The sequence below is a fragment of the Bacillus sp. 196mf genome (genome assembly GCF_003217275.1).
In the GTDB taxonomy this organism is placed as follows: Bacteria; Bacillota; Bacilli; order Bacillales; family Bacillaceae_G; genus Bacillus_A; species Bacillus_A thuringiensis_S.
Window position 1 is genome coordinate 57,672 of the sequence record NZ_QJTG01000003.1, and the last position, 57,671, is coordinate 115,342.

A 57,671-nucleotide genomic window follows, 5' to 3' on the forward strand; every position below is an offset into this window, starting at 1 on the left:
AATTGGTGCTGGTCTAGCGCGTGATATCGCGAAAATCTGGTTAACAACTGACTATGAAGGTGGTCGTCACGAAAACCGCGTAGGAAAAATTAAAACATACGAAACAAAGTAATACATTCTAACTATCAGTAGTGTGAAATATAATTTGGTGAACCAACCTGTGAAAGGAAGAGGCGTAATGACAGAAATCGTAAAGGTAAGAGAACAGCTACAAATGTCGCTTTCTGATTTCCAAGAACAAGCTTCATTACAAAGCGGTCAAATTTTTGTAGTGGGTTGTAGCACGAGTGAAGTGCTAGGCGAAAGAATTGGAACATCAGGAACGATGGAAGTAGCAGAGGCGATTTTTTCTGAGTTAAAACAATTTCAAGAGCAAACAGGTATTGAATTAGCGTTTCAATGTTGTGAGCATTTAAACCGTGCTTTAGTGGTTGAGAGAGAAGTAGCGATAAAATATCAATTTGAAATTGTAACAGTTACGCCTGTTAGATCAGCAGGTGGTGCATTGGGGACATATGCGTATCACAATTTGAAAGATCCGGTAGTAGTTGAGTTTATTAAAGCAGATGCAGGAATGGATATTGGTGATACGTTTATTGGTATGCATTTAAAACATGTAGCTGTTCCGGTTCGTACAAGTGTGAAGGCAATTGGAAGTGCACATGTAACGATGGCCAAAACACGTGGAAAACTAATAGGTGGAGCACGTGCTGTTTACGCGGTGGCGGAAGAGACTACCACTTGCAGTTAAATATGAGAAATTAGGAAGTCATATAGTAGCTGTTTATCATAAGATAAAAGGTATGTTGTCTGACTTTATAGTAGAAGAAAGAAAAGACCGATTTTCGGTCTTTTTTTTCTTTTATGATATAGAAAGTCATGTTAGAATGTAGTTGAAAACATGAAGGTTCGAAAGAATTACAACCTGAATTTTCGTTTTTTCTGAATAAATAAGAAAAAACTGTTGGGAATTGATGTAATTCGTTCAGAAAAGGGGGATTTTGGTGGATCATTTAAAACGTCAAGATGAAAAGGTATTTGCTGCAATTGAGGCAGAACTAGGAAGACAGCGTTCGAAGATTGAGTTAATTGCTTCGGAAAACTTTGTAAGTGAAGCAGTAATGGAGGCGCAAGGTTCTGTTTTAACGAATAAGTATGCTGAAGGATATCCTGGAAAACGTTATTATGGTGGCTGTGAACACGTAGACGTAGTAGAAGATATCGCACGTGATCGCGTGAAAGAAATTTTCGGCGCAGAGCACGTAAATGTTCAACCACACTCTGGTGCACAAGCGAACATGGCAGTATACTTCACGATTTTAGAGCAAGGCGATACAGTACTTGGTATGAATTTATCTCATGGTGGTCACTTAACACACGGAAGCCCTGTTAACTTCAGTGGAGTACAATATAATTTCGTAGAATATGGCGTGGATGCTGACTCTCACCGTATTAATTACGATGATGTATTAGCAAAAGCGAAAGAACATAAACCAAAATTAATCGTTGCAGGTGCAAGTGCATACCCTCGTGTTATCGATTTCAAGCGATTCCGTGAGATTGCAGATGAAGTGGGCGCTTATTTAATGGTTGATATGGCACATATCGCTGGTTTAGTAGCTGCTGGTTTACATCCGAATCCAGTACCACATGCACATTTCGTTACAACGACAACACATAAAACGTTACGTGGCCCGCGTGGTGGTATGATTTTATGTGAAGAGCAATTTGCAAAACAAATTGATAAATCAATCTTCCCTGGTATTCAAGGTGGTCCACTTATGCACGTAATCGCTGCAAAAGCTGTTGCGTTTGGTGAAGCACTTCAAGATGATTTCAAAACATATGCACAAAATATCATTAACAATGCGAACCGCTTAGCTGAAGGTCTTCAAAAAGAAGGACTTACACTTGTTTCTGGCGGAACAGACAATCACTTAATCTTGATTGATGTTCGTAACTTAGAAATCACAGGTAAAGTAGCAGAGCACGTATTAGATGAAGTTGGTATTACAGTGAACAAAAATACAATTCCATTTGAAACAGCAAGCCCATTTGTAACAAGTGGTGTACGTATCGGTACAGCAGCTGTAACATCTCGTGGTTTCGGTTTAGAAGAAATGGATGAAATTGCGTCACTTATTGCTTATACATTAAAAAATCATGAAAATGAAGCTGCATTAGAAGAAGTACGTAAGCGTGTAGAAGCGTTAACTAGCAAATTCCCAATGTATCCAAATCTATAATAGATTGAAGAAGACTGCCGAGACTTAATTGTTTTGGCGGTCTTTTTTGTGGACATATATTATTTTTAAAGTATGTATACAAATGATGAATAAATTTTGGCGATATAATGAAGGATACAGCTCCCATAATTGGTAAAGATACTAGATAGATTCATCGTAAAATCATGATTTTGCCAAATTTGCCCTTGAATATTAGTAGCGTTTTCTTTACAATCGTAAATAGTGTAAAAAAGCGTGCAAACGCATGAATATCATCTAAAGGAGAGATTCACATGGGAAAACTGTATGTATTTGATCACCCGTTAATTCAACATAAGATTACATATATTCGCGATAAGAATACAGGTACGAAAGATTTTCGTGAATTAGTGGACGAAGTAGCAAGCTTAATGGCTTTCGAAATTACTCGCGACCTTCCGCTTAAGGACATCGAAATTGAAACGCCTGTAAGCAAAGCGACAACAAAAGTGATCGCTGGTAAAAAACTTGGTTTAATTCCGATTTTACGTGCAGGTTTAGGAATGGTTGATGGAATTCTGAAATTAATTCCAGCAGCAAAAGTAGGACACGTTGGTTTATACCGTGACCCTAAAACATTGCAACCGGTAGAATACTATGTGAAACTTCCAACGGATGTAGAAGAGCGCGACTTTATCGTACTAGATCCGATGCTAGCAACAGGTGGTTCTGCGGCTGAAGCGATTAACTCTCTGAAAAAGCGCGGTGCGAAACAAATTAAATTAATGTGTATCGTTGCAGCTCCAGAAGGGGTAAAAGTAGTACAAGAAGAACATCCTGATGTTGATATTTATGTAGCAGCATTAGATGAGAAATTAAATGACCACGGATATGTAGTACCAGGTCTTGGTGATGCTGGTGACCGTTTATTCGGAACGAAGTAAGACAACTGACGAGCAGGGGAGATTCCCCTGCTCGTTTTTTTTTGCTGCAAACAAGTAGGGGAGGGGGAGGATAAATATACATCGTATATACAACATAAGTTGCATACACATCACATATAATATAGAAGTCTTACGTCTGAGGAACACTATATTATGGAAGAAAAGCGTTATATCTCGAAAATATAATAGTGACAAACTTGTGAACATTTCCTTCTATTATAAAGAGAAAACTGTTAGAAATTGCATATATGTAACCAGTATTTAGAAGGGGAACGTTTTCATTTTTGGGAGGAAATGCCTAATACTCAAATTTTTAGATTTTTTACGATTTCTCGTTGACACTGTTAATACCCTATTGTATGCTAACAACGGGGATAGATGGTAGGGCTTTCAGTGACAAAATTACATCTATTCCGTGACGAAAATGTAAACTTTTTGTTTTGTATAGGATTTATGCAAAAAAATGAGTTATTATTAACACATCGTGAATGAGGGTTACATATTGGAGGGATGAATCCTTGCAAAAAAACGATCGCAGCCATATAAAAGCATATGCTTTAATGTCAGGAATTCTTGCTCAGTTAGTCGGTTCTATACTTGTTGGAATCTTTGGTGGGCAGTGGATTGATAATAAGGTTGGAACGTTTCCATTGTTTCTTATTATAGGGTTATTACTCGGGTTAGGAACAGGGGTATACGCAATGATTCGACTCATTCGACATTACTATTCGGGAGAGCAATGATGATAGACGTACATGGACTTGTCCAAAGACAAAAGAAATATATGTACTACTTGCTTACGCTTCTAGTGCTAGGATGGGGATTTACCTCTTACAAGGATGTATTTCTTGGGCTGATTATCGGAACGATTTTCAGTTTTCTTAGTTTGCGCATCATTGCACGTAGAACAGACAAGCTGTTAGATCGCGTAACAAATGGAGAAAACGTGAAGTTTAAGGCGACAGCTGTAAGTACATATTCAAGATTCGCCACGATTGGGTTATTAATTTTATTTGCAGCCAAATATCAAGAGTTAATTGCGATGTGGGGCTTAGGTGTAGGATTGCTGACAGGATACCTTGTCATGATCATAGATTTTCTTTATTTAGAGTATAAGAGCAGGGAAGAGAGGTGAATTACTAGTGGAACACGGTAAATTAGTTGAATTTCTAGGTTTAACGTTCGATTTGTCATCAGTTATGATGGTTACTGTAGCAGCAGTTATTGTTTTCTTAATCGCTGTTATCGGAACTCGCAGCTTAGCCCTTCGCCCAACCGGGATGCAAAACTTCATGGAATGGGTGTTTGACTTCGTGAAAGGGATTATCAATAGTACGATGGACTGGAAAACAGGTGGACGTTTCTTAACGCTTGGCGTTACGCTTATCATGTTTATCATCGTATCGAACTTCCTTGGTTTACCATTCATGTATTCAGCAACTGAAGCTGGCGAACATATTGCATGGTGGAGGTCACCAACGTCTGATCCAGCAGTTACATTAACATTAGCCGTGATGGTAGTTACCCTCACCCATTATTATGGAATTAAGATGAAGGGTACGAAAGAGTATGTTAAAGGTTATTTCCAACCTATGAAATTCTTATTCCCATTAAAGGTTATTGAGGAGTTTGCTAACACATTAACGTTAGGTCTTCGTTTATTCGGTAACATTTATGCAGGTGAGATCTTATTAGGATTACTTGCTAAGTTAGGCGGGGCATCATTCCTTGGAGCATTAGGTGCGCTTGTACCAATGTTAGCATGGATGGGATTCAGTGTATTCGTTGGATCAATCCAAGCATTTATTTTCGTTATGTTAACGATGGTTTATATGGCTCATAAAGTAAGTCATGACCATTAATATAATTTAAGTAAGAAAAAATTTATTTTTTTATAATACAAAGGAGGACAAATTAAATGAGTTTAGGTGTAATCGCAGCTGCAATTGCAATTGGTTTATCAGCATTAGGTGCAGGTATTGGTAACGGTCTTATCGTATCACGTACAATCGAAGGTGTTGCTCGTCAACCAGAATTAAAAGGCGCACTTCAAACAATTATGTTCATCGGGGTTGCTTTAGTTGAGGCACTTCCAATCATCGGTGTAGTTATTGCATTCATCGTAATGAACAAATAAGGGAGACTCCCCTTACATAGATGGCGAAGAGTGTTTTTCCGAACTTTCTTCGCCATTGCTTTATGAACGAAACGTATGTCTTTTTTTTTCATATGATCAATTTAGATATTTTGAAGGGAGTGAATCCTTGTGCCAACTTTATTATTAGGAGCTGCCATTCCATTTGGAACGATTGCTTATACATTGTTCATTTTCTTAATTCTATTAGTAATGCTACGCAAATTTGCGTGGGGTCCTTTAATGGGAATTATGAAAGAACGTGAAGAGCATGTTACTAATGAAATCGACGCTGCAGAAAGAAGTAACGCTGAAGCGAAGAAGTTAGTAGAAGAACAACGTGAAATGTTAAAACAATCACGTGTTGAAGCACAAGAGTTAATCGAAAGAGCGAAAAAACAAGCTGTAGATCAAAAGGATGTTATTGTTGCTGCTGCGAAAGAAGAAGCAGAATCAATTAAAGCATCTGCTGTACAAGAAATTCAACGCGAAAAAGAGCAAGCGATTGCTGCTTTACAAGAACAAGTCGCTTCTTTATCTGTTCAAATTGCTTCTAAAGTAATTGAAAAAGAATTAAAAGAAGAAGATCAAGTTAAGTTAATTCGCGATTATATTAAAGAAGTAGGAGAAGCGCGATGAGCAATGGGATTGTAGCAAAACGTTATGCTGTCGCTCTTTTTAAAATTGCAAAAGAAAAACACGTATTAGAAATGTTTGAAGAAGAATTACGCCTTGTACAAAACGTTTATGTAAAGAACGGAGAACTACATAGCTTTTTAACGCAACCGAACATTTCAAAAGAGCAGAAGAAAACGTTTCTTGCAAACGTATTCGGATCTGTTTCTGAATCAATTTTAAATACGTTATATATTTTAATTGATAACAAGCGTATTGATATCTTACCTGAAATTGCAGATGAATATGTTGTTCTTGCTAATGAAGAACGTAACGTAGCGGATGCAACTGTATATTCTATTCGTCTTCTATCTGAAGAAGAGAAGCTTAACATTGCAGAAGCATTTGCAAAGAGAACGGGAAAAGATGCAATTCGCGTGAAAAATGTTGTAGATGAAGATTTACTAGGCGGAATTAAAGTACGCATTGGAAATCGCATTTATGACGGAAGTTTACAAGGAAAATTAGCACGTATTCAGCGTGAATTAATGAAGAATAGATAGGGGTGAAGCACATGAGCATCAGAGCTGAAGAAATTAGCGCACTGATAAAGCAACAAATCGAGAACTATCAGTCTGAAATCGAAGTTAGTGATGTTGGTACAGTTATCCAAGTTGGTGACGGTATTGCGCGTGCTCATGGTCTTGATAACGTTATGGCTGGTGAGCTTGTAGAGTTCTCTAACGGCGTTATGGGACTAGCACAAAACTTAGAGGAAAACAACGTAGGTATTATCATTTTAGGACCTTACACAGAAATCCGTGAAGGTGACGAAGTTCGTCGTACTGGTCGCATCATGCAAGTACCAGTAGGAAAAGAACTAATTGGTCGTGTTGTAAACCCATTAGGTCAACCAGTTGATGGTTTAGGCCCAATCAATACAACAAACACTCGTCCAATCGAAAGTCCAGCACCAGGTGTAATGGATCGTAAATCTGTTCATGAGCCACTTCAAACAGGTATTAAAGCGATCGACGCTCTTGTACCAATTGGCCGTGGTCAACGTGAGTTAATCATCGGTGACCGTCAAACTGGTAAAACAGCAGTTGCACTTGATACAATCATTAACCAAAAAGATGAAGATATGATTTGTATCTATGTAGCTATCGGACAAAAAGAATCAACTGTACGTAACGTAGTAGAAACACTACGTAAGCACGGTGCATTAGAGTACACAATCGTTGTAACTGCATCTGCTTCTCAACCAGCTCCATTATTATACTTAGCTCCTTATGCTGGTGTAACAATGGGTGAAGAGTTCATGTACAATGGTAAACACGTATTAGTAGTATATGATGACTTATCAAAACAAGCAGCGGCTTACCGTGAGCTGTCATTATTATTACGTCGTCCTCCAGGTCGTGAAGCTTATCCAGGGGATGTATTCTACTTACATTCTCGCTTATTAGAGCGTGCAGCAAAATTAAGTGATGCAAGAGGCGGCGGTTCTTTAACTGCACTACCTTTCATCGAAACACAAGCAGGGGACGTATCAGCATACATCCCAACAAACGTAATTTCTATTACGGATGGACAAATCTTCTTACAATCTGACCTATTCTTCTCTGGCGTACGTCCAGCGATCGATGCGGGTACTTCTGTATCTCGTGTAGGTGGATCTGCTCAGATTAAAGCAATGAGTAAAGTATCAGGTACACTTCGTCTTGACCTTGCATCTTACCGTGAGTTAGAAGCGTTCGCTCAGTTCGGTTCTGACCTTGATAAAGCAACTCAAGCGAAATTAAACCGTGGTGCTCGTACTGTTGAGGTATTAAAACAAGGATTACACAAACCGTTACGTGTAGAGAAACAAGTTATCATTCTTTACGCTTTAACACGTGGATTCCTAGATGATATCCCAGTAGTAGATATCACTCGTTTCGAAGAAGAATTCCATGCTTGGTTAGATTCTAATGCGACTGACTTATTAGAAGAAATCCGCACAACTAAGAAACTTGCGGATGACGACAAATTTGCAGCAGCAATTAATGGATTTAAAAAAGTATTCGTAGCTTCTGAATAATAATAAAAGTGAAGCCGACTGTTCAGCCCCATCGGCTAAGAGGCGGAACTAGATTAATAAAAGCGGAAGCGGCTCGTACAAGCCGCCGACGCTAGATAATATATAAGGCATCTCAGCCTCTGAGATTGCTGACGGTTATGTAAAGGAAAAGAGTAGGTGCACCTATTCTTTTCCTTCAATCATGAGCAAGAATATCTTGCAACGTAGATTAGGAAGAGGATTCTTACTAATCGTGCCAACTTCCGGAAAAAAGGTGGTGAAAACCTGTGGCATCTTTACGCGATATAAAAGCGAAGATTACCTCGACAAAGAAAACGAGTCAAATTACGAAGGCGATGGAGATGGTATCTGCATCTAAGTTAAACCGTGCAGAGCAAAATGCTAAATCTTTCGTTCCGTATATGGAAAAGATTCAAGAAGTAGTAGCGAGCATTGCGCAAGGAAGTAAAGGAATTAATCATCCAATGCTAAATGCGCGTCCTGTAAAGCGTACAGGATACATCGTTATTACATCTGATCGCGGACTAGCAGGTGGTTATAACAGTAACGTATTACGTACAGTAAGTAACGTAATTCGTGAACGTCATAATATGGATTCAAATCAATATTCAATTATTGTACTTGGACGACTAGGACGTGATTATTTAAAACGTCGCGGCTTTAACATCATTGATGAAGTAGTTGGATTATCTGACCACCCATCATTTACTGATATTAAAGATCTTGCTTCTCGAGCAATTGCGATGTTCGCAGATGGTGCTTATGATGAGCTGTATATTTACTACAACCATTACGTAAGTAAAATTTCACAAGAAGTAACGGAAAATAAAATTTTACCGCTTACTGATGTGGCGTCTGACAAACCGACGACAGCTTATGAATTTGAACCTTCTGAAGAAGAAATTTTAAAAGTATTATTGCCACAATACGCAGAAAGCTTAGTGTACGGTGCATTACTAGATGGTAAAGCAAGTGAGCACGCAGCGCGTATGACAGCAATGAAGAGTGCTACAGACAACGCAATGGAAGTTATCGATTCACTTACACTTTCATTCAACCGTGCGCGTCAGGCAGCGATTACGCAAGAAATTACGGAAATCGTTGGTGGAGCAGCAGCGTTAGAATAGTAATAAAAAGTGGAAGCGGCTCTTTCAAAAGAGTCGCGTAAGCTAAACTAATAAAAAATTAAAAGCCGACTTCGCTTAGAGAGCTGGCTAATTAAAAGAAAGCTAGGAGGGAACCCGATGAATAAAGGGCGCGTTACGCAAATCATGGGTCCGGTTGTAGACGTTAAGTTTGATGGCGGAAAGCTACCAGAAATCTACAACGCCCTTACGGTAAAACAAAGCAACGAAAACGGAAGCATGAACTTAACATTTGAAGTTGCACTTCATTTAGGTGATGATACAGTTCGTACAGTTGCGATGTCTTCCACAGATGGACTTGTTCGTGGCACAGAAGTAGAAGATACTGGTAAAGCAATCTCTGTACCAGTTGGTGATGCAACACTTGGTCGTGTATTCAACGTATTAGGTGATGCAATTGACTTAGATGGTGAACTTCCTGCGGATGTACACCGTGATCCAATTCACCGTCAAGCACCTGCATTCGAAGAATTATCTACTAAAGTAGAAATTCTTGAAACTGGTATTAAAGTAGTAGACTTACTTGCTCCTTACATTAAGGGTGGTAAGATCGGCCTATTCGGTGGTGCCGGCGTAGGTAAAACAGTATTAATTCAGGAATTAATTAACAACATCGCACAAGAGCACGGTGGTATCTCTGTATTCGCTGGTGTAGGTGAGCGTACTCGTGAGGGTAATGACTTATACCATGAAATGAGCGATTCTGGCGTAATCAAGAAAACTGCGATGGTATTCGGACAAATGAATGAGCCACCTGGAGCACGTCAACGTGTTGCATTAACAGGTTTAACAATGGCTGAGCATTTCCGTGATGAGCAAGGACAAGACGTACTTCTGTTCATCGATAACATCTTCCGTTTCACGCAAGCTGGTTCTGAAGTATCTGCCCTTCTTGGTCGTATGCCATCTGCGGTAGGTTACCAACCAACACTTGCAACAGAAATGGGTCAATTACAAGAGCGTATTACATCTACAAATAAAGGGTCTATCACGTCTATCCAAGCGGTATATGTACCAGCCGATGACTATACTGACCCAGCACCAGCTACAACATTCGCTCACTTAGATGCAACAACAAACTTAGAGCGTCGTTTAACGCAAATGGGTATTTACCCAGCCGTAGATCCATTAGCATCTACATCTCGTGCACTTTCTCCAGAAATCGTAGGAGAAGAGCATTATGAAGTAGCACGTCAAGTGCAGCAAACTTTACAACGTTACAAAGAACTTCAAGATATCATCGCTATCTTAGGTATGGATGAGTTATCTGAAGAAGATAAGTTAGTTGTACATCGTGCTCGTCGTATTCAATTCTTCTTATCTCAAAACTTCCACGTAGCTGAGCAGTTTACAGGTCAAAAAGGTTCTTACGTACCTGTAAAAAATACAGTTAGTGGCTTCAAAGAAATTCTAGAAGGAAAATATGATGACCTTCCAGAAGATGCATTCCGCCTTGTTGGTAGCATTGAAGAAGTTATTGAGAACGCGAAGAAAATGATGGCGTAAGGCCTTAGGAGGGACGAAGTATGAAGACATTTCCAGTCAGTATTGTAACTCCTGATGGACCGGTTTACGAAAAAGAAGTAGAAATGGTAAGTGTAAAAGCAGAGAGTGGGGAAATGGGGATCTTACCAGGTCACATTCCAACTGTTGCACCATTAAAAATTAGTGCAGTTCGTCTGAAAAATGGTGGACACACTGATTATGTAGCAGTAAGCGGTGGCTTTATCGAAGTTCGTCCAGATAAAGTAACTGTATTATCATCATCTGCTGAAGAAGCAAACCATATCGATATCCATCGTGCAAATGAAGCGAAGCGTCGCGCTGAGCAACGTATGCAAGACAAACAAGCACATGTTGACTTTAGACGTGCAGAAATGGCATTACAACGTGCTGTGAACCGTTTAAATGTTTCTGATATGAAGTAAAAAAATCCGTAAGGGCCTTGCCTTTACGGATTTTTTTGTGTATTTTATGGATAATTTTACAAAACTGGTATAATTATATTGATGCTTGTATAAGTAGAAGTGTACAACAATTTATATTTTATGAAGGGGATGAATCAATGATCGGTGAAATGAAACGAGAAGCATTGTACTCTTTAAAGGGGAAATGGGGACTAGGTGTTGGATCAACGATTTTATATTTTATTTTAAGTTATGTCGTTTCGATGGCTGCAATGCTTATATTATTAATTCCAGGAATTATTATATTTTTCTTAGTTGTTAGCTTAGCTGGGTCAGTTGAGGCGGAAACGATGTCAGTTGGAGCAGCTATTACATTTGGGATTTTCTATTGCATAATGATTATTTTGAGTAATGCATCTTATGGTATTACCTCATACGGTTACACGAATGTGTTTCTACAAATTAGTAAACGAGAAGATGCTAAAGTAGATTACTTGTTTGAAGGATTCCGTGGTTTTAAAAGAATGATGAAAACAATGTGGGCAATGCTTGCGATTTTGTTATATACAGGTACATGGATTCCGATGTTGTTAACAGGTTTATTCATATTCTTAGGTGAAGAAGGAAATCTGTCGTTTACAATAGCTTTCTTCGTACTATTAGCAATTTCAATTGTTGGTATGATTGTGATGTATTTTTCTTATGCACTGACGTACTATGTGATGATTGAAAATCCAGAATATAGTGTTTCGCAGGCGATGAAGGAAAGTAAGAATCTTATGAGGGGTCATAAGTTAGATTTGTTTCTTTTATGGCTGAGCTTCATAGGCTGGGTTGTTTTAGCGCTTCTTACTTTTGGAATAGGATTTCTTTGGCTTAGTCCGTATATGAGTACAACGACAGCACACTTTTATCGCTACATTTCAAAAGGTGAATTTCAATAGGAACATGCTATACTAATAGAATTATTGTGTATAGGAGGCGAGGCTACGCATGATTAGTGATCTAAAAGGAGAAGCACTAGATTCATTAGAAGGGAAGTGGGGATTAGCTGTTGGAGCTACACTGCTCATTTCAATTCTTATCACGGCTTTTAGTTTTAGTGTTGATTGGGGATTTTCTTTAATTTTCGGTTGGCAAAAAACAAATGGTTCACTTTCAACGAATATTCTTACATTTTTTGTTACTGGACCGTTAACTTTAGGTGGATATTACCTTGGTTTAAATATCCTTCGTGAAAATCAAGCTAGTATCGGTAATGTATTCATTTGGTTTTCAGAGGGAAAGAGATTTCTAAAATCATTTTTATTATATTTATTAGTAAATCTTTATCTTTTCTTATGGACGTTATTGTTCATTATTCCAGGTATTATTAAATCATTTTCTTATGCGATGACATACTTTATTATAAATGATCATCCTGAGTATTCACTGAACCAAGCTATTACAGAAAGTCGTCGTATGATGGATGGACATAAGATGGAGTATTTCATTTTATGTTTAAGTTTTATCGGTTGGTTTATATTAAGTTGCATTACGTTAGGGATTGGATTCTTATGGTTAATTCCATATTTCTACACAACATCTGCGGCTTTTTACGAAGAGATCGCAGAAGAATATTATGAGAAAAATATTTAGCACTATAAAACCCCCAGTATGAATTATTTGTTCATACTGGGGGTTTTTTGTAGAAACTTTATAAATTGATTGCTAGTAAGTGGTTTACTGAAATAGTAACCTTGCATATATTTACATTTATGTTTTTGCAGAAACTTAAGCTGTTTTTCGGTTTCAATTCCTTCGGCAACGACTGAAAGATTTAAAGTATTTGCGAGGGAAAGGATTGTAGAAACGATGGCTCGTTCTTCAGGACGATGATCAGCTAATTGTGTAAATTCTCTCGGTACTTTTAATGTGTCGATTGGAAAAATTGATAAATAAGCAAGAGAAGAATACCCAGTACCGAAGTCATCAATGGAAGTTTGGATACCGTATTCTTTTAATTGCTTCAGTCTCAATAACGTTTCTTTCTCGTCAATCATTGCAATTCTTTCTGTTAACTCGAGGGTTACATATTTTGGATCGACTTGCACGTCGTTTAATATTTGTGAAATGTTTTCGATTAATTGATCTTGCCGGAACTCTTTTGCAGATAAATTAACACTTATTTTTAAATTTTGGTAGCCAAAGGTATGCCATATTTTTAATTGGAGACAAGCTTCTTGTAATACCCAATGTCCAAGTGGGACTACTTGTGGCGTCTCTTCTACAATTGGAATAAACTCACATGGTGAAATGTCACCTAATAGCGGGTGTTTCCACCGTATTAAAGCTTCAGCACCGATAATTTTATTTGTTGTCGTATCAATTTGTGGTTGATAAACGAGATAAAATTCTTTGTTTACTAAAGCGATTGGCAAATCTTTTTCAATTCGAGCTTTTCGCTCCATTTTTTTATATAGTTCTTTCGTGTAAAGAGAGCTACCATTTTTTCCTTTATTCTTTGCTTCGTACATGGCCATATCAGCATGCTGCAAAATGGATAGTGGATCTTCACCTGCTTCAGGATATATTGCAATTCCGATACTCGGTGAGATTTGTAAATGTTGATTTTCGATTTCAAATGGCTCATTCATGGCCGCTACAATCATATCAGCTATTTTTTGGACATCTGGCTTTTTTTTGTAATTCTCGATAAGGATTGTGAACTCATCTCCAGCTAGCCGCGCGAGTTTCATATTTGATGTTGATATTCTTTCGAGCCTTTTTGCTACTGCGATAAGCAATAGGTCTCCTACTCGATGACCGAGGGTATCATTAATAACTTTAAAACGGTCTAGGTCGAGAAACATAACAGCAAAAGACTTTTTCGATACTTTTGCTCGTGCAATTGCCTGTTCTAAATGTTGATGAAATGCACGACGATTTGCAAGCTCTGTTAAAGTATCATGGTATGCTAGGAAATTAATTTGTTCTTGTTGTTGTTTGCTTTCCGTAATATCTTTAATCATTAAATAAACTCCAGAAATTTTTTCCTTTAAAAAGATCGGTACGGCGGTAACGTGCAAGTAGTAAATATCTCTGTTTTTATGGTACGCCCGTATTTCTAAAGAGATAGAATATCCCTTTTTTACACGATGAAAGGCGTTAATCATTTCTTCTAAATCTTCTTCGTATATGAGTGAATAGTAAGGCTGGTTTAATAATTCATTCGTTTGATAACCGAGTAAAGTAGTACCAGCGTTATTTACTTTGAGAAAATTACCGTACAAATCTAATGTGAAGATTGGATCTGGATGATGCTCATATAAAGATTTAAACATTTGTTGATTATGATAAAGTTCATTTTTCTGTTCTACTAAATCTTCTGTACGTAGTTCAATTTGTTTCTCGAGTTCTGAGTTGAATTGCATTTGAGCTAGCAATAATATTTTATTTTGTTTTCGAACTAAACTATGACGTATGAGAACGAAAGAGAAAGTTATTATAAGTCCGATTACTATAATAGGCGCAAAAACGTATTCGACTAATATAAAAACAATAAGCATTACTACCGAAATATACGGTAATGATAATCGGATTGCTTCACCAATTTTAAGTGTTAGTAGTACTTGTTCTTGTTTTTCAGGTTCTTTTGTATGGAGAATACAGGCAATTGCTACTAGTACTAAGGTTACTTGATAGAAAGGAGTAACTGTAAACATAGAATACTCTGGTATGAAGTATTTTATATAAGCATAAATCGCATCGGTAGTAGCATATAAAATTAAAGCACTGCCAAGAAGCGCACCAACCTTTTTAGGTAATAAGGATAGTGGTTTGAATAAAAGATTGATTCCTATTAAGAGAAAGAGTAAATCAGCCATTGGATAGGTAAGTTGAACAAATATGTCGATATAGGATGTTGTAAAGATGTGAATGGTTCGTTCAATAAGTAAGTAGTAACTTAAAGTAAATTGGGCTGTAACGATAATACAAATATCACATAGCATAAAAAGTTTTTCTAATAAATCTCGGTTGTAAATGATTTCGTATAGAAAGGCAAAGGCAAAACTAACTAAAAAAAGTAAGTAAAAAAAATCAGACGGATCAACGAACGTATAGAAGTCCTTTACAATTAAACGCTGATAGGAAACGACTATATCACCGATAAAATAAGAGAGAGCTCCAACAGATAATATGATCCAAAATAAACGAGGTAGCCCTTCTTTCATGTTTGAAAAGTAAAGAATATAACTACAAGCGATAATATCAATTAATAGGGTACTCGTTCCGATTAATAGCTGAAAAGGAAATGAGTATTCATATAGAAAAGGCATCGCTACGTAGTGAAGCGTTATGGACAGCAATACAATGCTTATAAGAATACTTACATGTGTTTGTTTTTTCATTTATATCACCTACGGTTCCTTGAAAAGCATATATAAGTTTTATATTTATTTTGCACAATTATAGCAAGTTGTAAAGATAGATTTTAATAATTCTTGTTTCTGTCTCCCAACATATCGACATAGGAATTTGAAGTTTGCTATAATGATTAGAATAGTTGCATTATTTAGAAAAATTTAAAAATAATAATTACTGCAACTAGGACATATTGTTTACTATGTGAACTTGTTCTTAATTTAGGGGGGAGGGTTTCACAATGGCAAGTGTATATGAAAATAGTTATATAATCGTTTTGATTTTCTTGCTATTAGGTATATTGCTGCCGGTAGTGGCTCTTACATTAGGAAGGATGCTGCGCCCAAATAAACCAAGTGCAGCAAAGGCGACGACGTATGAGAGTGGAATTGAGCCTTTTCACGATGCAAATATTAGGTTTCATGCTCGTTATTATATTTTCGCTTTATTGTTTGTGATCTTTGATGTAGAAACTTTATTTTTATATCCTTGGGCTGTTGCGTATGACAAGCTAGGTTTATTTGCATTAATTGAGATGCTCATCTTTGTTGTAATGTTGCTAGTTGGATTAGCGTATGCTTGGAAAAAGAAGGTGTTACAATGGTTATAAATTTTGAGGAATTACATCCAAATGAGCGAGCAGAATTAGAACGAAATATCTTTTTTTCTACATTGGAACAGTTGAAAGGATGGGCGAGGAGCAATTCTTTATGGCCGATGACATTCGGACTGGCGTGCTGTGCAATTGAAATGATGGGAGTAGGCTCATCACATTATGATTTAGATCGATTTGGGTCATTTTTTCGAACTTCACCAAGGCAATCGGACGTCATGATTGTATCGGGAACAGTAACGAAGAAGATGGCTCCTATTGTTCGGCGTTTATATGATCAAATGCCTGAACCAAAATGGGTTATTGCGATGGGATCTTGTGCGACAGCAGGTGGTCCGTATGTAAATTCATATGCTGTTGTGAAAGGTGTAGACCAAATCGTACCAGTTGATGTGTATATTCCTGGTTGTCCCCCAAATCCGGCTGCTTTAATTTATGGAATTAATAAATTAAAAGAAAAAATTCGTTACGAAGCAAAGACCGGGAAGCAGGTGACGAATAAATGAGTAATCCAAACAAAGATTTAGAGGATCTGAAAAAAGAAGCAGCTAGGCGTGCAAAAGAAGAAGCGAGAAAACGCCTTGTAGCGAAACACGAGGCGGAAATAAGTGAGCTTGAGGCAGAAGATCAAGAAAAAGAGAAAGCGCTACCAAAAAATGATGATATTACTATGGAAGAAGCAAAACGACGTGCAGCAGCGGCAGCAAAAGCAAAAGCGGCAGCGTTAGCGAAGCAAAAAAGAGAAGGAACAGAAGAAGTAACGGAAGAAGAAAAAGCGAAAGCGAAGGCGAAGGCAGCAGCAGCTGCAAAAGCAAAAGCGGCGGCGTTAGCGAAGCAGAAAAGAGAAGGAACAGAAGAAGTAACGGAAGAAGAAAAAGCGAAAGTGAAGGCGAAGGCAGCAGCGGCAGCAAAAGCAAAAGCGGCAGCGTTAGCGAAGCAGAAAAGAGAAGGAACAGAAGAAGTAACGGAAGAAGAAAAAGCGAAAGTGAAGGCGAAGGCAGCAGCGGCAGCAAAAGCAAAAGCGGCAGCGTTAGCGAAGCAAAAAAGAGAAGGAACAGAAGAAGTAACGGAAGAAGAAAAAGCGAAAGCGAAGGCGAAGGCAGCAGCAGCTGCAAAAGCAAAAGCGGCGGCGTTAGCAAAGCAAAAAAGAGAAGGAACAGAAGAAGTAACGGAAGAAGAAAAAGCGAAGGCGAAGGCGGCAGCAGCTGCAAAAGCAAAAGCGGCGGCGTTAGCGAAACAGAAAAGAGAAGGGACAGAAGAAGTAACGGAAGAAGAAAAAGCGAAGGCGAAGGCGGTGGCGGCGGCCAAGGCAAAAGCGGCAGCACTAGCGAAGCAGAAAGCCTCGCAAGGTGATGCGGATTCAGGAGATGAAAAGGCCAAGGCAATTGCAGCGGCAAAAGCGAAAGCAGCAGCGGCTGCAAGAGCGAAGACAAAGGGAGCTGAAGGTAAGAAAGAGGAGGAGCCAAAGCAGGAAGAACCGTCCGTAAATCAACCGCATTTAAATCAGTATGTTGAGGCTATTAGGGAGAAGTTAGGAGAGGGTGCATTAGTAGATTCCTATATTAATAAATTGTCAAAGGATGTGCCAACTCTTGTGGTGGATCCCGCAAAATATTATGAAGTGATGGAGTCACTGCGATTCCATGAGGGACTTGCTTTTGATTATATGTCAGAGCTACATGCGACGGATTTTGTGACACATATGGAAGTGTATGTTCATTTGTTTTCATATGGCAAGAAACAATCGGTAGCGGTGAAGGTAAAACTAGACCGGGAAGCGCCGCAAGTCGAGTCTGTGACAGCGCTTTGGAAAGGGGCTGACTGGCCGGAGAGAGAAGCGTACGATTTGCTAGGCATTGTATTTAAAGGGCATCCGAATTTAACGCGTATTTTAATGCCAGATGATTGGGTAGGATATCCGCTTAGAAAAGACTATGAACCGTATGATGTGGAGGTGTAGCTATGATCCGCACGGAAGAGATGCTTTTGAATGTAGGACCTCAGCATCCGAGTACACATGGTGTGTTCAGGCTCGTAATTAAGATTGACGGGGAAATTATTAAAGAAGCTACACCGGTTATTGGGTATTTGCATCGCGGAACGGAAAAGATTGCTGAGAGCTTACAGTATACGCAAATTATTCCTTATACAGATCGAATGGACTATTTATCAGCCATGACGAATAATTACGTCATTTGCCATGCTGTAGAGACGATGATGGGGCTTGAAATTCCAGAGCGTGCCGAATATTTGCGAGTACTTGCGATGGAGCTAGGAAGAATTGCAAGTCATCTCGTTTGGTGGGGGACGAATCTTCTTGATATAGGAGCGGTCAGCCCGTTTCTGTACGCGTTTCGTGAACGAGAGATGATTATAAATTTATTAAATGAATTATGCGGGGCACGGCTTACTTTTAACTATATGAGAGTTGGTGGTGTGAAGTGGGATGCGCCAGATGGTTGGATTGAAAAGGTAGAAGAGTTTGTTCCGTATATGAGAGAGCAATTGGCAGGTTATCATGATCTTGTTAGCGGTAATGAGATTTTTTTAAATCGTGTGAAAGGCGTTGGTATATATAGCGCGGAAGAAGCGATTTCGTATTCTTTAAGCGGAGCAAATTTGCGTTGCACTGGAGTAAACTGGGATCTTCGCAAAGATGAGCCATATTCGATTTATGATCGTTTTGATTTTGATATTCCTGTTGGAAGCGTGGGAGATGCTTGGGATCGCTACGTTTGCCGAATGCAAGAAATCGAGGAGTCTTTAAAGATTGTTGAGCAAGCGGTTCAACAGTTCCCGAAAGATGGAGCTGTGCTGGCAAAAGTACCGAAAATTATTAAGGCACCTAAGGGAGAAGCGTTCGTACGTATAGAATCGCCGCGCGGAGAGATTGGTTGTTATATCGCAAGTGATGGAAAGAAAGAGCCGTACCGTTTGAAGTTTCGTAGACCATCTTTTTATAACTTGCAAATTTTACCGAAGTTATTAAAAGGTGAAAACATCGCTAATTTAATTACGATTTTAGGTGGAGTTGATATTGTACTTGGGGAGGTTGATGGCTAATGATTGAGACGCTCTTACAATCACCTTCAAGCTGGACGAATTTCTTCATTTTTTTCGGATTAGCGGTGCTTCTACTATTTGCAGTCCTTGGCTTCGTTACATATGGAATTTTGGCAGAACGGAAAGTGATGGGGTTTATGCAAGGGCGGATTGGACCAAACCAGGTTGGAGGCCGATTCGGTTTACTGCAAACGGTAGCTGATGTTTTAAAACTATTATTGAAAGAAGATAGTATTCCGAAAGCAGCAGATAAACCGCTGTTTATATTAGCGCCTGTCATTGCATTTGCACCAGCATTTATGGTGCTTGCAGTTATCCCGTTCACTGATAAATTTCAATTTGCAGATATTGGAGTCGGGCTACTTTATTATATTGCTGTTTCCGGTATTACGACGATAGGTGTTGTAACTGGGGGATGGGCATCGAATAATAAATATTCCCTTTTAGGAGGGATGCGTGCGGCGGCGCAAATGATTTCTTATGAGATTCCGCTCGTAATGAGTGTAATTGGTATCGTTTTGTTAGCTGGTAGCCTGAATTTAAATGAGATTGTAGCGGCGCAGGAGAAGGTTTGGTACATTTTCGTACAGCCAATTGGCTTCGTCGTTTTCTTAATCGCAGCAGTTGCAGAGTTAAATAGGACGCCATTTGATTTGCCAGAAGCGGAGTCAGAACTTGTTTCTGGATACCATACGGAATACTCAGGTTTTCGCTGGGCGTTTTTCATGCTTTCAGAGTACGTATATTTCTTCGGGATGGCATCGTTAATTACAGTGCTCTTTTTAGGAGGATGGAATCCAGTCATGTTTCTTGGATTTATCCCAGGTGCCGTATGGTTTGCTTTGAAATTTAGCAGTGTAGTCTTTCTATTAATTTGGTTCCGCGTCACGTTCCCACGTATAAGAGGTGACCAGTTAATGGAGTTTGGATGGAAAGTATTATTGCCGATTGCACTTGCAAATATTTTCTTAACGGCATTGATTAAGGAGTTATTCTTCTAATCTATGAGGGGGGTGCCAGTAAGAGATGAAAGGACTATTTAAAGGATTAAAATATACATTAAGTAATTTGAGCAAGAAGAAGGTAACGTATGATTATCCAAATCAGCCGTTGCCGTTGCCAGACCGTTTTCGGGGGATTCAAAAATTTTATCCGGAGAAATGTATTGTTTGTAATCAATGCTCTAACATTTGTCCGACAGACTGTATTCAGTTAACAGGAAAGAAACATCCAGATCCTACGAAAAAAGGAAAAATTATCGACACGTATGATATTAATTTTGAAATTTGTATTCTTTGTGATTTATGTACAGAAGTTTGCCCGACAGAGGCAATTGTCATGACAAATAACTTTGAACTCGCGGAATATTCACGTGATGACTTATTTAAAAATTTGCAGTGGCTTGACGAAAACGACGAAAACGTCAGGAAGGAGAATAAGGCATGAATGGCGAGTTTGTAGCATTCTTTATACTATCCTTGTCTGCAATTATCGGCGGTGTTCTTATGTTGAACTTAACGAAAGTTATGCACATGATGCTAGCTCTCGTTCTGACATTTCTCAGCATTGCAGGTTTGTATTTTCTTTTATCAGCTGAATTTATAGGCGTTGCACAAATTTTACTTTACTCTGGTGCAATCACAATTATTATGATTTTCGGCATTATGTTAACAAAACATAACGCGGAAAATGAATCGCGTCTTACTCTTCGAAAATGGATTATCTTCTTTGCAGTTGTAGCATTTGGAGCGGTTATGTATTTCGCTGTTAATAATGTTGATTTTGCAAATGAAAGCACACAAGGAAGTTTACCTCTCCATGAAAACAACACACTTCAAATCGGTACGCTTCTCTATTCAAAATATATTATTCCATTTGAACTAACTTCAGTTATTTTACTTGTAGCACTCGTTGGCGCGATTATACTTGCGAAAAAGGACGAGAAAGAGGAGGATTCCAATGAGTAGCGTTCCGGCTTCTGCATATTTAACACTTGCGATTATTTTGTTTTGCATCGGTCTATTTGGAGCTTTAACAAAGCGGAATACAGTAATCGTATTAGTTTGTATCGAATTAATGCTGAATGCTGCCAATTTAAACTTAGTGGCGTTTAGTAAATTAGGCCTATTTCCGAATTTAACAGGTCAAATTTTCTCACTGTTTACAATGGCTGTAGCGGCAGCAGAAGCGGCGGTAGGACTCGCTATTTTAATTGCTTTGTATCGTAATCGTACGACAGTTCAGGTAGATGAAATGGATACGCTCAAAGGATAGCATTGTGACCGAAAAAGGGGGAAGGAAACAATGATCGATTATGCATGGCTCATACCGCTTTTCCCACTCGTTTCGTTTTTGTTACTTATTATATTCGGGAAGAAAATTAGAGAAGGAAGCAGCGTACTTAGTATTTTTTTCGTCTTTCTCTCCTTTATACTTGCGGTACTTGTGTTAATAGAAAGGTTTTCAGAAGCAAGCGTGAAGCATAAGTGGGTGTGGCTTAGAGCTGGAGATGTGGATATATCATTCGGCTTTGAGGTGACTGCATTAGGAGCTTTAATGTTATTTATCGTTACGCTTGTGAGTCTGCTTGTACATGTGTATTCGAAAGGTTATATGAAAGGTGATGAACGATTACCAACCTTTTACGCATATTTAGGACTCTTTACATTTGCGATGTTAGGGCTTGTTATATCAACGAATTTATTACAGCTTTATATATTTTGGGAATTAGTTGGCCTTGGCTCATTTTTACTTATCGGTTTTTATTTCTTTAAAGAAGAAGCGAAGGCTGCTGCAAAAAAGGCTTTTATTATGACCCGTATTGGGGATATTGGTTTATTTATCGGGATGATTTTAATTTTTTGGTACGCAGGTAGTTTTGAATATGACGCAATATTTAGGGCGATTTATACAGGGGATTTACCTCCTTACATGATTACGATAACAGCGATATTAATTTTTATCGGGGCGATGGGGAAATCTGGTCAGTTCCCGCTTCATACGTGGTTGCCAGATGCAATGGAGGGGCCAACGCCTGTTTCGGCACTTATTCACGCCGCGACGATGGTTGCAGCAGGCGTATATTTAGTAGCGACGATGTTCCCTCTATTTTCAGCAAGTACAGTGGCGATGCAGACCGTGGCAATCGTTGGAGCTTTCACTGCAATCTTTGCGGCCTCTATCGGTCTCGTGCAAACAGATATAAAGAGAGTACTTGCTTATTCTACAGTTAGCCAGCTTGGATATATGATGCTTGCGTTAGGTTCTGCAGGTTATGTAGCCGGTGTCTTCCATTTAACGACACATGCTTTTTTTAAAGCACTACTATTTTTGGCAGCAGGAAGTGTAATTCATGCAGTGCATACGCAAAACATTAATAAAATGGGCGGTTTACAGAAGAAGATGAAAGTAACTGGTACGTTATTTCTAATAGGTACCCTTGCCATTAGCGGTGTTCCGCTCCTTTCCGGTTTTTTCAGCAAAGATGAAATTTTAGCGGCGACTTGGATGAATGGCAATTACGTTTTATTTACTTTAGCAGTAATTGCGGCGTTTTTGACAGCGTTTTATATGTTCCGCTTATACTTTCTTGTCTTTACCGGAGAAACGAAGACGAAGGAAGATGTGCATGAGTCGCCCCGCGTTATGACGTATCCAATGATTGTTCTCGGCGTTCTCGCAGTAGTGGCAGGATATATAAATACACCATGGTTCGGTACGTTTCTCGGAGATTGGTTGACGAAAGATGTAGGGTTCAAGGTTGAAGAAGCGCATGGGCCAGTTTGGATTATGATTGTTGCGACGCTCGTTTCATTTGCGGGAATCGCTCTTGCATATTTTATATATGGCAAGAAATCAATTTCTAGAGATTGGGCTGGGGGTACGGAAACCTCGCTTTATAATCTTTTGAAAGAAAAATATTATGTGGATGAACTATACAACATGACGGTGATCCCTATTACAAAAGGAATCGCTCATGTGCTTCGCTTATTTGAAGTGTATGTAGTCGAGGGAATTGCAGTTTTAATTGGAAGCGTAGTTAAAGGCACAAGTAATCTTGGATCGAAACTTCAAAACGGGAATGTACAAGTGTACGGTACTGTAACGGCTGTTTCGCTCGCTGTACTCGTCATTATTTTGCTCTATACAGGAGGGGATTTACGATGAATGATTTGTTGTTAACGTTCTTCATTTTTTCCCCGCTTTTAGGAATTTTATTGCTTGTATTAACACCGAAAAAGGAATTGCGTACAGTGCGGGCGCTTGGCTTATTTGGGACGGCACTTCCATTTGGAATCGCTATCGTCCTCGCTTGTACATATGCTTCTGGAAAGAGTTTGTCACTATTTGATGAAAAGGTGAAATGGATTAAGTTCGGAGATTTTACAGCGGTGGATAAAAGGTGGTTTTCTATTTATTACGAGCTCGGTATTGATGGTTTGTCGCTTGTTATGATGGTGCTGACGGCTCTTCTAGCGATGCTCGCAGCAATTGCAGCCTTTTCTATTAAAAGAAATTTAAAAGCATTTTATATGCTGTTACTCATGCTAGAAATAGGGATGCTCGGCGTCTTTGCTACTCAAAATCTAATGTTGTTTTTTATCTTCTTTGAAATTACGTTGCCACCAATGTTCTTATTGATTGGGAAGTGGGGGAAATTATCGAGCGAAAAGGCTGCGTATAGTTATTTAATATATAACGGTATTGGATCAGCTATTTTGCTCGTTGTTTTCTCAATTTTGTTCGCGAAAACAGGTACAACAAATATTGTGGAGCTGAAAGAGATATTAAGAAGCGTAAGTGCAGAAGGAGAACTCATCATCCCAAGTAGCTTGCAGCTTGGTGTATTTATTTCCATAATGATTGCCTTTGCAATTAAACTACCTGTTTTTCCGTTGCACCGTTGGATGGTCAATGTGCACATAGAAGCGCATCCAGCTGTAGTTATGCTTCATGCTGGTGTTTTGCTAAAGATTGGAGCGTACGGTATTATTCGCTTCGGAAAAGGGCTATTCCCGGAATATTTTCACGATGTTGCAACGCTAATTGCGATATTAGGTGTAATTAATTTATTGTACGGTGCCTTTTTAGCGCTCATCCAAACGGACTTTAGGAAAGTACTGGCTTACTCTAGTATTTCGCATATGGGAATTGTGTTAATGGGACTTGCGTCACTTAATGCACCGGGTACACAAGGGGCGTTATTCCAGGTTGTATCGCACGGTTTAATTGCAGCCTTACTGTTTTTCTTACTCGGTGTTATAGAACAACGTTTCGGAACATCAGAAATTACAGCGCTTGGTGGACTCGCAAAAAGTGTCCCAGTACTTAGCGGCTTTTTCTTAGCAGGAGGAATGGCATCGCTTGGATTACCAGGGATGTCTGGGTTTGTTAGTGAATTTCTTGCCTTTCTCGGTTTATTTCAAGGAGAGCCCGTCATTGCTGCAGTCGGTGTGATTGGCATCATTTTAACCGCTGTATATGTATTAAGGGCGACACTTCAAGTGACATTCGGAAAGAAAGAGTGGGAAGCAAAATCTGATATACATGGATGGGAGTATGTCCCTGTTTTACTACTTATCTTTTGTATTATTGCAATTGGAGTTATGCCAGAGATACTAGGGGATCCGCTTCAAAATACATTGAAAACATTGGGGGTGAAGTAGGATGGATATGAATACGTTACTTAGCTTATCGTGGCATCTAATGGTGCCAGAATTTATTATTCTCGGCGCCGCCATCCTTCTTTCCATATGTGATTTGTTTTTTAAGCTGAATCATAGATATGTAGCTCTTGGTGCGATCGCTGCCATCGTATTAGCACTTGTGTCATTAATTACGCTATATAGCGAACCAGCTGGAGATATTTTAAACGGATCGTTTGTGTTAGATGGATTTTCAAAAGGGTTTAAAACGTTGTTATTAGGCGCCTCAGCTCTCATTTTATGCATCGCAATGAGCGATGATAAGAAGAATCCGATTGAAGATAAGGGCGAATATTATTACTTATTTTTAATGGCACTTCTTGGTGCGATGTTCATGGCTTCTAGTGTTGACTTTATCACCCTTTTCGTTGGTTTAGAGTTACTTTCACTTTCTTCTTATATTTTAGTAGGAATACGAAAAAAGAGCCGTGCATCAAATGAAGCGGCAATGAAATATGTCATTAGCGGAGGAATTGGAACGGCGATCACGCTCTTCGGAATGAGTTATTTATACGGTATTACAGGTTCAACTAACATTGTAGATATGCAAAAGGTACTCACTGGGGAGCTCGCTAGTGGTATTCAGTTATTGCTAGCTCTCGCATTTCTTTTATTGCTAGTCGGTCTCTCGTTTAAAATTGCCACAGTGCCGTTTCATATGTGGGCACCTGATGTGTATGAAGGAGCGACTACACCTGTTACCGCTTTTCTTGGAACGATTTCTAAAATTGCGGGGTTCCTACTCATTATTCGTTTGTTCCTTATGGTTTTTGCAAGTGTATTAATACAAGGAGATATGCAATCTTTATATGGGCATATGAGTATATATATTGCGGTGCTAGCAAGTATTACGATGATTGTTGGGAATGTAGTCGCGTTAAAACAATACAATATAAAACGCTTATTTGCTTATTCAGGTATTGCGCATGCTGGGTATTTGCTCGTTCCACTTGTGGCATTATCACCATTTACGCTGGATAGCATGTGGTTTTATATGTTGGCATACATGCTTATGAATATAGGCGCGTTTGCCATTATCCACGGTTTAATCTTACAAAACGATAAGGAAAATATAACGATTTTCACCGGATTATATAAGAAATCACCATTTGCAGCGATCATGATGACAATCTTTATTTTATCGCTGGCCGGGATACCAGGGACGGCTGGCTTCATTGGAAAGATTAACATCTTTTTAGGCGCGCTTCATGTAGAGCCAGCACATTACGTACTAGCTTCGATTATGATGGGTACGACAGTTGTTTCATTCGTATATTATTTCTGTATTTTACAACAAATGTTTTTCCGCACCGGAGAGACAGAAGAGAGGATACGGTTACCATTAAATATAAAGGTTGTTATGAGCCTTTGTGCAATTTCGATTGTAATACTAGGGATTATGCCGATGATTGGGTACAATTTCTTTTATGAATATTTTCCATTAATGAAAGATTTCTTCTTCTTAGGGAACGTGGTACAATAGTGAAAATAAAAGGTGTGGAGTCAGTACTCTGCGCTTTTTATTTTGTGTTAACTTGTAATGTAGATATACGTTTTTTGAAAGAAAATCACGATGTAAAATGTAAGATGTCTATGTGCATTTGAAAAAGTGTGGCTCCTACTTATTATGGTATCGTTTTTATATTCTTTCATAAGTAGTAGCTGAGTAAAAAGGGGTCGATTTTTTGGCACAACTTTTAGGGCAACAAGCACTGATTGCCATTGTTTCGCATTTATTGTTTATTACCATTACGTGGTGGGCTTTGCAAGGCATTCACATTGAGCGTTTAATGAAGTCCGGAAAAGTGTTGCAGACGCGAGTATTACTCATCTTAATTACAATTGCAATTGGGACATCTGTAAGTAACTTTTTCCTTGATTATTTAGGCTATTCGAAGAGTTTAACGTATTTAGTAAAGTAAGTGTATAGAACCTCAAATCTCCGTTAACAATGGGGATAGGAGGGGATGAAATTGAAGCTTAAAGCCATTCTTATTGTTGCACTTAGTGTTGTTTTATTTTTGGTTGGATATAGAGAGATGAAACCGATAAGCGATGAACAGAAAATGGAGAGCATGATTAAGGCTTTAGAGAAAAATGATGCTAAAGTAGAAAAATGGTCATGGTTAGCTAGAGAAACAAAAACAATTTCTAATATACATACGTTTCAAAAGTTGTTAAACGATGTGAAGGACAAGGCAAATATTCAAAAGTGGGAAGTAGAGCAATCTCCAGATGGATATAAAGCTACATCCTATAAAAAGTTTGCTTCTCATGAAGAACGAGTAGTAGTAACTTGGAGTAAAGAAAATACTAAAGAAAACACTTTCATTATCTTTGAAGTAAGTGGGGCGAAATGGGACCCGAAGTATGTTCAAAAAGTAAATAAAATTTTTAGTGAAAAACCTATAATTTACACTTGTGTTCAAGGTGTACTGAATGATAAGATTGAAGGTGTTTTGCAAAATAAAACCAATCAGGTTTTGAAAGATCTTTCAGCAAGAGCGATCGAACAAGTAGAAGAAAGAGCATTTGTGTCAGTCTCCGCATACAATAAAAAGTGGGATGACGCTCTTTCAACAAATAGAGAGAAAATAAATGTGCAAATAGCAATACGTTCTACAGACAACAAAGATACAATTGTGGTTGGCACACCGATCATAACTTCTGAGTATTGAGTGAATAGATACTGAAAAAAGGACACGGAGGGGAATAATTTGGAAAAGATCATCGTCCGTGGCGGAAAGCGGTTAAACGGCACAGTGCGTGTTGAGGGCGCAAAAAATGCTGTATTACCTATAATCGCTGCAGCCCTATTAGCGAGTGATGGAAAGAATGTACTATCTGAAGTACCAGTTTTGTCTGATGTATACACAATTAATGAGGTATTACGTCATTTAAATGCTGAAGTCGTATTTGAAAATAATCAAGTAACAATTGATTCTTCTAAAGAACTAAACATTGAAGCACCATTTGAATATGTACGTAAAATGCGTGCATCTGTTCAAGTAATGGGACCATTATTAGCACGTAACGGTCGTGCTCGTATTGCACTTCCTGGTGGATGTGCAATCGGTTCACGTCCAATTGACCAACATTTAAAAGGCTTCGAAGCAATGGGAGCAAAAGTACAGGTTGGTAACGGTTTTGTTGAGGCATATGTTGAGGGAGAACTAAAAGGAGCTAAAATCTACTTAGACTTCCCAAGCGTAGGCGCGACAGAAAACATTATGTCTGCAGCTACATTAGCAAAAGGGACAACAATTCTTGAAAACGCAGCGAAAGAACCAGAAATCGTTGACTTAGCTAACTTCTTAAATGCGATGGGAGCGAAAGTACGCGGAGCTGGAACTGGAACGATTCGTATCGAAGGCGTTGATAAATTATATGGTGCAAACCACTCTATTATTCCTGACCGTATTGAAGCGGGAACATTCATGGTTGCAGCAGCAATTACTGGTGGAGACATCTTAATTGAAAATGCTGTACCTGAACATTTACGCTCAATTACAGCGAAAATGGAAGAAATGGGTGTTAAAATTATTGAGGAAAACGAAGGTGTACGTGTTATCGGCCCAGATAAGTTAAAAGCGGTTGATATTAAAACTATGCCTCACCCAGGTTTCCCAACAGACATGCAATCACAAATGATGGCATTATTACTACAAGCTGATGGAACAAGCATGATTACAGAAACGGTATTCGAAAACCGCTTTATGCACGTTGAAGAATTCCGTCGTATGAATGCTGATATTAAAATTGAAGGTCGTTCTGTTATTATGAACGGTCCAAACAGCTTACAAGGTGCTGAAGTAGGCGCAACTGATTTACGTGCTGCAGCTGCATTAATCTTAGCTGGTTTAGTGTCAGAAGGTTATACTCGTGTAACTGAGTTAAAACATCTTGACCGTGGTTATGTAGATTTCCATAAGAAATTAGCTGTATTAGGTGCAACTATTGAACGTGTAAACGAAAAAGTAGAAGAAGTGAAAGAACAAGAAGTTTCTGATCTTCACGCTTAATTGAAATAGTCTCTATGTCTTTTGACATAGGGGCTATTTTTTTTTGGTTATTACTGTTATAGTCAATAAATTCTATACTTATGCACGTACCAGTAAAAATATTTAGAAAATTTCCGTTTTATGCTCTTCCCCTTAAGTGTGTTCTAAAAGAAAGAGTTGTTCCATAAGAATGAATGGAGTAAAGCTTTTATATTGGGGGAAAAATAGGATGAAATTTTCAAAGCCACTTTTTATTACAGTAGCGCTCTTAATAGCGCTCGTTATCATTGTACCTGCAGCTCTTGTTATCCCATTTGCGAAAGCAAAAGTAGGGGAAGAAATGGCCTCTAAAACTCCTCCAGCGATAGAAAGTATACCAGCTCCAGGAAAAGTAGATACAGCGGTTCAAGTTGCTGTATATCGTGAGAAACAAAAGAAGGTAGAATCATTACCTATGGAGGAGTATGTGACCGGTGTAGTAGCTTCTGAGATGAATGCCAGTTTTGAAATAGAGGCACTAAAGGCACAGGCATTAGCAGCAAGAACATTTGTAGTACAACGTATGCTAAGTGGAGGAAAGAAAAATAATGCAGACGTGACAGATACGGTGAAAGATCAAGTGTACAAAAGCAAAGATGAATTGAAGAAGCAATGGGGCAATAACTACGAAAATAATTTGAAGAAAATCGAAGAAGCTGTTTCGAAAACAGCAGGACAAGTTTTAACGTATGATGGAAAACCAATTTCAGCATCCTTCTTTTCAACGAGTAATGGTCGAACAGAAAATGCAGCTGACTATTGGGGAAATGATTATCCGTACTTGAAAAGTGTAGATAGTCCGTGGGATCAAGCCTCACCAAAGTTTACGAACGAGCAAACATTTACAGTAGCTGATTTTCAAAAACGTCTCGGTGTGAAAGTGCTAGCAGACGGGAAGGTTGGAAACATTAAAGACCTTACGGAAGGAAAGCGTGTAAAGGATGTAGCTTTTCAAGGAAAAACATTAACAGGAAAAGAAGTTCGTGAAAAGTTAGATTTACGTTCTTCTGATTTCACGTGGAAACAACAAGGAGATAAAATCACCGTTACGACGAAAGGCTTCGGTCACGGCGTTGGTATGAGTCAATACGGGGCGAACGGCATGGCAGCGGAAGGAAAGAAATATACAGATATCGTCGCTCATTACTATAAAGGCGTTGAAATAAAGACGATGAATGATTATGAAGGAAAATTGATGGTGAAGAAATAGGTGTCAGAACTCTGGCACCTATTTTTTTCTGTTTAAAATATCATAATTTTCCATTAACTGTTTGATATAATAGGATAAAAAGGCATTTGGGGGAAATGAAATGGCGTTACTAGAGTTGAAACAATTAGGGAAGGCGAACCAGTTACCGGCAATTGAGCTAGAGGTGGAGAAGGGACAATGTATTGTTTTGCAATGCAATAATCATACAGCTAAAGTGTTACACCGCATCATTATTGGTGAAGAAGAGGCGTCGACTGGCAATGTACTGTTTGAAGGGGAAGCAATTGGAAAGAAAAATTATTCCCGCATCGGTTTTTGTTTTTTGAAAGATGAGGCATATGATCGTTTGAAGGTGAAAGAATACTTCAAATTTTTATTAGGGCTTTATGAATCAAAGATAAGTATAGAAGAAGTTGTGCAGTCTGTTGGTCTCCTAGATAAACTAAACGTTAAAATAGAAAAATTATCATTTTCAGAGAAACGCCGTCTTCATATCGGGCGAGTGATGATTCATAATCCGGATTTAGTTATTTTGGAAGAGCCAGAGCAAAATGTAGATATAGAGAGTACGGTTATTATTCGAAAAGCAATCATGAAAATGAAAGAACAAGGAAAGGCGATTTTTATTACGTCATCTTTCCTATCGGATGCCCTTTCGTTAACGGAAGATGTATATATACTAAACAATGATGGTGTGAAAAAAGTAGAAATTGAACAAGAGGAAGCAGAAAAAGTCGATGAAGAGAAGGTCGTTCAAATAATTCCGCAAATGAAGTTAGAAAGAATACCTGCGAAAGTGAACGATAAAATCATTTTACTTGATCCGATGGAAATTCATTTCATTGAAACACAAAACGGAGTGACACATATTCACGTTCGTGAAGGCGATTTTGTATGTGCATTAACATTAAGTGAACTAGAAGCGAGATTAACAGGTTTTGGTTTCTTTAGATGTCATCGCTCGTACCTTGTAAATTTACAAAGAGTACGAGAAGTGATTACTTGGACTCGTAACAGTTTTAGCTTAATTTTAGACGACGAAAGAAAAAGTTCAATTCCACTTTCAAAAGGACGAATGGATGAATTAAAAGGCGTGATTGGGCTATAAAAAGTGCTCCAATAAGCTCAACATGCGATTCATTCACCGGTAAAAATACTCCTTTTACCGGTATTTTACTGCGTAAACCCTTTGTTTTTCATATGATTGAGTCAAGAAAAGCGAAACAAACGAACGAAAAGCGCTAAAGCGACTTTCATCTATAAAGAAGAAAAAAAAGGGGATGAAGAAATGACATTGGCAATTGAAATGAAAGATGTAATGAAAAGTTTCAGTGGAAAAACGGCACTTCGAAATGTAAATATTGAGGTGAAGCAAGGAGAGATATTCGGATTCCTCGGACCGAGTGGATCTGGTAAGACGACAACAGTAAAAATTTTAACTTCTCAATTGCTTCATAGTGTTGGAACGGTAAGAGTATTAGGGAAAGATATTACAGGACCAAGTAGCATCGATTACAAACGAATTGGTATTTTAACAGATAACAGCGGCTTATATGAAAGACTTAGCATTTATGATAACTTACTATTATTTTGTGACTTATACGATTGCAAAAAAGAAAGAATCGATGAAGTACTAACACAAGTAAATTTATTAGATGATAAAAAAACACCAGTAAAGAAACTATCAAAGGGAATGAAGCAACGCGTCACACTGGCAAGAGCAATCCTTCATAAACCAGATATCCTCTTCTTAGACGAACCAACATCTGCACTCGATCCAGTAAACGTACAAAACATTCATAAAATCTTAAAAGACTTAAATGAAGAAGGAACGACGATTTTCTTAACGACTCACAACATGGATGAAGCAGAAACGCTTTGTAACCGTATTGCCTTCCTTTGTGGCGGAGAAATTGTAGCGCTGGATACGCCAGAGAACCTACGCTTACAATACGCTAAGGATCAAATACAGGTCGTATTAAAAGATAAACAAAAAGCAGTAGTGCAAAAAGATGAATTAGGTGCAAAACGTATTTCAGAATGGATGAACAAAGGAGAATTACTATCCATTCATTCACACGAACCAACGCTAGGTGATATCTTTATTGAAGTTACTGGGAGGGGATTATAATGACTTTTTCAATGAGACGTGTATCAGCTATTTTTAGAAAAGAAGTACAAGATTTTAAGACAAATTCACAAGTGTTGTTAATGGCATTTTTACCAATTATACTTTCATTTTTGTTTAGCAGATTTGGAGTGGGAAAGGAAATGTTAGGCATTACTACTATAACGGCCTTCCTATTTGTCGCAGGCTTTGTTCAATCTATGGTAATTGCAGAAGAAAAAGAAAAACATACACTGCGTGTGTTGATGTTATCCCCAGCATCTTCTGTTGAAGTTCTTCTTGGAAAGAGTTTATTAACATCGGGTCTGACGATGGTCATTTGTATTGCAAATTTATTCATTTTAGATCAGTTAAATATTAATCTTCCATTGGTAGGATTGGTATTCTTATGTGGAACTATTTTGTTTATCGTGCTTGGAACAATGATTGGATTACTTGCATCTTCTGTACCACAAACATCTTTAATTGGTATGCCTATTTTAATGACGATGTATTTAGCTGTACAATTTGAGCCGATGGTTGAAAATAAAGTAATTAAGACACTAATTGAGTATCTTCCAACATCTCATATTGTAAAAGCAATCAAAAGCTTAGTAGATGGAGCTGGGTTTAGTAGTATTAGTGGGCATGTATTAAATGTTGGAGTGTGGCTTATTATTGCGCTTATTGCGTGTTTAATCGTATATAAGAAGAAACAAATGGACTAAAAACTGAGCCGAAACGCTCAGTTTTTTCTTTTTTCTATCATTTCCTCGGAAATTTTACAGTTCTTATACATATTTTTACAAATTTTGTCGAAAAGTAATTAGTTATACGTTGTATAGGATACGTGAATATTGTTCAAAATGATTGCTGAGGTGATGATGGAATGCGAGGAAGAAATAATAAAAAGTCGCAAAAGGTAGTACATTTATTTCAAAAAAGATGGGTGTTTCCGGCACTATACATTGCTTGTGCAGCGGTAATCTTAATGGTTGCGCTATGGTTCCAAGGAGCTAATCCGAAGAAGACTCCAAACCACGATCAAGCAACACCGTATACACAATCGGAAGATCCAGCAGTACCAGTAACGAAATCTTCAGAAGTAGTGAAAATGCCAGCTGCCGCGAATGCGGAAGTAGTCGTACAAAAGAAATTCTATGAAGATGCAGCAACTGAGGCGGAACAAGAAAAAGCACTTGTCTTTTATAACAACACATATTCCCCAAACAAAGGAATTGACATTGCTGCGAAGAATGGAAAAGAATTCAATGTTGCCGCTGCTTTAAGTGGTACAGTAACGAAAGCTGAAAAAGATTCACTTCTTGGTTATGTTGTAACAGTTGATAGTGGAAATGGTGTAGCGGTATCTTATCAAAGCTTAGGCAGTGTGAAAGTAGAAAAAGGTGCAAGAGTTGCACAAGGTGAAGTATTAGGAACATCCGGTCTAAGTGCAATGAATAAAGAGGCAGGCTCTCACGTTCACTTTGAAGTACGTAAAGACAATGTGGCTGTGAACCCTGAACGTTACTTAAATAAATCAGTAACAGAAATTAAAGCTGATGCAGGTGCTGCAAAGGCTACGAATGCTTCTGGTAAAAAAGCTGATGACAAATCTCAAAAAGAAGAGAAGTCAACGAGCACGAAACCAGAAAATAAAACAGAAGACAAGTCTCAAAAAGAAGAGAAATCAACAAGCGGTTCAACTAGTGACAAAAAAGAAGAACCGAAGAAAGAAGAAAAATCAACAAACGGTTCTACAGAATCATCTAACGATTCTTCTTCACAAGAATAATAAAGTGAAAAAATCAGTTCTCATCAAGAGAATTGATTTTTTTATTTTTATATAAAAATAATCAATTTCGAGAAAAAAGTTGTAAAAACAAGGAAAAATGACGAGATTCTCGAATATATATTACAAAAGGGAGGGGATACTGTGTCATTTTTGTTTGTTCTGTCGACTGCTATTATTTTATTGTTTGTTTTATTCACTTTATATTATTATATTGCCGGTAAGAAAGAGGTTCCCCACCATCAGTTGTTAGAAGAAGAATTGGAACGAGAAGAATGACGCCTTTTATACAAGGTGTCATTTTTTTTGGCCATAATAGTCAGTTTTAACGTATTTCTCACAAAAAAACGTAATTTTTCTTAACTTAGTCCGCAAAAATAGTGAACATGTAGCATATATCAGTAGTGCGGGCAATACAATGGTATAAACCAAAGCAAAGAGAGTGTTTGAGGTGAGAAATCGTGAATCATTTCATTATAAATCCAAGAATGTTTAACGCTTACAAACAGCACTCACACTTACTTCTTAGTCATATGCAGCGAGGCTCATTTCACCCTTCTCACATCCAAATTAGGGAGGCGAGTGGTGTGCACGATTACATCAAAGAGAGAACTATCAAGATTGGTAATTATATCGTGGAGACAAGAAAGACAGTGCGTGTCATTGCAAAGGAATTTGGGGTATCAAAGAGTACAGTCCATAAAGATTTAACAGAACGTCTACCAGAGATTAATCCAGAGCTCGCAAATGAAGTAAAAGAAATTCTTGATTATCATAAGTCTATTCGTCATTTAAGAGGTGGAGAAGCAACAAAACAAAAGTATAGAAAAGAAGATGTAGAGAAGCCTGTACGTCAATAATGTTACAGTAGCAAACATTCCGTTCACATTCGGTAATATTTTTCAGAAGAATTCTTTTTGCGAATATTACGTTTCTGTTAAATTTATGATAAAATCAGAAATTAGGTGAAAAGAATTCGGGTGTAACCTGATTTTGAATATCGAGGAGGAAAAAACGGGAATGTTTGCGCGAGATATCGGAATTGACCTAGGTACGGCTAACGTATTAATTCATGTTAAAGGTAAGGGTATTGTATTAAATGAGCCATCTGTTGTGGCCATTGATCGTAATAGTGGTAAAGTATTAGCAGTCGGTGAAGAAGCGAGAAGTATGGTGGGACGTACGCCTGGTAATATTGTAGCAATTCGTCCACTTAAAGATGGTGTAATCGCAGATTTCGAAATTACAGAAGCAATGTTAAAGTATTTCATTAACAAATTGGACGTAAAGAGCTTCTTTTCAAAACCTCGTATTTTAATTTGTTGTCCAACAAATATTACATCAGTAGAACAAAAAGCAATTCGTGAAGCTGCTGAACGTTCAGGTGGTAAAACAGTATTTTTAGAAGAAGAACCAAAAGTAGCCGCAGTTGGTGCTGGTATGGAAATCTTCCAACCAAGCGGTAACATGGTTGTTGATATTGGTGGAGGTACAACAGATATCGCTGTACTATCTATGGGTGATATTGTTACCTCTTCCTCTATCAAAATGGCTGGCGATAAGTTTGATATGGAGATCTTAAACTATATTAAACGTAAGTATAAGCTATTAATCGGAGAACGTACTTCAGAAGATATTAAAATTAAAGTTGGTACAGTATTCCCAGGTGCACGTAGCGAAGAACTTGAAATTCGCGGACGTGACATGGTAACAGGCTTACCACGTACAATTACAGTATGCTCTGAAGAAATTACAGAAGCATTAAAAGAAAATGCAGCTGTTATTGTACAAGCTGCAAAAGGCGTATTAGAGCGCACACCACCAGAACTATCTGCAGATATCATCGACCGCGGTGTTATTCTAACAGGTGGTGGAGCTTTACTACACGGTATCGATATGCTTCTAGCAGAAGAACTAAAAGTACCAGTATTAATTGCTGAAAACCCAATGCACTGCGTTGCGGTTGGTACAGGTATTATGTTAGAGAATATCGACAGATTACCAAAGCGTGCTTTGAGATAATTTGAAAGAACTAAGGCTAATGCCTTAGTTCTTTTTTTCGTTTTTATATTTTTTTATTTTGTTTTTTTGCGAAAATGGAAGGAAAATAGAGAAATATGAAGGAAACAGGTAAAATATTCATATATATGGTTAAATTTAATATTTCCTTAATTGAAAACGTTTATAATATAATGAGTCGAATACGACATTAAGGCAAATAATGTTTCAATACATATTGCCTTTCCCTAATTTGGGCATACACTCTTTTCCACCTCCGTGTCAGTTGCAAAAATGTGCAACTATTTTAATGGAATAGAGTGTGTGCATTTTTTTTTAGGAAGTTGTACTAAATATAAAATGTTACTTTGTAATGACAAACAATAAACAAAATGGGATAATAGCAATATGTCCAAGTGGTAAGACCAATATTACAAAAGGGGCGATTGTTACATGCTAAATATAGAACAAATTAAAGAAATCATTCCTCACCGCTATCCATTTTTACTTGTTGATAAAATATTAGAAGTAGATGAAGGCAAAAGAGCGGTTGGGATTAAAAATGTATCCGCAAACGAAGAATTCTTTAACGGACACTTCCCTGACTATGCAGTTATGCCTGGTGTACTTATTGTAGAAGCATTAGCACAAGTCGGAGCAGTTGCAGTATTAAAGAAAGAAGAAAACCGTGGAAGACTTGCTTTCTTTGCAGGTATCGACAATTGCCGTTTCAAAAAACAAGTACGCCCAGGTGATCAGCTTCGTCTAGAAGTAGAAATGACACGCGTACGCGGCCCGATTGGAAAAGGAAAAGCAATCGCAACAGTAGATGGTGAAGTTGCATGTGAGGCAGAAATTACATTTGCGATTGGTGATAAAAAAGAATAGATAGTACTAAAAAATCTCCTTGTAAAAAGACAAGGAGATTTTTTTAATTTCTGCTATATAACGATGAAACGATAATATACAAACTAATCAGAAAATTACTTGTAAATAGATGGCAATTACCATATACTTACTTTATTGTTTATCTAGAAAACAGGATAAGTGATAAAGGTAATAAAGAAATAAGGGCATTGTCATATTGTTAAGGTACTTAAATAAGACAAAGTAGAATGTTATTGATTATGATGAAATGTGGGGAAATCAGCAAGAATATTAATTAGACGTATGAAATCGAGCATAAGAGAGAGAAAAGGGAAATGTCGCATTTCACAAAAGGAGATTATGAATATGTTCGGGAGAAAGAAAAGAAAACCATTACGACAATTAATTACACATAAAGAGCCTAAATCGCGTATTACAGAACAATACCGTAACATTCGTACAAACATTGAGTTTACATCTGTAGATAATCATGTTCGTTCTATTATTGTTACTTCAGCAGATCCAGGTGATGGGAAAACAACAACAATCGCAAACTTAGCAGTTGTTTTCGGACAACAAGGAAAGAAAGTTTTATTAATTGGAGCTGACTTGCGTAAGCCGACGATACAAAACTTATTTGCCATTCATAGTTCAAATGGGTTAACGAACTTATTATCAGGACAAGCAAAACTTATGCAATGCATTCAAAAAACAGATATAGAGAACGTATACTTAATGGCAGCAGGTCCAATCCCGCCAAACCCAGCAGAACTATTAGGGAGCCGGGCTATGGACGAGGCGTTGCTAGAAGCATATAACATGTTTGATATTATATTAATTGACACACCACCTGTCCTTGCGGTTACAGATGCACAAATACTTGCGAATAAATGTGATGGAATCGTACTCGTTGTACGAAGTGAAAAGACGGAAAAAGATAAAATCGTAAAAGCGAAACAAATATTAGATAAAGCATCAGGCAAAATACTAGGTGTCGTTTTAAACGATAAAAGAGAAGAAAAAGAGCAGTATGGTTATTACTAAAATATGAAAAAGCCAACAAAAATTTGTTGGCTTTTTACTTTTTTTCTGAAAATTCTTTATCAAGTTACACAGTGTAAAAAACGTGATAAAATAAAAATTTTGGAAAATGATTGGAATGTGTTGTCATATTTAAGATTATTTTGTAAGATTAAACTTGTTTCTTGTGAACAAATATAGAACTGAATTATTAAAAATAAAAAATGTAAGATTTATATGTTATAATTTTTCCTATGTGTAAATTTTAGAAAGTTGGAGGAACCTATGGAAGAAACAATTAGTTTAAAAGATTTATTTCATATCTTAAAAAAACGTTTAGCAATGATCCTCGTAATCGCCTTTGGTGCAGCTATTGTAAGTGCTATCATTAGCTTTTTCTTCATGACACCAATCTATCAATCTTCGACGCAAATTCTTGTTAACCAGAAGAAGCAAGAAGGGGCAGCAATTCAGTTGGGGGAAATTCAATCAAATATTCAATTAACGAATACATATAAGGTTATTATTAAAAGTCCAGTAATCTTAGATCAGGTAAATGAAAAATTAAATTTAAATATGACAGCACAAACTTTAACAAAGAAGATTAATATTGCGAATGAAAAGGATTCTCAAGTTATTTCTGTTACAGCTGAGGATAAAGATCCGAAACTAGCTCGTGATATTGCTAATGCAACTGCAGATGTATTTAAAGGGGAAGTTGCAAAAATTATGAACGTTGACAATGTAACAGTGCTATCTAAAGCAGAAGTTGCAGAAAATCAATCTCCAATTAAACCACGTCCAATGTTAAATGTAGCAATGGCTTTCGTTGTTGGTTTAATAGCTTCAGTTGGTCTTGCATTCTTATTAGAATACTTAGATAACACGGTTAAAAAAGAAGAAGATGTAGAGAACTTACTTGGCTTACCAGTATTAGGAATTGTAGCTCGTATGGATGAAGAAACAATGAACGTGAAATCACACGCTCCATCATCAAGAAAAGTGAGGGGACAAACAATTGGCTCTTAATTTATTTAAAAAGAAAAAAAGTCATCGTCAACGCCGTCAATTAATTGCTCATCAACAACCGAAATCACCAATTTCAGAACAATATCGTAATATTCGAACGAATATTGAATTTGCAGCTGTTGATATGAATTTACATTCATTACTGGTAACATCTGCGAATCCGAGTGAAGGGAAAACGACAACGACAGCGAATATGGCAGTTGTGTTTGCTCAACAAGGAAAAAAAGTATTATTAATTGATGCAGATATGCGTAAACCAGCAATGCATCAAATGTTCCAAGTAGATAATATTTTTGGACTCACGAATGTATTAACACATAGTGAACGTTTAGAGAAATGTGTACAAACGACATCTATAGATAATCTAAGCTTTTTAGCATGTGGTCCAATCCCACCAAATCCAGCAGAATTGTTAGGCTCAAAATCAATGAAAGAACTTCTTGGACAAGCATACAGTATGTACGATTTAGTTATTTTTGATATGCCGCCAATTTTAGCTGTAACGGATGCGCAAATTATGGCAAATGTATGTGATGCTTCTATTCTTGTTGTTCGTAGTGAATCAACAGAGAAAGAAACAGCGGTAAAAGCAAAAGGATTGTTAGAATCGGCTAAAGGTAAATTGTTGGGCGTTGTTCTGAATGATCGTGAGCGTGAACAAGGCTTATATTATTACTACGGTGCAAACTAGTTTTAAAGTGAGATATGGTAAAAACATATCTCCTTTTTTCCCTTGAATATGGGCGATATCTCATATTCAAGGGAAAAAAGATCTTTATAGGAGAGAGGGAGGATGAAACAAATGATAGATTTACATTGTCACATTTTACCTGGTATCGACGATGGTGCGCAGACAGTAACAGATAGTTTAGCAATGGCACAACAAGCTGTTGCAGAAGGAATACATACAATTGTCGCAACGCCGCACCATCAAAATGGAAAATATGTAAATGAACGTACCTCAATTATTCATCACGTAAAACAACTAAATGATGAACTACAACAACATAATATTCCACTTACTATTTTACCTGGGCAAGAAGTCAGGTTATATGGCGATTTATTAGAAGACTATGAAGCTGGTAAAATCGTTACTTTAAACGAAACAAATAAATATATATTTATTGAATTTCCATCTAATCATGTACCACGTTATGCCGAACAATTATTCTACGAATTACGTGTAAAGGGAATGATTCCAATTATTGTTCATCCAGAACGTAATGCCGAGTTAATCGAGAGGCCAGATAAGTTATATAACATTGTAAATAAAGGGGCATTAACGCAAGTAACGGCAGGTAGTTTATTGGGTAAATTTGGGAAGAAAATTAAAAAGTTTTCACTACAACTTGTAGAACATAATTTAACACATATGGTCGCTTCAGATGCACATAATACGACGTCAAGAGGATTTCATTTAGCGGAAAGCTATGAATTAATTGAGAAAGAATTTGGAACGAGTGTTATGAGTGATTTGAAAGAAAATCCGTACTTATTAATTAGCGGGAAGGCAATTTACAAAGAAGATCCAGAACAAATTCGCCGTAAAAAATTGTTCGGTATTTTTTAAATAAAAATTGGTGATGTCTCCTAACCGTTATCAATGGGGGCACTCGGTCGTGCTGTGGGTAGAAATTTTTATTTCGAACCTACCTTAGACGCTTGTCGTCGGGAGTATGACGTGAGGGTGGGTTAGATGCCCATAATTTATTTGTAATAGAAACTCTACCTATGGAGTTATAAACATGACTCTATAGGTAGGGTTTTTGTTATTGCTACATATAAATAAAAGGATGCAGGGGGACTACAATTGAAAAAAGTAAGAAAAGCAATTATTCCAGCAGCTGGTCTGGGAACAAGATTTTTACCAGCAACGAAAGCGATGCCGAAAGAAATGTTACCTATCGTTGATAAACCAACAATTCAATACATAGTGGAAGAAGCGATAGAATCAGGAATTGAAGATATTATTATTGTTACTGGAAAAGGAAAGCGAGCGATTGAAGATCATTTTGATCATTCATTTGAACTAGAACAAAACCTTTTAGAAAAAGGAAAGTATGAAATGCTTGAAAAGGTACAAGCTTCTTCAAAAATTAATATTCATTACATAAGACAAAAAGAACCAAAAGGGCTAGGACACGCAGTATGGTGTGCGCGTAAGTTTATTGGAAATGAGCCGTTTGCAGTATTACTTGGTGATGATATTGTGCAAGCAGAAACGCCATGTTTACGTCAATTAATGGATCAATATGAAGGTACACAGTCATCAGTTATTGGTGTACAAAAAGTGCCTGAAAACGAAACACATCGTTACGGTATTATCGATCCGATTGAACAAAGCGATCGCCGTTATCAAGTGCGTCAATTTGTTGAAAAACCAGCAGAAGGTACAGCACCATCTAATTTAGCAATTATGGGGCGTTACGTATTAACACCAGAAATTTTTATGTTTCTTGAGAATCAACAAACAGGTGCGGGTGGAGAAATCCAATTAACAGATGCGATTCAACGTTTAAATGAAGTTCAACGTGTATTTGCTTATGACTTTGAGGGTACGCGTTACGATGTTGGGGAGAAGTTTGGATTTATTAAGACGACGATTGAGATGGCGCTACAAAATGAAGAATTAAATGTAGAGTTAATGAAGTATATGAAGGAACTTGTAAAAAAGGAAGAGGTACATTCATAATAGAATGTCCTTTTTTATTATTAATAAGATAAGAATTATATAAAGAAGGGAACAGGTATATTGAGTTATCGAAGACGGCTCTCATTATTGATTTTATTAGATTCATTTATCGTATTAACTGCCGTGTATTTAAGTTATTGGTTTATACATCCAAATGTATTAAACAAAATTCCTATGACAGTAGTTATTAGTTCTATTACATTATTGTGTAGTCATCATGTTTTTGCTGCTATTTATAAGCTTTATAACAAGGCGTGGGAATATGCAAGTATTGGAGAGCTAAAGCAAATATTTAAGGCAATTACGTTATCAATTTTAGTAACAGCAATTGTTCAACAGATTATAAATCATGATATTTATGTTCGGATTTTAGCAATCGCATGGATGTTACATTTATTATTAATTGGTGGTTCTCGTTTTGTATGGCGTATGTTCCGTGATACATATATTTCAAAAGCAACTGATAAAAAACGAACATTAATTATTGGTGCAGGTTCAGCAGGGACGATGGTGGTGCGTCAATTACAACATAATAAAGAAGCAGATTTGTATCCAATTGCGTTTGTTGATGATGATAGAAATAAGCAAAAATTGGAAATTTATAATGTGCCGGTTATTGGTACAACAAATCATATTCAAGAAATTGTAGAAGATAATGATATAGAACATATCATTATTGCAATCCCTTCATTAAATAGAGGGCAAATAAATGAGGTTTTTGAGAAGTGTAGAAAAACGAAGGCGAAAACGCAAATTGTGCCGATGTTAGAAGACTTATTAGATGGAAAAGTGTCTGTAAATGAATTTCGTGATGTGCAAGTGGAAGATTTACTAGGGCGAGAGCCTGTTCAATTAGATGATAAGGGAATAGGTGAGAAGATTAAAGATAAGACGGTTTTAATAACGGGTGCTGGGGGCTCTATTGGATCAGAGATTTGCCGTCAGATTTTAAAATATAAACCAGCAAAAATGGTTCTTTTAGGACATGGAGAGAATAGTATTTACCATATCGAGATGGAATTGAGAACTAAGTATAAAGAGCAAGCAGAATTTGTAACGGAAATTGCTGATATACAAGATCGAAATAAAATATTTGAAATAATGAAAAAGCACAAACCATTTGTGGTATACCATGCAGCTGCACATAAACACGTTCCATTGATGGAACGGAATCCTGAAGAGGCTGTAAAAAATAATATAATTGGTACCAAAAATGTGGCAGAAGCTGCAGATACGTTTGGAATCAATACATTTGTTATGGTCTCTACAGATAAAGCGGTAAACCCAACAAATGTAATGGGAGCAACAAAACGTGTTGCAGAAATGGTTGTTCAACACATGGCTATGATAAGTCAAACACGATTTGTAGCTGTTAGGTTTGGAAATGTATTAGGTAGTCGTGGAAGTGTAATTCCATTGTTTAAAAAACAAATTCAAAGTGGGGGACCAGTTACAGTTACCCACCCAGATATCACTCGATACTTTATGACAATTCCAGAGGCATCAAGACTTGTGATTCAAGCTGGATCCTTGGCAAGAGGTGGGGAACTATTTGTATTGGATATGGGCGAACCTGTTAAAATTGCAGATTTGGCAAAGAATTTAATTCAGCTGTCAGGTTATTCTGTTGAAGAAATTGGAATTGAGTATAGTGGACTAAGACCGGGAGAGAAGATGTACGAAGAGTTGTTAAATGATAATGAAATCTATAAGGAACAAGTATTTCCTAAAATTCATATAGGAAAGGCTGTTTTAAAAGATTTTGAATCCATTCAACAATTTATAGATGAGTTTGAGCAGATGAGTCAAGAGAACATTAGGAAAATCTTATTAGATTTTGCGAATAATAAAGTTGAAGTAAATAGCTAAATTTAAAACATTGAGTATAACAAGAGGCTTTTGCTAGCTAGTTTTAAAACGAACATTAATAAGTAAAGTGAGGAAGCTTAAATGATTAATAATGCGATAAGAAATATTCCGTTTTCTCCACCAGACATTACAGAAGTAGAAATAGAAGAAGTAATAAAGGCGATGAAATCGGGTTGGATTACAACAGGTCCTAGAACAAAGGAACTGGAAAAGAAGATTGCTGAATACGTTGGAACAAATAAAGCGGTTTGTTTGAATTCAGCTACAGCTGCCATGGAGTTAACACTTCGAATTTTAGGAGTAGGACCTGGAGATGAGGTTATTACTTCAGCTTATACTTATACAGCTTCTGCATCAATTATAGAGCACGTAGGGGCAAAAATTGTTTTAGTTGATACAGCTCCTGATTCTTTTGAAATGGATTATGAAAAACTTGCTGATGCGATTACTGAAAAGACTAAGGTAATTATTCCAGTTGATATTGCGGGTAAAATGTGTGATTACGATACAATATATAGCGTAGTAGAAAGCAAAAAAGATTTATTCAAACCTAATAATAAAACTCAAGAGTTATTTGAAAGAATAATTGTAATGACCGATGCAGCGCATGCATTTGGTGCTGAACGAAAAGGAAAGAGATGTGGACAAGTTGCTGATTTTACTTGCTATTCTTTCCATGCTGTGAAGAATTTAACAACGGCAGAAGGTGGGGGCGTTGTATGGCGCAATGATTTAGGTTTAGACGATGAGTGGGTATATCAACAATTTATGTTATACAGCCTTCATGGACAATCTAAGGATGCCCTAGCAAAGACTCAAAAAGGCGCATGGGAGTATGATATTGTTTACCCAGCTTATAAATGTAATATGACAGATATAATGGCAGCAATTGGATTAGTCCAGTTGGATAGATATGAATCTCTTATGGGTAGACGTAGAGAGATTATTGAAATGTATGACAAAGAATTGTTGCCATATGGAATTCAAAGTCTGAAACATTATGGGGATGATTTCTCTTCATCGGGACATCTTTATTTAGCAAGAATGCCTGGGATTGAAGAGTCTGAAAGAAATAAAATTATTATTGAGTTAGCCGAGATGGGAATTGCAAGCAATGTACATTATAAACCATTGCCTATGTTTACAGCGTATAAAAACTTAGGATTTGATATAAAGAATTATCCTAATGCATTTAATATGTATAAAAATGAAATCACGTTACCTTTACATACAAGATTAACAAATGAAGAGGTAAAATATATTACTGATACTTTTAAAGAGATTTTAAACAATAGATAAGGAGAACTATAAATATATGAAAAAAAGAGTTCTAATTCTAGGAGTTGCAGCAGTTCAGATGGATGCAATCTTGGAACTGAAAAAAGTGGGATATGAAACTTATGCTTGTGCAATGGCTAAAGATGGACCAGGAGCAGATGTAGCAGATCACTTTGCCGAAATAAATATTTTAGACTCAGAGGCAATTATTGATTATATCGAGAAAAATCAAATTTCTGTTGTTTACTCTACAGGTTCAGACTTAGCTATGCCGATAGCATCTTTAATCAGTGAAAAGTTAGAAATGCCACATTTTGTATCAGAAAAAACGGCACGTATATGTAATAATAAGGACTTAATGAGAAAAACTTTGGGGAACGACTTTGAAGGAAATGTAAAATTTCAGGTTGTAAAAAGTGAAGATGATGAATTAAAAATGGAATTTCCTTTTATCTTAAAACCAGCTGATTCACAAGGGCAAAGAGGGGTAAAATTAGTTCAAAATCGAGAGGAATATGTAGAAAGCTATAAGGCTGCTACAGAATATTCTCGTTCAGGATTAGTAATATTAGAGCAATATATTTCTGGTCCAGAACTTTCTGTAAATGGTTATCTAGTAAATGGAAAAGTGAAGTATTTAGTTGCGTCCGATAGAGAAACTTGGCCTGAATATACGGGATTAATTCATAAACACATTGTCCCAACTGTAAACCTTACTTCTAATACTACGAGTTTATTAAATAGCATAATAGAAGCTGCATGTGCCAAATTGGAAATAAAAAATGGACCTGTTTATGCACAAATGAAATTAGAAGAGGGAATGCCATATATTATTGAAATAACCCCTCGTTTAGATGGTTGCCATATGTGGAATTTACTATCTTATTATAATGAAGTTAATTTAATGAAGCTAACATTTGAGCACTTATTAAATGGGGATACTTCTGAATTGGAGAATATCAAAAAAAATCCAAATGATAAATATATTTTGGAATTTATCTGTCAAAAACCAAATACCGCAGCAGATTATTTGGCATTTGAAAATCAAATAGAAAATTCCCTAGATAGCTTTAAGTATTACAAACAAGGAGATAATATCCGTCCAGTAAATGGTAAAAATGACAAAATTGGATATTTTATTTATAAAGATTAAATAAAGACATTGAATAATTTGAGAGTAGTGCTGGTTAGGATTAAAAAAATTATGGAGAGAGAGACTAAGATGAAAATAGCTGTTACTGGTGGAACGGGTTTTCTAGGTCAATACGTTGTTGAAAGCATTAAAAATGAAGGGAATACTCCCATCATTTTAACAAGAAGTATTGGTAGTAAAACGATGAGTGATTACGAATACAGAATTTCGGATTATACTTTGGAAGACTTAATAAATCAATTAAATGATGTAGATGCAGTAGTGCATCTTGCGGCCACAAGAGGGAGCCAAGGGAAGATATCTGAGTTTCATGATAATGAAATTCTAACACAAAATTTATACGATGCATGCTATGAAAATAATATTAGTAATATTGTGTATGCATCTACAATATCAGCCTACTCTGATGAAACGTCCCTACCGTGGAATGAGAAGGAATTACCGTTACCTGATTTAATGTACGGTGTTAGTAAGTTGGCCTGTGAGCATATTGGAAATATTTATTCTAGAAAAAAAGGGCTTTTTATTAAAAACTTGAGATTCGCCCATTTATATGGGTTTAATGAAAAAAATAATTATATGATTAATAGGTTTTTCAGACAAGCATTTCATGGTGAACAATTAACTTTACATGCTAATAGTGTTGCAAAAAGAGAGTTTTTATATGCAAAAGATGCAGCAAAATCTGTAATTTGTGCATTAAAACAAGAGAAGCTTTCAGGTGCTTTTAATATAGGTAGTGGGGATGCTTTAACAAATTATGAAGTTGCAAATACAATTAATAATGCGTTTGGAAACAAAGATAATTTATTAGTGAAAGATCCTAATGCTAATGAAGGAATACATTCTTCTTATATGGATAGTAGTAAAGCAAAGGAATTACTAGATTTTTCAACAGATTATAATTTTGCCACAGCTGTAGAGGAAATACATTTATTAATGCGGGGGTTGGATGATGTACCGTTATGGTATTAAACGCGTTTTTGATATAATAGGCTCTTTATTATTACTTCCTTTTTTACTAATAATCATGATACCGGTAGTTATTATGATTAAATTAGAAGATAAGGGACCTGTTTTCTATAATGCGCCTAGATTGGGAAAAGGAATGAGAGAATTTCCTATGTATAAGTTTCGTTCGATGAAAGTAAATGCACCGGATATTCGTAATGAAGATGGTAGTACATTTAATTCTGATAACGACCCAAGGGTAACAAAAATTGGAAATATTTTAAGGAAGACAAGTATAGATGAACTTCCACAACTACTTAATGTACTAAAAGGTGATATGAGTTTTGTAGGTCCAAGACCAAGTCCATTAGGAAATAAGGATATTTATCCAAAAGAATTCTTTAAAAAGTTTGATGTCCGACCTGGTATTACAGGTTATAATCAAGCGGTCTTAAGAAATAATTCTACAATGGAGCAACGTGTAAAAAATGATGTGTATTATGTAGAAAATGTATCGTTTATGTTGGATCTAAAGGTTATATTCTTAACGGCAACCTCTGTAATAAAATCAAAAAATATAAATAGAAATAACGATGAAAAACAAAAGGTGGGAAATTAGTGAATAATTGTTTGATACTCTTGACCAATTATTACCCTTTTCATAAAGGTGAGGAATATTTGGAATCAGAAATAGAGTACCTATCTAAGAGTTATAAAAAGATTTATATTATTTCCACTATGGTATCTAATGAGATGCAACAGACTAGGACTGTCCCTGAAAATGTTGTGATTTTACCAATAGGAATAAAACATTCCATTGCAGGAAAATCCAAAATGGTATTAAGGCAATTTAGTACTATTAATAAAGATAAATTAAAAACAAAAATGATTAAAGCGGATTCTAAAGGGAAACTGTCGCATAAATTATATTGTTATTATTTTGAAAGTCGTGCAATGGATGTATACGATCGAGTAGAGCGTCAATTGAATGAGTATGATTTTGAACAGTATGATTCAATTACAGTATATAGTTATTGGTTATATATAACTGCAAGAGTTGCTGTAGAATTAAAGCATAAATATTTTAAAGAAAGAAATCCATATACAATTTCGCGCGCACATAGATATGATTTGTATGAAGATGCGGCACCTTTGAAGTATTTACCGGAGAGAGACTATTTATTAAAGTCTCTTGATGCAGTATATCCTTGTTCGCAAGATGGAGTAGAGGCTTTAAATCAAACATATCCTGCATATAAGGATAAGGTAAGTGTAGAAAGATTGGGAACAATCTCAACTAATGTACTTAGTAATACTATGAACGATAAGTTATATATTGTGAGCTGTTCTGTAGTACGTAAGGTAAAACGAATTGATTTACTAATAGAAGCTTTAGTGAAGTTAGAAGAGAAGAATATCCCATATGTCTGGACTCATATTGGTGGAGGTCCAGAGTTTGAACGTATAAAAAAATTAGCAAAAAGTAAACTTAATATGGAACAAGTTAAATTTACTGGATTCGTTAAAAATCAAGAGGTTTTAAATTGGTATAAAGAAAATCCTGCAACTGTTTTTGTTAATTTATCTGCATCCGAAGGAGTACCTGTAGCAATCATGGAAGCAATATCTATGGGGCTTCCAGTTATCGCTACGGATGTTGGTGGTACAAGGGAAGTTGTTGAAAATGGAAAAAATGGATATCTATTAGATAAAGATTGTACGGTTAAAGAAATTGTTGAATCACTTAATGGATTTCATAGCATGAATAGTGAGCAATATAAGAAAATGTGTGATAATGCGTTAGGAATTTGGAAGGAAAGAAGTAATGCTGAAGTTCTTTATTCTGAATTTGTAAATCAGCTTGTTTTAGAAAATAGTAGATATTTAAATTTATCCATATAAGAGGAGAAACTTTTATGAGTTTGCGGTATAAAATTAATAAACTACGATTTGCAGTTTTATCAAATGGATTTAAAAGAGCTGACTATTTAAGGGAAAAAAATATCCTTCATGGGATAGGTGAGAATGTATTCTTTCAGCCGAGGAAACTACCTGGAGATCCTAAATTAATTCGATTACATAATAATATATCAATTGCATCAGGAGTAGTTTTTGTATGCCATGATGTACTACATCAGGTCTTTAATTATATGTCAAATGATTCAGAGGAATTTGTTTTTCACATGGGATGTATAGAGGTTATGGATAATGTTTTTATTGGCTCGAATTCTATAATTATGCCTAATGTTCGCATTGGTTCAAATGTTATTATTGCTGCTGGTAGTATTGTAACAAAGGATGTTCCAAGTGGGGTAATTGTGGCTGGTACACCAGCTACAATTATTGGAGAATTTAATAATGTTTACCTGAAAAGAGCTCAGGAAGGTATTACTCAACGAAAATATAGTAGACAGCAGAGAATAGATAATCTATGGATAGATTTTGTGAAGAACAGGAAATAACCAAGTTTAGATAAATAAAATTTATTGAATGAATGGGGGTGTACCATTGGTTAAAATTTTGAGGTATTTTACTTTGTTTTTTTCAATCGTCATTTTTATTATTGGGATGATTTTTTCAGAGTTAAATATCATATTAACAGCTATTTGTGGGATGTTTATCCATAATATACTATATTCAGGTGAACGTTTAAGTGAAAGAATAGTATTTTTTGCTTTTAATGGTACTTTTTTCACTTTTTTAGTAGCAAGATTAGTAGTTAAGCCATTAACTGGATATTATGATAAATATAATGATAGCTATTATGGATTAGATTTTAATAATGAACAGATAATATGGAGTATCTTTGTTACCTTATTTCTTGGTTTATTATTTTTATTTTTGGGATATTGTTTTGTAAAAGATGATGAGCAAAAAAGAAATAAAGAGGTTAAAAGGTATGGTACAAAAAATATAAAAAATATTGCATTTATAAGTAAAATTTTATTTTATTTTACTTATATTTTTAATTTTTTAGTGCTATGGGATAAGGCGAAATTTACTAATGACGTAGGATATATGGAATTGTATTCTTCATATGCCTCCTCATTTCCATCGTGGGTAATTAAATTGGCAGAAATGTGCCCGGTGGCATTATTTGTATATTTAGGTACTATGCCAACTAAGAAAAAAACAGTATTCCCCTTATTTTTATATCTTGTGTTAGGGGTTTTCTCGCTAGCAGTGGGACAGAGAAATAATTTCGTATTAAATGTATTGATGATTGTAGTTTATCTATGTTTTAGAAATGTTACTGATAAAGATCAGAGCTGGTTTGGGAAAAAGGAAATTATGTTATGTCTAGGTGCATTTCCAGTAATGCTTGTATTATTAAATACAGTATCGTATCTTCGAATGGACAGTACAGTTCAACATTCTTTTTTAGAGGGAATAAGTGAATTTTTCTATGCACAGGGCGTAAGTGCAAATTTAATTGGTTACGCTCAAACATTAGCGCCCCAATTACCAGAAGGCAAGCTTTATACTATTGGTAGATTAACTGATTTTATTAATAATAATAGTATAACTCAGGCATTATTTGATGTGCCAAAGTACACCGCACAAAGTATAGAATCAGCATTGTATGGAAATAGTTTTGCAGATAGTGTTTCTTATATTCTCAGCCCTTCCAGATATATAACAGGATGGGGGTACGGTTCTAGCTATATTGCTGAACTGTTTAAAGATTTTAGTTATTTTGGAGTTATAATAGGAAACTTTATAATTGGAATAATCTTAGCTTTAATGCCTAAGTTATTTAAAAAAGGTATTTTAGGGGCTTGGATGTGCTTATCGATGACAAGATTATTATTATATGCACCACGTGATACTTTTACATCTTTTATTGTTTCTACATTTAGTTTAATAAACCTTTTAACAATATGCATAATTTTCTTAGGGGCGATGATTATGCCAGATTCGAAACGTGGAAAAGACTATGAAGGAATCAGATGTTAAAAATGTTCAAACCTAATTGGAAAGGTGTTTAAAATGTTGATTTCATTAATCATCCCAGTATACAATGCAGAGAAATTCTTGCCAAGATGTTTGGAGAGTATTAGGAACCAAAGTTACCGGGATTTGGAGATTGTTTTAGTGAATGATGGATCCACTGATCGGAGTGGATTAATTTGTGATGAATATGCTCAAAAAGATAAACGTTTTAAGGTTATTCATAAGGAAAATGGTGGAGTTTCTTCAGCAAGAAATGCTGCACTAAGTATAGCTAGTGGGGCATATATTGGGTTTGTGGATCCAGATGATTGGATTGATCCTATTATGTTTGAAAAGCTGCATGAATTAATTCAAAAGCATCAAGTAGATATGGCGATTTGTGGATATATTAAGGAAAATGTTGATGGAGATATTCTACAGGAGACAGTTGCACCAAGTGTTAAGGTACTAAATAGAACAGAAGCGTTAAACAGTATACTTGATGTTAATGGATTTAGAGGGTTTTTATGGAATAAACTGTTTTCATCGAAATTATTCCATAAGAATTTTGAAATACATTTTGATGAGAATATTCACTTTTGTGAAGACCTATTATTCTGTTGCAAGGCTATTTTAAACGCTGAAAATATTGTGTATGATTCTACACCATACTATCATTATATAATTCATGATAATAATGCATCTAAGGCGAAATACAGTTTGAAAAAATTAACTGCTCTAGATGCAGTGGAGAACATAATTCGTGTATTAAATATTGATGATGTTGATAAAAAAAAATATAAAAGCTATTATGTGCATATGAACATAAGTTTATTAATGCATGGTATACAAGAAGGAACTATTGAAGAAAAATATTATGAGAAATTAAAAAAGAATTTGTATCGTTTTAAAATAAGCGATTTAAATGGTAGTTTCCTGAAAATTTCTACCCTAATTGCTAGAATGAATGTTCGACTCTATTATTTCATTTGGAAAAAATTTAAAAAAGCTTAATTTTTTTGTTTCAAGGATGAATGTAATAGTTTTTATTTTGCAGTTGATAATATTAATTATAAAAATTTTATTTAACAAATTTAATGCTAGAGGGTTCGTTATATGCCGTCTAGCATTAAATTTAAACAGTGAAATTTTTGTGATTAATATTATTTTAATTTAGGTAGTAAAAAATAAAGAGGTAAATACATGAACAGTTCGGTTAAAAAATTTGCTAAGAATTTTTCTTATACACTTATTACTCATGTTTTGGCTACTGTCATATCCATAGTTCTAATATTAATAGTGCCAAGATTTATTAGTATTAATGATTATGGATATTGGCAGTTATATATTTTTTATATATCATATATATCGTATATGTCCTTAGGTTTAACTGATGGCGCTTATTTACGTTATGGCGGATATGAATATAAAGATTTAAATAAGAAAGTTTTTGTATCACAATATTGGTTTCTAGTTGTATTAGAGATTTTTATTAGCTCTTCAATTGTGCTATTTTATATTTTAGTTTCACCAGGTACAAGTAAAACGATAGTTGTTCTGTTTACTTGCTTAGCTGGTATATTGATAGTTCCACGTTCTTTGTTAATGTTTATGCTACAAGCTACTAATCGTATTAAAGAATCATCTATTATGTTAATGATTGAACGTGTAATATACTTTATATTAGTCATTGCTTTTTTAATTAGTGGAATCAAGCAATTTGAGTATCTTATTGTAGCTGATATAATTGGTAAGATTTTTTCAGTGTTCTATTCTTTTTATGTATGTAAAGAATTAGTTATTGGGAAATTTGAGTCGGTGAAAATGAGTATAAAAGAAATAGTAATAAATATTTCTGTGGGCAGTAAGTTATTATTTGCTAATTTAGCGAGTATGCTTATTATTGGAATAGTACGCTTTTTTATTGAAGCTAACTGGAGTATCGAGACTTTTGGAAAGGTCGCTTTAACATTAAGTATCTCCAATATGTTGATGTTGTTTATTAACGCAATAGCGGCAGTCTTGTTTCCTACTTTAAAACGTACACCGCAAGAAAGATTGCCTGCAATTTATAAAATGGTAAGAACACTTATCACACTACCGTTAGTAGGGCTTTTAATTTTTTATTATCCACTAAAAGTGATCTTATCAGCATGGTTACCACAATATGCCGATAGTTTAACTTATATGGCATTGTTATTTCCAATGTGTTTGTATGAAGGTAAAATGTTATTATTAATTAATACATATTTAAAGACCCTTCGTAAAGAAAAATGGATGTTGATAATAAATTTAACTACGGTTGCTATGAGTTTAGTATTAACATGTATAAGTGTATTTGTATTAAATAGTTTAAATTTAACAATATTATGTATAATATTGTTATTAGCATTTAGATGTATTGTTGCAGAAATTTATCTAGCAAGATTTTTAAATATTGAAGTTAAGATGGATATTATATTAGAGTTAAGTATAACAATAATATTTATTGTTATATCGTGGTATTTAAGTGTTATATCAGCATTGTTCATTTATCTGGTAGTATATATGATTTACTTAATGATTAAGAAAAATGATATAATTGATTTATGGCGTAATGTTAAAATGCTGATTAAGTCTAAATAAAAGAGCCGATTGTTAGAAATTATATAACCAAAAAATTTATCTAGCGGTTTTTAGGGGAATTACTAATGTTCATTCGTATAGTTAAATTAGATGGAATATGTAGAACCAATAGGTGTTCAAGTAGAAAGAAGGGTAAGTAATGAAAAAGAAAATCCTATTTTGGATATTAGGAATTATAGGAATCCTAATTATAGGTGGAGGAGCTTATGCCTATAGTATATACTCTTCTGTCTCAAAAACATTAGATGAAGTTCATAAGCCATTGAAACGCGATAAAGATTCTAAAGGTACTGAAGAAGTGAAAATTAGCAAATCTGAACCCGTTTCAATTTTATTATTAGGGGTAGATGAACGAGGGAATGAAAAAGGTAGATCTGATTCTTTAATACTTATTACATTAAACCCTAAAAATAATTCTATGAAGACAGTGAGTATTCCACGTGATACATATACTGAAATTGTTGGAAAAGGAAAGAGTGATAAAATTAACCATGCCTACGCATTTGGTGGGGTAGACATGTCTGTAGCGACAGTAGAAAAATTCTTGAATGTTCCTATTAATTATTATATTGAAGTGAATATGGCAGGATTTAAAGATATTGTGGATGCAGTTGGCGGGGTAGATGTCAATAATGATTTAGAATTTAAACAAGACAAGCATCATTTTGCTAAAGGAAATATTCATTTAACAGGTGATGAGGCACTATCATTCACACGTATGCGCTATGAAGATCCCCGCGGTGACTTCGGACGTCAAATGCGTCAGCGCCAAGTGATGCAAGCTGTTATTAAGAAAGGCGCAACTTTCTCTTCTTTAACAAGTTATGGTGATGTGTTAACAGCAATTCAAAAAAATGTGAAGACAAACTTAACGCAAGATCAAATGTTTGATATGCAAAAGAATTATAAAAATTGTCTGGAAAACAGTGAAGATATTCAAATCCCAGGTGACGGTCACAAAGCCGCTGATGGTATTTGGTACTACTATGTCCCAGAGGCAGCAAAACAAGATTTAACGAATAAGTTAAGAGCGCATCTTGAAGTGACTAAATAATATGTAATAACCCAACTCCTTTGGAAGGAGTTGGGTTTATTTTTGCATGGATTTATATTAGTATTATATATTGTGAGATTAATAGATGAGGTGAATCGATGAATAAGAAAGCGGTACTTGTCCTTGTTATTTTTGTATTGTTTGTCGCTTCGATTGTGAGCGGTAAATTGTACTGGAATAAGAAGATTGCGAATGCAACAGGACAAACGGGTGAAGTAACGAAAACAAAGGCTGAAGTGAAAGATAGCGGGGCAAAGAAAGAAGAGAAGAAAGAAGAGAAAAAACAAGATGCGAAGTCATCTTTTAATGAGGCATATGCGAAGAACTTGCCAGATGCAGTGAAAGAGAAGTTAAAGAAAGCTGCTGAGGATAAAAAGGCAGTAAACCTTATTATTGTTGGTGATGAAGGTTCTTCATCTGAAAAAGGTGCTTGGGCAGCTAAGTTAACGACTAATTTAGAAACTGCTTACGGTAAAGGTTTATGGAATGTGACTGTAAAGGAATATAAGGGTGAAAGCACAGAAGAGCTAATCGCGAATAAGCGTGATAAAGAGATTGCGAAAGAGAATCCAGATGTGATTTTATTTGAGCCACCATTTATTACTGATAACGGTAAAACTGGTAATGGAAACTCTGTAGCAAATACACAGAAGTTCGTTCAAGCACTTTCTACTAGTGCAAAGGGTGCTACGATTATGATTCAACCATCAAATCCAGTGTATGGTGCGAAAAATTATCCGAAAGCGATTGAAGCGTTAAAACAATTTGCAACGCAAAATAATTATACATATATTGATCATTGGGGAGCATGGCCAGATGCATCGACAAAGGCTATCCTACCATATTTAAAAGAAGAGTTTGGTTTCCCAACTGCTAAAGGTTATGAAGTTTGGGCACAATATGTAACTGATTATTTTGTAGCTAAGTAATGAAGGAGAGATAAAAGGTGTACGAGTTCTCGTATACCTTGTCCTTTTATAATTAAGAGATTTGAAAATAGTAGGAGGAAAACAATGAACTCAATCCTAATCTGCGGCGGAGCCGGGTACATCGGTTCTCACGCTGTGAAAAAATTAGTAGACGAAGGTTTATCTGTAGTAGTAGTAGATAACTTACAAACTGGTCATGAAGATGCAATTACGGAAGGCGCGAAGTTTTATAATGGCGACCTTCGTGATAAATCATTTTTAAGGGATGTTTTTAAACAAGAAAATATTGAGGCGGTTATGCACTTTGCAGCTGATTCTTTAGTTGGAGTTAGTATGGAAAAGCCCCTTCAATATTATAATAACAATGTGTATGGTGCACTTTGTTTATTAGAGGTAATGGATGAGTTTAAGGTAGATAAGTTCATTTTCTCTTCTACTGCGGCAACGTATGGTGAGGTAGATGTGGATCTTATTACTGAGGAAACGATGACAAATCCTACGAATACGTACGGAGAGACGAAGTTAGCAATCGAGAAGATGCTTCATTGGTATAGCCAAGCTTCTAATTTACGTTATAAGATTTTCAGATACTTTAACGTGGCTGGTGCAACTCCAAATGGTATTATTGGGGAAGATCACCGTCCAGAAACACATTTAATTCCTCTTGTGCTGCAAGTGGCTTTAGGTCAACGTGAGAAGATTATGATGTTTGGTGATGATTATAATACACCAGACGGTACTTGTATCCGTGATTATATTCATGTTGAAGATTTAGTAGCGGCTCATTTCTTAGGGCTTAAAGACTTGCAGAACGGCGGAGAGAGTGATTTCTATAACTTAGGAAATGGTAATGGTTTCAGTGTAAAAGAAATCGTTGATGCAGTTCGTGAGGTTACAAATCATGAAATTCCTGCTGAGGTAGCACCGCGCCGTGCGGGCGATCCAGCACGTTTAGTTGCTTCTTCTAAGAAAGCGAAAGAGAAGCTAGGATGGGATCCTAAGTATGTAAATGTTAAGACAATCATTGAACATGCTTGGAATTGGCATCAAAAGCAACCGAATGGATATGCTAAATAAATATAATAAGTGAAAGAGAGGGTATCGTCGACAAAATATGTTCGACAATACCCTCTCTTTTTTTGTACGATTTTTGCTATACTAAACTGTACTATAATACATGATGGAAGGAGGAAAATAATGAAAATACTTGTGGTTGATGATGAATCGAGTATTCGTAATTTGATTCGGATGCAGTTGGAGATGGAAGGTTATGAAGTATTGGCAGCGGCTGATGGGCGAGAAGCTTTAGAGCGATGGAATGAAGGGCCGGATGTATTGATTTTGGATGTTATGCTTCCGGATACGGATGGGTATGAGTTGCTTCGTTTGTTCCGTGAGAGGGATAGGGATATTCCGGTGCTTATGTTAACGGCAAAGAGTCAGATGAATGATAAGTTGCTTGGCTTGCAGCTTGGTGCTGATGATTATGTGACGAAGCCGTTTAATTATGCGGAGCTTATTCTTCGGGTTAAGAATATGGCACGGCGTGTAAAGAAGACGGAGGCGGCTGTAAGTCATGAAGTAATTGAGGCTGGAGAGATAGTGATTTGTCCTAAGGAAAGAAAGGTACATGTGAGTGGACAAGAGATTCAGTTAACGTACCGAGAGTTTAATTTATGTCAGTTGTTTGTTTCAAATCCGCAGCGTGTGTTTATGAGGGATGAGTTGCTTGAGAAAGTATGGGGGTTTGAGTATATCGGAAATACGAGAGCAGTTGATATTATGGTGCAGAGACTTCGAAAGAAGCTTGGGACGAGCGGAGAATATATTAAGACAATTTATGGCGTTGGCTATAAACTGGATTGTTAAGTGGTGATGGTATGTCTTTAAAGCGAAATATGGTGTTCGGAATAGTTGGGCTGTTAATTCCGATTTTTGTTCTTTTATATGCAGTTGTTTATATTACGTTAGAAAAGAATATGTATCATAACGCAGCAGATTCTTTAGAAAAGTTAAGTGTAGAAGCACAAATTTACACGATGAATTATTTAGAGAAGGAAGCAGAAGTGGATACGCTTGGTCCTAATTCACTTTTAATTGCGTCGTATTTAGCGAAGCGTATGGATGTCCGTGTACAGATGATCGGGAAGAATGGCGATGTTGTTGCAGATACACAAAAAGGAGCATTGCTTCACCGTAACATCGACATTGAGAGTTCCTTGAAGGGAAAGAAGTCTTATGTTTTTGAGGAGGCGGATCCCGCTCCCATTCTTTTGTTTTCAAGCCCGGTTTATTATGGAAACGATG

The 57,671-nt window shown here is 36.3% G+C and carries 61 protein-coding genes (2 of these 61 cut by a window edge); 60 read left to right on the forward strand and 1 reads right to left on the reverse strand.

The genetic code is table 11. The features are described 5' to 3' along the window. The 17 genes from rpiB to ATL10_RS07045 form a co-directional block, all read left to right on the forward strand. Nucleotides 1-112, forward strand: the final stretch of a protein-coding gene (rpiB, locus tag ATL10_RS06960; RefSeq protein ID WP_000869539.1) for a ribose 5-phosphate isomerase B. The gene continues 332 nt to the left of window position 1, outside the view; the window shows 112 of its 444 coding nt (coding positions 333-444); its start codon lies off the left edge, out of view; the stop codon is at nucleotides 110-112. Nucleotides 113-178: 66 nt separating this feature from the next. After that, complete coding sequence (locus ATL10_RS06965; protein ID WP_000136377.1) at nucleotides 179-751, forward strand: TIGR01440 family protein; 573 nt, start codon at nucleotides 179-181, stop codon at nucleotides 749-751. 253 nt (nucleotides 752-1,004) lie between these two features. Continuing rightward, nucleotides 1,005-2,246, forward strand: a complete 1,242-nt coding sequence (gene glyA / locus ATL10_RS06975; protein WP_000349806.1) for a serine hydroxymethyltransferase — start codon at nucleotides 1,005-1,007, stop codon at nucleotides 2,244-2,246. A 272-nt stretch (nucleotides 2,247-2,518) separates the two neighbouring features. Continuing rightward, complete coding sequence (gene upp / locus ATL10_RS06980) at nucleotides 2,519-3,148, forward strand: uracil phosphoribosyltransferase (protein WP_000517539.1); 630 nt, start codon at nucleotides 2,519-2,521, stop codon at nucleotides 3,146-3,148. A gap of 378 nt (nucleotides 3,149-3,526) precedes the next feature. After that, nucleotides 3,527-3,640 (forward strand): DUF4024 domain-containing protein, encoded by a 114-nt coding sequence (locus ATL10_RS06985; protein WP_000232962.1) that lies wholly within the window; start codon nucleotides 3,527-3,529, stop codon nucleotides 3,638-3,640. A gap of 26 nt (nucleotides 3,641-3,666) precedes the next feature. Then, the gene (locus ATL10_RS06990) at nucleotides 3,667-3,891 is read left to right on the forward strand and encodes an AtpZ/AtpI family protein (protein WP_001171223.1); all 225 of its coding nucleotides are present in this window, start codon (nucleotides 3,667-3,669) and stop codon (nucleotides 3,889-3,891) included. Beyond that, entirely contained in the window at nucleotides 3,891-4,283 is a 393-nt protein-coding gene (locus ATL10_RS06995; protein WP_110496638.1) for an ATP synthase subunit I, read from the forward strand. The genes ATL10_RS06990 and ATL10_RS06995 overlap by 1 nt, the downstream gene beginning before the upstream one ends. Before the next feature lie 7 nt (nucleotides 4,284-4,290). Next, nucleotides 4,291-5,010, forward strand: coding sequence for a F0F1 ATP synthase subunit A (atpB, locus tag ATL10_RS07000; RefSeq protein ID WP_000399870.1), 720 nt, complete (start codon nucleotides 4,291-4,293; stop codon nucleotides 5,008-5,010). A 56-nt stretch (nucleotides 5,011-5,066) separates the two neighbouring features. After that, on the forward strand, nucleotides 5,067-5,285 hold the full coding sequence (atpE, locus tag ATL10_RS07005; RefSeq protein ID WP_000052064.1) for a F0F1 ATP synthase subunit C: 219 nt from the start codon (nucleotides 5,067-5,069) through the stop codon (nucleotides 5,283-5,285). A gap of 129 nt (nucleotides 5,286-5,414) precedes the next feature. Next, nucleotides 5,415-5,921 carry a F0F1 ATP synthase subunit B gene (gene atpF / locus ATL10_RS07010; RefSeq protein WP_001142615.1) on the forward strand — a complete coding sequence of 169 codons (507 nt, stop codon included), beginning with the start codon at nucleotides 5,415-5,417 and terminating at the stop codon, nucleotides 5,919-5,921. Then, nucleotides 5,918-6,460, forward strand: coding sequence for a F0F1 ATP synthase subunit delta (gene atpH / locus ATL10_RS07015; RefSeq protein ID WP_000064682.1), 543 nt, complete (start codon nucleotides 5,918-5,920; stop codon nucleotides 6,458-6,460). The genes atpF and atpH overlap by 4 nt, the downstream gene beginning before the upstream one ends. An 11-nt stretch (nucleotides 6,461-6,471) precedes the next feature. Continuing rightward, complete coding sequence (atpA, locus tag ATL10_RS07020) at nucleotides 6,472-7,980, forward strand: F0F1 ATP synthase subunit alpha (protein ID WP_000027521.1); 1,509 nt, start codon at nucleotides 6,472-6,474, stop codon at nucleotides 7,978-7,980. A 266-nt stretch (nucleotides 7,981-8,246) separates the two neighbouring features. Then, nucleotides 8,247-9,107: a F0F1 ATP synthase subunit gamma gene (gene atpG / locus ATL10_RS07025; protein ID WP_000157703.1), complete on the forward strand. Its 861-nt coding sequence runs from the start codon at nucleotides 8,247-8,249 to the stop codon at nucleotides 9,105-9,107. Nucleotides 9,108-9,224: 117 nt separating this feature from the next. Further along, the gene (gene atpD / locus ATL10_RS07030) at nucleotides 9,225-10,631 is read left to right on the forward strand and encodes a F0F1 ATP synthase subunit beta (protein ID WP_001032596.1); all 1,407 of its coding nucleotides are present in this window, start codon (nucleotides 9,225-9,227) and stop codon (nucleotides 10,629-10,631) included. 20 nt (nucleotides 10,632-10,651) lie between these two features. Further along, entirely contained in the window at nucleotides 10,652-11,053 is a 402-nt protein-coding gene (atpC, locus tag ATL10_RS07035; protein ID WP_000847215.1) for a F0F1 ATP synthase subunit epsilon, read from the forward strand. A gap of 137 nt (nucleotides 11,054-11,190) precedes the next feature. Continuing rightward, the gene (locus ATL10_RS07040) at nucleotides 11,191-11,976 is read left to right on the forward strand and encodes a DUF975 family protein (RefSeq protein ID WP_098566614.1); all 786 of its coding nucleotides are present in this window, start codon (nucleotides 11,191-11,193) and stop codon (nucleotides 11,974-11,976) included. 49 nt (nucleotides 11,977-12,025) lie between these two features. Next, entirely contained in the window at nucleotides 12,026-12,670 is a 645-nt protein-coding gene (locus ATL10_RS07045; RefSeq protein ID WP_023523558.1) for a DUF975 family protein, read from the forward strand. Nucleotides 12,671-12,693: 23 nt separating this feature from the next. Here ATL10_RS07045 and ATL10_RS07050 read toward each other — a convergent pair whose 3' ends face one another. Next, nucleotides 12,694-15,423: a putative bifunctional diguanylate cyclase/phosphodiesterase gene (locus ATL10_RS07050; protein WP_098834703.1), complete on the reverse strand. Its 2,730-nt coding sequence runs from the start codon at nucleotides 15,421-15,423 to the stop codon at nucleotides 12,694-12,696. A 254-nt stretch (nucleotides 15,424-15,677) separates the two neighbouring features. On the opposite strand from ATL10_RS07050, the gene nuoA reads away from it, so the two are divergent. From nuoA to ATL10_RS07265, 43 genes are all read left to right on the forward strand, one after another. Continuing rightward, a complete protein-coding gene (gene nuoA, locus ATL10_RS07055; RefSeq protein ID WP_098376150.1) occupies nucleotides 15,678-16,046 on the forward strand; it encodes an NADH-quinone oxidoreductase subunit NuoA in 369 nt (122 codons plus the stop codon). Beyond that, the gene (gene nuoB / locus ATL10_RS07060; protein WP_000236331.1) at nucleotides 16,037-16,555 is read left to right on the forward strand and encodes an NADH-quinone oxidoreductase subunit NuoB; all 519 of its coding nucleotides are present in this window, start codon (nucleotides 16,037-16,039) and stop codon (nucleotides 16,553-16,555) included. The genes nuoA and nuoB overlap by 10 nt, the downstream gene beginning before the upstream one ends. Then, nucleotides 16,552-18,009, forward strand: a complete 1,458-nt coding sequence (locus ATL10_RS07065) for an NADH-quinone oxidoreductase subunit C (protein WP_110496640.1) — start codon at nucleotides 16,552-16,554, stop codon at nucleotides 18,007-18,009. The genes nuoB and ATL10_RS07065 overlap by 4 nt, the downstream gene beginning before the upstream one ends. 2 nt (nucleotides 18,010-18,011) lie before the next feature. Then, a complete protein-coding gene (gene nuoD / locus ATL10_RS07070) occupies nucleotides 18,012-19,112 on the forward strand; it encodes an NADH-quinone oxidoreductase subunit NuoD (protein WP_000621434.1) in 1,101 nt (366 codons plus the stop codon). Next, complete coding sequence (gene nuoH, locus ATL10_RS07075) at nucleotides 19,112-20,113, forward strand: NADH-quinone oxidoreductase subunit NuoH (RefSeq protein WP_000573426.1); 1,002 nt, start codon at nucleotides 19,112-19,114, stop codon at nucleotides 20,111-20,113. Before nuoD ends, nuoH begins: the two co-directional genes overlap by 1 nt. Before the next feature lie 25 nt (nucleotides 20,114-20,138). Continuing rightward, nucleotides 20,139-20,558 (forward strand): NADH-quinone oxidoreductase subunit NuoI, encoded by a 420-nt coding sequence (gene nuoI / locus ATL10_RS07080; RefSeq protein ID WP_000677191.1) that lies wholly within the window; start codon nucleotides 20,139-20,141, stop codon nucleotides 20,556-20,558. Continuing rightward, on the forward strand, nucleotides 20,555-21,079 hold the full coding sequence (locus ATL10_RS07085) for an NADH-quinone oxidoreductase subunit J (RefSeq protein ID WP_001012812.1): 525 nt from the start codon (nucleotides 20,555-20,557) through the stop codon (nucleotides 21,077-21,079). Before nuoI ends, ATL10_RS07085 begins: the two co-directional genes overlap by 4 nt. Continuing rightward, nucleotides 21,072-21,386 (forward strand): NADH-quinone oxidoreductase subunit NuoK, encoded by a 315-nt coding sequence (gene nuoK / locus ATL10_RS07090; protein WP_000100079.1) that lies wholly within the window; start codon nucleotides 21,072-21,074, stop codon nucleotides 21,384-21,386. The genes ATL10_RS07085 and nuoK overlap by 8 nt, the downstream gene beginning before the upstream one ends. Nucleotides 21,387-21,416: 30 nt before the next feature. After that, a complete protein-coding gene (nuoL, locus tag ATL10_RS07095; RefSeq protein WP_098508421.1) occupies nucleotides 21,417-23,279 on the forward strand; it encodes an NADH-quinone oxidoreductase subunit L in 1,863 nt (620 codons plus the stop codon). Then, the gene (locus tag ATL10_RS07100) at nucleotides 23,276-24,778 is read left to right on the forward strand and encodes an NADH-quinone oxidoreductase subunit M (protein ID WP_100910510.1); all 1,503 of its coding nucleotides are present in this window, start codon (nucleotides 23,276-23,278) and stop codon (nucleotides 24,776-24,778) included. The genes nuoL and ATL10_RS07100 overlap by 4 nt, the downstream gene beginning before the upstream one ends. Before the next feature lie 7 nt (nucleotides 24,779-24,785). Beyond that, complete coding sequence (nuoN, locus tag ATL10_RS07105) at nucleotides 24,786-26,300, forward strand: NADH-quinone oxidoreductase subunit NuoN (protein ID WP_346763352.1); 1,515 nt, start codon at nucleotides 24,786-24,788, stop codon at nucleotides 26,298-26,300. Between the two features lie 202 nt (nucleotides 26,301-26,502). Further along, entirely contained in the window at nucleotides 26,503-26,739 is a 237-nt protein-coding gene (locus ATL10_RS07110) for a DUF1146 family protein (protein WP_000057889.1), read from the forward strand. A 51-nt stretch (nucleotides 26,740-26,790) separates the two neighbouring features. Next, nucleotides 26,791-27,495, forward strand: a complete 705-nt coding sequence (locus tag ATL10_RS07115; protein ID WP_000767913.1) for a YwmB family TATA-box binding protein — start codon at nucleotides 26,791-26,793, stop codon at nucleotides 27,493-27,495. Between the two features lie 39 nt (nucleotides 27,496-27,534). Beyond that, entirely contained in the window at nucleotides 27,535-28,839 is a 1,305-nt protein-coding gene (gene murA, locus ATL10_RS07120; protein ID WP_110496644.1) for a UDP-N-acetylglucosamine 1-carboxyvinyltransferase, read from the forward strand. Nucleotides 28,840-29,047: 208 nt separating this feature from the next. After that, on the forward strand, nucleotides 29,048-30,067 hold the full coding sequence (gene spoIID / locus ATL10_RS07125; RefSeq protein ID WP_110496646.1) for a stage II sporulation protein D: 1,020 nt from the start codon (nucleotides 29,048-29,050) through the stop codon (nucleotides 30,065-30,067). A 100-nt stretch (nucleotides 30,068-30,167) separates the two neighbouring features. Beyond that, nucleotides 30,168-31,175, forward strand: coding sequence for a LytTR family transcriptional regulator DNA-binding domain-containing protein (locus ATL10_RS07130; RefSeq protein ID WP_053563319.1), 1,008 nt, complete (start codon nucleotides 30,168-30,170; stop codon nucleotides 31,173-31,175). A 180-nt stretch (nucleotides 31,176-31,355) separates the two neighbouring features. Beyond that, complete coding sequence (locus ATL10_RS07135) at nucleotides 31,356-32,198, forward strand: ABC transporter ATP-binding protein (protein ID WP_053563320.1); 843 nt, start codon at nucleotides 31,356-31,358, stop codon at nucleotides 32,196-32,198. Continuing rightward, nucleotides 32,198-32,902 carry an ABC transporter permease gene (locus ATL10_RS07140; protein WP_053563321.1) on the forward strand — a complete coding sequence of 235 codons (705 nt, stop codon included), beginning with the start codon at nucleotides 32,198-32,200 and terminating at the stop codon, nucleotides 32,900-32,902. Before ATL10_RS07135 ends, ATL10_RS07140 begins: the two co-directional genes overlap by 1 nt. Before the next feature lie 161 nt (nucleotides 32,903-33,063). Further along, the gene (spoIIQ, locus tag ATL10_RS07145) at nucleotides 33,064-33,969 is read left to right on the forward strand and encodes a stage II sporulation protein SpoIIQ (protein ID WP_001214922.1); all 906 of its coding nucleotides are present in this window, start codon (nucleotides 33,064-33,066) and stop codon (nucleotides 33,967-33,969) included. Nucleotides 33,970-34,110: 141 nt separating this feature from the next. Beyond that, nucleotides 34,111-34,245, forward strand: a complete 135-nt coding sequence (locus ATL10_RS07150; RefSeq protein ID WP_000008903.1) for a hypothetical protein — start codon at nucleotides 34,111-34,113, stop codon at nucleotides 34,243-34,245. A 308-nt stretch (nucleotides 34,246-34,553) separates the two neighbouring features. Further along, the gene (spoIIID, locus tag ATL10_RS07155) at nucleotides 34,554-34,826 is read left to right on the forward strand and encodes a sporulation transcriptional regulator SpoIIID (RefSeq protein WP_142669940.1); all 273 of its coding nucleotides are present in this window, start codon (nucleotides 34,554-34,556) and stop codon (nucleotides 34,824-34,826) included. Nucleotides 34,827-34,986: 160 nt separating this feature from the next. After that, entirely contained in the window at nucleotides 34,987-35,988 is a 1,002-nt protein-coding gene (gene mreB / locus ATL10_RS07160) for a rod shape-determining protein (protein ID WP_000457978.1), read from the forward strand. Nucleotides 35,989-36,417: 429 nt separating this feature from the next. After that, a complete protein-coding gene (fabZ, locus tag ATL10_RS07165; RefSeq protein ID WP_000931959.1) occupies nucleotides 36,418-36,852 on the forward strand; it encodes a 3-hydroxyacyl-ACP dehydratase FabZ in 435 nt (144 codons plus the stop codon). A gap of 345 nt (nucleotides 36,853-37,197) precedes the next feature. Beyond that, nucleotides 37,198-37,875 carry a CpsD/CapB family tyrosine-protein kinase gene (locus ATL10_RS07170; RefSeq protein ID WP_000467944.1) on the forward strand — a complete coding sequence of 226 codons (678 nt, stop codon included), beginning with the start codon at nucleotides 37,198-37,200 and terminating at the stop codon, nucleotides 37,873-37,875. Nucleotides 37,876-38,136: 261 nt separating this feature from the next. Beyond that, nucleotides 38,137-38,880 (forward strand): YveK family protein, encoded by a 744-nt coding sequence (locus ATL10_RS07175; RefSeq protein WP_097924478.1) that lies wholly within the window; start codon nucleotides 38,137-38,139, stop codon nucleotides 38,878-38,880. Further along, nucleotides 38,870-39,571: a CpsD/CapB family tyrosine-protein kinase gene (locus ATL10_RS07180; protein ID WP_061884781.1), complete on the forward strand. Its 702-nt coding sequence runs from the start codon at nucleotides 38,870-38,872 to the stop codon at nucleotides 39,569-39,571. The genes ATL10_RS07175 and ATL10_RS07180 overlap by 11 nt, the downstream gene beginning before the upstream one ends. A 111-nt stretch (nucleotides 39,572-39,682) precedes the next feature. Further along, the gene (locus ATL10_RS07185; protein WP_097924607.1) at nucleotides 39,683-40,450 is read left to right on the forward strand and encodes a tyrosine-protein phosphatase; all 768 of its coding nucleotides are present in this window, start codon (nucleotides 39,683-39,685) and stop codon (nucleotides 40,448-40,450) included. A gap of 240 nt (nucleotides 40,451-40,690) precedes the next feature. Beyond that, the gene (gene bpsC / locus ATL10_RS07190) at nucleotides 40,691-41,572 is read left to right on the forward strand and encodes a UTP--glucose-1-phosphate uridylyltransferase BpsC (RefSeq protein WP_110496650.1); all 882 of its coding nucleotides are present in this window, start codon (nucleotides 40,691-40,693) and stop codon (nucleotides 41,570-41,572) included. 60 nt (nucleotides 41,573-41,632) lie between these two features. Next, nucleotides 41,633-43,441: a polysaccharide biosynthesis protein gene (locus ATL10_RS07195; RefSeq protein WP_141553467.1), complete on the forward strand. Its 1,809-nt coding sequence runs from the start codon at nucleotides 41,633-41,635 to the stop codon at nucleotides 43,439-43,441. Between the two features lie 81 nt (nucleotides 43,442-43,522). Next, nucleotides 43,523-44,740 carry a DegT/DnrJ/EryC1/StrS family aminotransferase gene (locus ATL10_RS07200; RefSeq protein WP_053563328.1) on the forward strand — a complete coding sequence of 406 codons (1,218 nt, stop codon included), beginning with the start codon at nucleotides 43,523-43,525 and terminating at the stop codon, nucleotides 44,738-44,740. Nucleotides 44,741-44,756: 16 nt separating this feature from the next. Further along, complete coding sequence (locus tag ATL10_RS07205) at nucleotides 44,757-45,872, forward strand: ATP-grasp domain-containing protein (protein WP_097924482.1); 1,116 nt, start codon at nucleotides 44,757-44,759, stop codon at nucleotides 45,870-45,872. Nucleotides 45,873-45,941: 69 nt separating this feature from the next. Beyond that, complete coding sequence (locus tag ATL10_RS07210; RefSeq protein ID WP_097924484.1) at nucleotides 45,942-46,847, forward strand: NAD-dependent epimerase/dehydratase family protein; 906 nt, start codon at nucleotides 45,942-45,944, stop codon at nucleotides 46,845-46,847. Further along, a complete protein-coding gene (locus ATL10_RS07215; RefSeq protein WP_025709684.1) occupies nucleotides 46,828-47,442 on the forward strand; it encodes a sugar transferase in 615 nt (204 codons plus the stop codon). Before ATL10_RS07210 ends, ATL10_RS07215 begins: the two co-directional genes overlap by 20 nt. Further along, nucleotides 47,442-48,725: a glycosyltransferase gene (locus ATL10_RS07220; RefSeq protein WP_097924486.1), complete on the forward strand. Its 1,284-nt coding sequence runs from the start codon at nucleotides 47,442-47,444 to the stop codon at nucleotides 48,723-48,725. Before ATL10_RS07215 ends, ATL10_RS07220 begins: the two co-directional genes overlap by 1 nt. Before the next feature lie 14 nt (nucleotides 48,726-48,739). Continuing rightward, complete coding sequence (locus ATL10_RS07225; protein ID WP_088022177.1) at nucleotides 48,740-49,285, forward strand: acyltransferase; 546 nt, start codon at nucleotides 48,740-48,742, stop codon at nucleotides 49,283-49,285. Nucleotides 49,286-49,331: 46 nt separating this feature from the next. After that, nucleotides 49,332-50,780, forward strand: coding sequence for an O-antigen polysaccharide polymerase Wzy family protein (locus tag ATL10_RS07230; RefSeq protein ID WP_249275602.1), 1,449 nt, complete (start codon nucleotides 49,332-49,334; stop codon nucleotides 50,778-50,780). 33 nt (nucleotides 50,781-50,813) lie between these two features. After that, complete coding sequence (locus ATL10_RS07235; RefSeq protein WP_097924488.1) at nucleotides 50,814-51,770, forward strand: glycosyltransferase; 957 nt, start codon at nucleotides 50,814-50,816, stop codon at nucleotides 51,768-51,770. Between the two features lie 189 nt (nucleotides 51,771-51,959). After that, entirely contained in the window at nucleotides 51,960-53,381 is a 1,422-nt protein-coding gene (locus ATL10_RS07240; protein WP_097924490.1) for an MATE family efflux transporter, read from the forward strand. Nucleotides 53,382-53,520: 139 nt separating this feature from the next. Then, nucleotides 53,521-54,435 carry a polyisoprenyl-teichoic acid--peptidoglycan teichoic acid transferase TagU gene (gene tagU / locus ATL10_RS07245; RefSeq protein WP_000727039.1) on the forward strand — a complete coding sequence of 305 codons (915 nt, stop codon included), beginning with the start codon at nucleotides 53,521-53,523 and terminating at the stop codon, nucleotides 54,433-54,435. A 98-nt stretch (nucleotides 54,436-54,533) separates the two neighbouring features. Further along, nucleotides 54,534-55,364: an SGNH/GDSL hydrolase family protein gene (locus ATL10_RS07250; RefSeq protein WP_097924491.1), complete on the forward strand. Its 831-nt coding sequence runs from the start codon at nucleotides 54,534-54,536 to the stop codon at nucleotides 55,362-55,364. An 84-nt stretch (nucleotides 55,365-55,448) separates the two neighbouring features. Continuing rightward, complete coding sequence (gene galE / locus ATL10_RS07255; protein ID WP_001084657.1) at nucleotides 55,449-56,441, forward strand: UDP-glucose 4-epimerase GalE; 993 nt, start codon at nucleotides 55,449-55,451, stop codon at nucleotides 56,439-56,441. Nucleotides 56,442-56,561: 120 nt separating this feature from the next. Further along, the gene (locus tag ATL10_RS07260) at nucleotides 56,562-57,233 is read left to right on the forward strand and encodes a response regulator transcription factor (protein ID WP_000699553.1); all 672 of its coding nucleotides are present in this window, start codon (nucleotides 56,562-56,564) and stop codon (nucleotides 57,231-57,233) included. A gap of 11 nt (nucleotides 57,234-57,244) precedes the next feature. Further along, nucleotides 57,245-57,671: the 5' portion of a HAMP domain-containing sensor histidine kinase gene (locus ATL10_RS07265; RefSeq protein WP_097877317.1), read on the forward strand. It continues 1,004 nt past the right edge of the window; the window shows 427 of its 1,431 coding nt (coding positions 1-427); its start codon is at nucleotides 57,245-57,247; the stop codon falls past the right edge of the window.

Excerpts from the sequence above, each read along its gene's own strand:
- ATL10_RS06995 (WP_110496638.1), top strand. The coding sequence starts at position 3,891 with ATGATAGACGTACATGGACTTGTCCAAAGACAAAAGAAATATATGTAC.
- nuoD (WP_000621434.1), top strand. The coding sequence starts at position 18,012 with ATGATCCGCACGGAAGAGATGCTTTTGAATGTAGGACCTCAGCATCCG.
- ATL10_RS07050 (WP_098834703.1), bottom strand. The coding sequence starts at position 15,423 with ATGAAAAAACAAACACATGTAAGTATTCTTATAAGCATTGTATTGCTG.
- ATL10_RS07040 (WP_098566614.1), top strand. The coding sequence starts at position 11,191 with ATGATCGGTGAAATGAAACGAGAAGCATTGTACTCTTTAAAGGGGAAA.
- ATL10_RS07250 (WP_097924491.1), top strand. The coding sequence starts at position 54,534 with ATGAATAAGAAAGCGGTACTTGTCCTTGTTATTTTTGTATTGTTTGTC.
- ATL10_RS07130 (WP_053563319.1), top strand. The coding sequence starts at position 30,168 with ATGGCGTTACTAGAGTTGAAACAATTAGGGAAGGCGAACCAGTTACCG.
- atpH (WP_000064682.1), top strand. The coding sequence starts at position 5,918 with ATGAGCAATGGGATTGTAGCAAAACGTTATGCTGTCGCTCTTTTTAAA.
- ATL10_RS07100 (WP_100910510.1), top strand. The coding sequence starts at position 23,276 with ATGAATGATTTGTTGTTAACGTTCTTCATTTTTTCCCCGCTTTTAGGA.
- spoIID (WP_110496646.1), top strand. The coding sequence starts at position 29,048 with ATGAAATTTTCAAAGCCACTTTTTATTACAGTAGCGCTCTTAATAGCG.
- atpA (WP_000027521.1), top strand. The coding sequence starts at position 6,472 with ATGAGCATCAGAGCTGAAGAAATTAGCGCACTGATAAAGCAACAAATC.
- nuoB (WP_000236331.1), top strand. The coding sequence starts at position 16,037 with ATGGTTATAAATTTTGAGGAATTACATCCAAATGAGCGAGCAGAATTA.
- nuoI (WP_000677191.1), top strand. The coding sequence starts at position 20,139 with ATGAAAGGACTATTTAAAGGATTAAAATATACATTAAGTAATTTGAGC.
- fabZ (WP_000931959.1), top strand. The coding sequence starts at position 36,418 with ATGCTAAATATAGAACAAATTAAAGAAATCATTCCTCACCGCTATCCA.
- ATL10_RS07140 (WP_053563321.1), top strand. The coding sequence starts at position 32,198 with ATGACTTTTTCAATGAGACGTGTATCAGCTATTTTTAGAAAAGAAGTA.
- nuoN (WP_346763352.1), top strand. The coding sequence starts at position 24,786 with ATGAATACGTTACTTAGCTTATCGTGGCATCTAATGGTGCCAGAATTT.
- ATL10_RS06965 (WP_000136377.1), top strand. The coding sequence starts at position 179 with ATGACAGAAATCGTAAAGGTAAGAGAACAGCTACAAATGTCGCTTTCT.
- ATL10_RS07045 (WP_023523558.1), top strand. The coding sequence starts at position 12,026 with ATGATTAGTGATCTAAAAGGAGAAGCACTAGATTCATTAGAAGGGAAG.
- nuoL (WP_098508421.1), top strand. The coding sequence starts at position 21,417 with ATGATCGATTATGCATGGCTCATACCGCTTTTCCCACTCGTTTCGTTT.
- ATL10_RS07185 (WP_097924607.1), top strand. The coding sequence starts at position 39,683 with ATGATAGATTTACATTGTCACATTTTACCTGGTATCGACGATGGTGCG.
- ATL10_RS07260 (WP_000699553.1), top strand. The coding sequence starts at position 56,562 with ATGAAAATACTTGTGGTTGATGATGAATCGAGTATTCGTAATTTGATT.
- ATL10_RS07210 (WP_097924484.1), top strand. The coding sequence starts at position 45,942 with ATGAAAATAGCTGTTACTGGTGGAACGGGTTTTCTAGGTCAATACGTT.
- ATL10_RS07135 (WP_053563320.1), top strand. The coding sequence starts at position 31,356 with ATGACATTGGCAATTGAAATGAAAGATGTAATGAAAAGTTTCAGTGGA.
- nuoK (WP_000100079.1), top strand. The coding sequence starts at position 21,072 with ATGAGTAGCGTTCCGGCTTCTGCATATTTAACACTTGCGATTATTTTG.
- ATL10_RS07200 (WP_053563328.1), top strand. The coding sequence starts at position 43,523 with ATGATTAATAATGCGATAAGAAATATTCCGTTTTCTCCACCAGACATT.
- ATL10_RS07205 (WP_097924482.1), top strand. The coding sequence starts at position 44,757 with ATGAAAAAAAGAGTTCTAATTCTAGGAGTTGCAGCAGTTCAGATGGAT.
- nuoA (WP_098376150.1), top strand. The coding sequence starts at position 15,678 with ATGGCAAGTGTATATGAAAATAGTTATATAATCGTTTTGATTTTCTTG.
- galE (WP_001084657.1), top strand. The coding sequence starts at position 55,449 with ATGAACTCAATCCTAATCTGCGGCGGAGCCGGGTACATCGGTTCTCAC.
- ATL10_RS07065 (WP_110496640.1), top strand. The coding sequence starts at position 16,552 with ATGAGTAATCCAAACAAAGATTTAGAGGATCTGAAAAAAGAAGCAGCT.
- tagU (WP_000727039.1), top strand. The coding sequence starts at position 53,521 with ATGAAAAAGAAAATCCTATTTTGGATATTAGGAATTATAGGAATCCTA.
- ATL10_RS07085 (WP_001012812.1), top strand. The coding sequence starts at position 20,555 with ATGAATGGCGAGTTTGTAGCATTCTTTATACTATCCTTGTCTGCAATT.
- atpE (WP_000052064.1), top strand. The coding sequence starts at position 5,067 with ATGAGTTTAGGTGTAATCGCAGCTGCAATTGCAATTGGTTTATCAGCA.
- ATL10_RS07175 (WP_097924478.1), top strand. The coding sequence starts at position 38,137 with ATGGAAGAAACAATTAGTTTAAAAGATTTATTTCATATCTTAAAAAAA.
- ATL10_RS06985 (WP_000232962.1), top strand. The coding sequence starts at position 3,527 with ATGGTAGGGCTTTCAGTGACAAAATTACATCTATTCCGTGACGAAAAT.
- spoIIQ (WP_001214922.1), top strand. The coding sequence starts at position 33,064 with ATGCGAGGAAGAAATAATAAAAAGTCGCAAAAGGTAGTACATTTATTT.
- mreB (WP_000457978.1), top strand. The coding sequence starts at position 34,987 with ATGTTTGCGCGAGATATCGGAATTGACCTAGGTACGGCTAACGTATTA.
- ATL10_RS07225 (WP_088022177.1), top strand. The coding sequence starts at position 48,740 with ATGAGTTTGCGGTATAAAATTAATAAACTACGATTTGCAGTTTTATCA.
- ATL10_RS07215 (WP_025709684.1), top strand. The coding sequence starts at position 46,828 with ATGTACCGTTATGGTATTAAACGCGTTTTTGATATAATAGGCTCTTTA.
- ATL10_RS07235 (WP_097924488.1), top strand. The coding sequence starts at position 50,814 with ATGTTGATTTCATTAATCATCCCAGTATACAATGCAGAGAAATTCTTG.
- atpC (WP_000847215.1), top strand. The coding sequence starts at position 10,652 with ATGAAGACATTTCCAGTCAGTATTGTAACTCCTGATGGACCGGTTTAC.
- ATL10_RS07170 (WP_000467944.1), top strand. The coding sequence starts at position 37,198 with ATGTTCGGGAGAAAGAAAAGAAAACCATTACGACAATTAATTACACAT.
- ATL10_RS07240 (WP_097924490.1), top strand. The coding sequence starts at position 51,960 with ATGAACAGTTCGGTTAAAAAATTTGCTAAGAATTTTTCTTATACACTT.
- nuoH (WP_000573426.1), top strand. The coding sequence starts at position 19,112 with ATGATTGAGACGCTCTTACAATCACCTTCAAGCTGGACGAATTTCTTC.
- upp (WP_000517539.1), top strand. The coding sequence starts at position 2,519 with ATGGGAAAACTGTATGTATTTGATCACCCGTTAATTCAACATAAGATT.
- atpD (WP_001032596.1), top strand. The coding sequence starts at position 9,225 with ATGAATAAAGGGCGCGTTACGCAAATCATGGGTCCGGTTGTAGACGTT.